At 61.5% G+C, this 57671-nt stretch carries 42 protein-coding genes (1 of these 42 running past the window's edge); 26 read left to right on the forward strand and 16 right to left on the reverse strand.

Annotated features, from left to right (window positions below; all coding sequences use genetic code 11):
• Positions 1–52 precede the first annotated feature (52 nt).
• A complete protein-coding gene (locus AC1IN8_RS20410) occupies positions 53–5764 on the forward strand; it encodes a beta strand repeat-containing protein (RefSeq protein ID WP_479760395.1) in 5712 nt (1903 codons plus the stop codon).
• A 229-nt stretch (positions 5765–5993) separates the two neighbouring features.
• On the opposite strand, the gene AC1IN8_RS20415 is transcribed toward AC1IN8_RS20410, so the two are convergent.
• Positions 5994–6323 carry a stress response translation initiation inhibitor YciH gene (locus AC1IN8_RS20415; RefSeq protein ID WP_479760397.1) on the reverse strand — a complete coding sequence of 110 codons (330 nt, stop codon included), beginning with the start codon at positions 6321–6323 and terminating at the stop codon, positions 5994–5996.
• Between the two features lie 120 nt (positions 6324–6443).
• Here AC1IN8_RS20415 and AC1IN8_RS20420 point away from each other — a divergent pair, with 120 nt between their 5' ends.
• The 3 genes from AC1IN8_RS20420 to AC1IN8_RS20430 are packed head-to-tail and all read left to right on the forward strand — an operon-like array spanning position 6444 to position 9224.
• On the forward strand, positions 6444–6671 hold the full coding sequence (locus AC1IN8_RS20420; protein WP_171273620.1) for a FeoA family protein: 228 nt from the start codon (positions 6444–6446) through the stop codon (positions 6669–6671).
• Positions 6668–8938, forward strand: a complete 2271-nt coding sequence (gene feoB / locus AC1IN8_RS20425; RefSeq protein ID WP_479760400.1) for a Fe(2+) transporter permease subunit FeoB — start codon at positions 6668–6670, stop codon at positions 8936–8938. Before AC1IN8_RS20420 ends, feoB begins: the two co-directional genes overlap by 4 nt.
• Positions 8939–8981: 43 nt before the next feature.
• Positions 8982–9224 carry a FeoC-like transcriptional regulator gene (locus AC1IN8_RS20430; RefSeq protein WP_139436654.1) on the forward strand — a complete coding sequence of 81 codons (243 nt, stop codon included), beginning with the start codon at positions 8982–8984 and terminating at the stop codon, positions 9222–9224.
• Positions 9225–9327: 103 nt separating this feature from the next.
• Here AC1IN8_RS20430 and glgC read toward each other — a convergent pair whose 3' ends face one another.
• The 3 genes from glgC to AC1IN8_RS20445 form a co-directional block, all read right to left on the reverse strand.
• On the reverse strand, positions 9328–10599 hold the full coding sequence (glgC, locus tag AC1IN8_RS20435; RefSeq protein WP_265436304.1) for a glucose-1-phosphate adenylyltransferase: 1272 nt from the start codon (positions 10597–10599) through the stop codon (positions 9328–9330).
• A 258-nt stretch (positions 10600–10857) separates the two neighbouring features.
• Complete coding sequence (gene tapW, locus AC1IN8_RS20440) at positions 10858–11997, reverse strand: type IVa pilus ATPase TapW (protein WP_139436659.1); 1140 nt, start codon at positions 11995–11997, stop codon at positions 10858–10860.
• A 55-nt stretch (positions 11998–12052) separates the two neighbouring features.
• Positions 12053–12409 carry a DMT family protein gene (locus tag AC1IN8_RS20445; protein ID WP_139436661.1) on the reverse strand — a complete coding sequence of 119 codons (357 nt, stop codon included), beginning with the start codon at positions 12407–12409 and terminating at the stop codon, positions 12053–12055.
• Positions 12410–12521: 112 nt separating this feature from the next.
• On the opposite strand from AC1IN8_RS20445, the gene AC1IN8_RS20450 reads away from it, so the two are divergent.
• From AC1IN8_RS20450 to AC1IN8_RS20460, 3 genes are all read left to right on the forward strand, one after another.
• Positions 12522–13271 carry a substrate-binding periplasmic protein gene (locus AC1IN8_RS20450; RefSeq protein ID WP_479760403.1) on the forward strand — a complete coding sequence of 250 codons (750 nt, stop codon included), beginning with the start codon at positions 12522–12524 and terminating at the stop codon, positions 13269–13271.
• 87 nt (positions 13272–13358) lie between these two features.
• Positions 13359–14366: a vitamin B12 ABC transporter permease BtuC gene (gene btuC / locus AC1IN8_RS20455; protein ID WP_479760405.1), complete on the forward strand. Its 1008-nt coding sequence runs from the start codon at positions 13359–13361 to the stop codon at positions 14364–14366.
• Positions 14353–15138: an ATP-binding cassette domain-containing protein gene (locus AC1IN8_RS20460; protein WP_319918086.1), complete on the forward strand. Its 786-nt coding sequence runs from the start codon at positions 14353–14355 to the stop codon at positions 15136–15138. The genes btuC and AC1IN8_RS20460 overlap by 14 nt, the downstream gene beginning before the upstream one ends.
• A 338-nt stretch (positions 15139–15476) precedes the next feature.
• Here the strand turns inward: AC1IN8_RS20460 and AC1IN8_RS20465 are convergent, their stop codons facing one another.
• The gene (locus AC1IN8_RS20465) at positions 15477–16544 is read right to left on the reverse strand and encodes a 3-deoxy-7-phosphoheptulonate synthase (RefSeq protein WP_394293987.1); all 1068 of its coding nucleotides are present in this window, start codon (positions 16542–16544) and stop codon (positions 15477–15479) included.
• 141 nt (positions 16545–16685) lie between these two features.
• On the opposite strand from AC1IN8_RS20465, the gene AC1IN8_RS20470 reads away from it, so the two are divergent.
• The gene (locus AC1IN8_RS20470) at positions 16686–17066 is read left to right on the forward strand and encodes a diacylglycerol kinase (protein WP_479760407.1); all 381 of its coding nucleotides are present in this window, start codon (positions 16686–16688) and stop codon (positions 17064–17066) included.
• A gap of 204 nt (positions 17067–17270) precedes the next feature.
• Here the strand turns inward: AC1IN8_RS20470 and serA are convergent, their stop codons facing one another.
• The 4 genes from serA to AC1IN8_RS20490 form a co-directional block, all read right to left on the reverse strand.
• Entirely contained in the window at positions 17271–18503 is a 1233-nt protein-coding gene (gene serA, locus AC1IN8_RS20475) for a phosphoglycerate dehydrogenase (protein ID WP_139436667.1), read from the reverse strand.
• Between the two features lie 311 nt (positions 18504–18814).
• Positions 18815–19468: a ribose-5-phosphate isomerase RpiA gene (rpiA, locus tag AC1IN8_RS20480; protein ID WP_025327396.1), complete on the reverse strand. Its 654-nt coding sequence runs from the start codon at positions 19466–19468 to the stop codon at positions 18815–18817.
• Between the two features lie 147 nt (positions 19469–19615).
• A complete protein-coding gene (locus AC1IN8_RS20485) occupies positions 19616–20212 on the reverse strand; it encodes a 5-formyltetrahydrofolate cyclo-ligase (protein ID WP_479760409.1) in 597 nt (198 codons plus the stop codon).
• A 102-nt stretch (positions 20213–20314) separates the two neighbouring features.
• The gene (locus AC1IN8_RS20490) at positions 20315–21661 is read right to left on the reverse strand and encodes a Na+/H+ antiporter NhaC family protein (protein WP_139436671.1); all 1347 of its coding nucleotides are present in this window, start codon (positions 21659–21661) and stop codon (positions 20315–20317) included.
• A gap of 321 nt (positions 21662–21982) precedes the next feature.
• On the opposite strand from AC1IN8_RS20490, the gene dapB reads away from it, so the two are divergent.
• The 6 genes from dapB (at position 21983) to AC1IN8_RS20520 (ending at position 32510) form a co-directional block, all read left to right on the forward strand.
• Positions 21983–22795, forward strand: a complete 813-nt coding sequence (gene dapB / locus AC1IN8_RS20495; protein WP_319918091.1) for a 4-hydroxy-tetrahydrodipicolinate reductase — start codon at positions 21983–21985, stop codon at positions 22793–22795.
• Positions 22796–23463: 668 nt separating this feature from the next.
• Entirely contained in the window at positions 23464–24600 is a 1137-nt protein-coding gene (carA, locus tag AC1IN8_RS20500) for a glutamine-hydrolyzing carbamoyl-phosphate synthase small subunit (RefSeq protein ID WP_319918092.1), read from the forward strand.
• A 16-nt stretch (positions 24601–24616) separates the two neighbouring features.
• The gene (gene carB / locus AC1IN8_RS20505) at positions 24617–27841 is read left to right on the forward strand and encodes a carbamoyl-phosphate synthase large subunit (protein ID WP_139436677.1); all 3225 of its coding nucleotides are present in this window, start codon (positions 24617–24619) and stop codon (positions 27839–27841) included.
• A 522-nt stretch (positions 27842–28363) separates the two neighbouring features.
• Positions 28364–30022 (forward strand): 2-isopropylmalate synthase, encoded by a 1659-nt coding sequence (leuA, locus tag AC1IN8_RS20510; RefSeq protein ID WP_479760412.1) that lies wholly within the window; start codon positions 28364–28366, stop codon positions 30020–30022.
• Between the two features lie 270 nt (positions 30023–30292).
• On the forward strand, positions 30293–31198 hold the full coding sequence (locus AC1IN8_RS20515) for a GGDEF domain-containing protein (protein WP_479760414.1): 906 nt from the start codon (positions 30293–30295) through the stop codon (positions 31196–31198).
• A 148-nt stretch (positions 31199–31346) separates the two neighbouring features.
• Entirely contained in the window at positions 31347–32510 is a 1164-nt protein-coding gene (locus tag AC1IN8_RS20520) for a DUF1615 domain-containing protein (protein WP_479760416.1), read from the forward strand.
• A gap of 135 nt (positions 32511–32645) precedes the next feature.
• Here the strand turns inward: AC1IN8_RS20520 and AC1IN8_RS20525 are convergent, their stop codons facing one another.
• From AC1IN8_RS20525 to AC1IN8_RS20540, 4 genes are all read right to left on the reverse strand, one after another.
• Positions 32646–34019, reverse strand: coding sequence for a P-loop ATPase, Sll1717 family (locus AC1IN8_RS20525; protein ID WP_479760418.1), 1374 nt, complete (start codon positions 34017–34019; stop codon positions 32646–32648).
• Between the two features lie 12 nt (positions 34020–34031).
• The gene (locus tag AC1IN8_RS20530; RefSeq protein ID WP_479760420.1) at positions 34032–34295 is read right to left on the reverse strand and encodes a hypothetical protein; all 264 of its coding nucleotides are present in this window, start codon (positions 34293–34295) and stop codon (positions 34032–34034) included.
• A 274-nt stretch (positions 34296–34569) separates the two neighbouring features.
• Positions 34570–35124: a DUF4256 domain-containing protein gene (locus tag AC1IN8_RS20535; RefSeq protein ID WP_479760421.1), complete on the reverse strand. Its 555-nt coding sequence runs from the start codon at positions 35122–35124 to the stop codon at positions 34570–34572.
• 28 nt (positions 35125–35152) lie between these two features.
• Positions 35153–36118: an autotransporter domain-containing protein gene (locus AC1IN8_RS20540; RefSeq protein ID WP_162519211.1), complete on the reverse strand. Its 966-nt coding sequence runs from the start codon at positions 36116–36118 to the stop codon at positions 35153–35155.
• Between the two features lie 351 nt (positions 36119–36469).
• Here AC1IN8_RS20540 and AC1IN8_RS20545 point away from each other — a divergent pair, with 351 nt between their 5' ends.
• The 3 genes from AC1IN8_RS20545 (at position 36470) to AC1IN8_RS20555 (ending at position 39429) form a co-directional block, all read left to right on the forward strand.
• On the forward strand, positions 36470–37120 hold the full coding sequence (locus AC1IN8_RS20545; RefSeq protein WP_139436690.1) for a DedA family protein: 651 nt from the start codon (positions 36470–36472) through the stop codon (positions 37118–37120).
• Positions 37121–37388: 268 nt separating this feature from the next.
• Positions 37389–38684 carry a DEAD/DEAH box helicase gene (locus AC1IN8_RS20550; protein WP_479760423.1) on the forward strand — a complete coding sequence of 432 codons (1296 nt, stop codon included), beginning with the start codon at positions 37389–37391 and terminating at the stop codon, positions 38682–38684.
• 91 nt (positions 38685–38775) lie between these two features.
• Entirely contained in the window at positions 38776–39429 is a 654-nt protein-coding gene (locus tag AC1IN8_RS20555; RefSeq protein ID WP_247626500.1) for a DUF2913 family protein, read from the forward strand.
• A 138-nt stretch (positions 39430–39567) separates the two neighbouring features.
• On the opposite strand, the gene AC1IN8_RS20560 is transcribed toward AC1IN8_RS20555, so the two are convergent.
• On the reverse strand, positions 39568–40560 hold the full coding sequence (locus tag AC1IN8_RS20560) for a questin oxidase family protein (protein ID WP_479760425.1): 993 nt from the start codon (positions 40558–40560) through the stop codon (positions 39568–39570).
• 72 nt (positions 40561–40632) lie between these two features.
• On the opposite strand from AC1IN8_RS20560, the gene soxR reads away from it, so the two are divergent.
• Together soxR and AC1IN8_RS20570 are read left to right on the forward strand one after the other, a co-directional pair.
• Positions 40633–41091: a redox-sensitive transcriptional activator SoxR gene (gene soxR / locus AC1IN8_RS20565; RefSeq protein WP_479760426.1), complete on the forward strand. Its 459-nt coding sequence runs from the start codon at positions 40633–40635 to the stop codon at positions 41089–41091.
• Between the two features lie 56 nt (positions 41092–41147).
• A complete protein-coding gene (locus AC1IN8_RS20570; RefSeq protein WP_479760428.1) occupies positions 41148–41726 on the forward strand; it encodes an O-methyltransferase in 579 nt (192 codons plus the stop codon).
• Between the two features lie 80 nt (positions 41727–41806).
• On the opposite strand, the gene AC1IN8_RS20575 is transcribed toward AC1IN8_RS20570, so the two are convergent.
• Positions 41807–43222 carry an FAD-dependent oxidoreductase gene (locus AC1IN8_RS20575; protein ID WP_479760429.1) on the reverse strand — a complete coding sequence of 472 codons (1416 nt, stop codon included), beginning with the start codon at positions 43220–43222 and terminating at the stop codon, positions 41807–41809.
• Between the two features lie 12 nt (positions 43223–43234).
• Positions 43235–47692, reverse strand: a complete 4458-nt coding sequence (gltB, locus tag AC1IN8_RS20580; protein WP_479760431.1) for a glutamate synthase large subunit — start codon at positions 47690–47692, stop codon at positions 43235–43237.
• A gap of 612 nt (positions 47693–48304) precedes the next feature.
• Between gltB and mnmL the strand changes: the two genes are divergently transcribed.
• The 7 genes from mnmL to AC1IN8_RS20615 all read left to right on the forward strand — a co-directional run.
• Entirely contained in the window at positions 48305–49240 is a 936-nt protein-coding gene (gene mnmL, locus AC1IN8_RS20585; RefSeq protein ID WP_265436277.1) for a tRNA modification radical SAM protein MnmL/YtqA, read from the forward strand.
• A gap of 371 nt (positions 49241–49611) precedes the next feature.
• Positions 49612–51756: a type I secretion system permease/ATPase gene (locus tag AC1IN8_RS20590; RefSeq protein WP_247626493.1), complete on the forward strand. Its 2145-nt coding sequence runs from the start codon at positions 49612–49614 to the stop codon at positions 51754–51756.
• A complete protein-coding gene (locus tag AC1IN8_RS20595) occupies positions 51749–53164 on the forward strand; it encodes an HlyD family type I secretion periplasmic adaptor subunit (RefSeq protein WP_139436706.1) in 1416 nt (471 codons plus the stop codon). Before AC1IN8_RS20590 ends, AC1IN8_RS20595 begins: the two co-directional genes overlap by 8 nt.
• 35 nt (positions 53165–53199) lie before the next feature.
• On the forward strand, positions 53200–54531 hold the full coding sequence (locus tag AC1IN8_RS20600; protein ID WP_139436708.1) for a TolC family outer membrane protein: 1332 nt from the start codon (positions 53200–53202) through the stop codon (positions 54529–54531).
• A 99-nt stretch (positions 54532–54630) separates the two neighbouring features.
• Positions 54631–55401: a transglutaminase-like cysteine peptidase gene (locus AC1IN8_RS20605; RefSeq protein WP_241672779.1), complete on the forward strand. Its 771-nt coding sequence runs from the start codon at positions 54631–54633 to the stop codon at positions 55399–55401.
• Between the two features lie 3 nt (positions 55402–55404).
• Positions 55405–57330 carry an EAL domain-containing protein gene (locus AC1IN8_RS20610; RefSeq protein WP_139436710.1) on the forward strand — a complete coding sequence of 642 codons (1926 nt, stop codon included), beginning with the start codon at positions 55405–55407 and terminating at the stop codon, positions 57328–57330.
• Positions 57331–57598: 268 nt separating this feature from the next.
• Positions 57599–57671: part of a retention module-containing protein coding region (locus AC1IN8_RS20615; RefSeq protein WP_479760434.1), annotated on the forward strand (this coding region is incomplete at its 3' end). Its footprint extends 2198 nt past the window's final position; the window shows 73 of its 2271 annotated nt.

A 57671-nucleotide genomic window follows, 5' to 3' on the forward strand; every position in this document is an offset into this window, starting at 1 on the left:
CATCACCGGCACCAACGATGGCGCCACCATCAGCGGCGATGTTCTGGGGGCGGTGACCGAGGACAATAGCGCCCCGCTGCTGACCGACACCGGCAGCCTCAGCGTGGCCGATGTGGATCAGGGCGAGGATGTCTTCGACACCGGCAGCGTCACCGACACCACCGTCGGCGGTGGCCTTGGCAGCCTGAGCATCACCGCCGCCGGCACCTGGACCTACGAGGTGGCCAACGCCGATGTGCAGTACCTGGGCGCCGGGGACACCCGCGTCGAGACCTTCGAGGTGAGCTCGGTCGATGGCACCGCCACCGAAACCGTGACCATCACCATCACCGGCACCAACGACGCGCCGGTACTGAGCGTCGATACCGACGGGGCGGTGACCGAGGATGCGGTCACGCCGGACCTGACCGACAGCGGCGTGCTGAGCTTCAGCGACGTCGACACCAGCAACCTCCACAACGTCAGCGTCAGCGACAACGCCGATGCGGTGTGGAGCGGCGGCGCTCTGAGCCCGGCGCAGATCAGTGCGCTGACCAGCGGCTTCACCGCCGACAGCAACTCCTGGGACTACACGGTGGCCAATGCTGCCACCCAGTTCCTGGCCCTGAGCGAGACGGTCACCTTCAGCTATGACGTGACCGTGACCGACAACGACGGCGGCAGTGACACCGCGACCGTCACCGTGGTCATCACCGGCAGCAATGACGCGCCGACCGTGACGGGGCTGGTGATTACGGAGAGCTCGATCAGCTTTACAGCCAATGATGTCGATGTAAGTGATGCTCTGACGTTGGCGGGCCCGTTTGCCGCTGCGTTTGGCAACCCGCCAGTCAACAATGGTACGACTACGACACTGACGCCTACTCAGCAGGCAGGGGGCGTTTCGGGGACCTTGCAGGTTACAGATGGAAGCACCACAGCAGCGGTTGTGGGGCTCTACCTTGGCACAAGTGCGGGTGATACAGCTTTCGCACCGCTTGCAGGGTCGCCGAACGCGATGTACGGATTCGGTGGTGCCGACACTCTGACGGGCGGCACTGCAGCGGACAGCATCTTCGGCGGGGCTGACGGTGACACGCTGACCGGCGGTGGTGGGGCTGACAACGTGTTTGGTGGCACGGGCAATGACAGGATCACAATGCTGGTTACGACCGGTGATGTGGACACGATCGACGCTGGTTCAGACAACGACACGCTGCTGCTCAATGGTACCGTACCTGGAAGCGGAGTGGTGGTTGCGGATCTTTCCGTGGCCGATCAGATCGTCTCGATTGGTGGCGTGGCTGATGTGCTGGCCCAGTCGAACTTCGAGAACCTTGATGCCTCGGGGTTGGGCAGTTCGCTCACTGCGACTGGCAGTGCCGTGGCGAACATCATTGTTGGCTCCAACGGCAACGATACAATCAACGGCGGTGACGGTGCAGACAGCCTCTACGGCGGTGCGGGTAATGACACGCTGACGGACTCCGAGGCGGTCCAGAGCCAGGTGACGACGCTGACCTTCAACGTCAGCGGATATGACACTGGCGATGTGGTGTCGATAACGGTGGACGGGGTGACCTACAGCCACACGGTGCTGTCGACGGGCCGGACGGCTGAGCAGGTGTACGACGCGTTGAAAGCCGTGTCGGTGAGCGGCGTCACGCTGGCCAACAGCCTGGCGGCCAAGGGCGTGAGCTGGGCGGCGGACCTCAGCAGCAATGCGGTGACGCTGACCAGTAATCCGGGCGCGGACAACGCGTTCACTATTACCACTGGGACCAACAACGGTGCCGATGTCGGCGTTCCCTGGATCTACACGGTTGATTTCAACGACAGTGTTGGCAGCTTCTTCGGTGCTGCAGGGACTGAGAACATCACTATCACGATTGCTGGCACGCCATATGTGGGGACCTATGCCACGAATACCTTTAACTCCAATACGAATTTCGACAACGCCGCCGCCGATGTAGTGGCGGACATCAACGCGGTGCTGGGCGCCGGCACAGCGACCTACAACACCTCGAATAATACATTCACGATTACGATGCCCTCGTCAGTCGTGATTAATGCGACATCCACCAGCGATGACACCTCAGGCTCAGTCGTCAATACACAGGTTGGCAGCGCCGCTGCCGATCAACCGTCACCATCAGTCACCACCAGTCAGGTCGCTGCTGGTTCAGCCAGCAATGACACCCTGGCAGGCGGCGATGGCAATGACACCATCTCAGCTGGTGCGGGCAACGACAGCCTGTCTGGCGGCAACGCCGACGACGTGCTTACCGGTGGTGCAGGTGCGGACGTTATCGATGGTGGAGCAGGCAGCGACACCGCAAGCTACACAGGTAGTGCAGCGGCGGTCACGGTCAGCCTTGCGACTGGCACTGGCAGCGGTGGCGATGCCCAGGGCGACACGCTCGCGGCTATCGAGAACCTGATCGGTTCGGCCTTTGGCGACACGCTGACGGGCAATGCAGGCGCTAACACCATCTCGGGGGGAGCGGGCAACGACACCATCGAAGGTGGCTATGGTGCCGACAGCATCGACGGTGGTACGGATAACGACGTGCTGATGGACACCGAGGTGGTTCAAGGACAAGTGACGACACTGACCTTCAACGCGGGCGGATACGACACCGGCGATGTGGTGTCGATCACGGTGGACGGGGTGACCTACAGTCATACGGTGCTGTCGACGGGGCGGACGGCCGAGCAGGTCTACGATGCGCTGAAAGCCGTGTCAGTGAGCGGCGTTACGCTGGCCAACAGCCTGGCGGCCAAAGGTGTGAGCTGGGCGGCCAACCTCAGCAGCAATACCGTGACGCTGACCAGTAATCCGGACACGACCAATGCCTTCACGATCACGACTGCGACCAACAACGGCTCCGATGTTCTGACGCCTTGGGTGTACCGCGTCGACTTCAGCAATCCCGGCGACTTCGACACTAACGACATCATCCGCATCACGATCAATGGGACTACCTATTCGAGCGACGGCAGCAACTCTGGGGGCAACGATACGTCGCGCTTCGACGACGCACAGGCCAGCCTGCTCGCCGTGCTGACTGGCGCAGGATTTACTGTCACGAACAACACGTCTAACGACACGTTCGATATCACGATCAACACCAGTGCCACGATCAGCGGGGCCGTTATTGTGGATGGCTCTACCGTGCAATCGCCAAGCGCAGCGGTCGTGACGTCCGGCTCGTTGCCGACCGATCAACCATCACCGTCAGTCACCACCAGTCAGGTCGCCACGGATGCTAGCAACGACATCCTGGCAGGCGGCGATGGCAACGACATCATCACGGCCGGAGCAGGTGACGACAGCTTGTCCGGCGGGGATGGTAGCGATGTGTTGACGGGCGGAGCAGGCGCCGACAGTCTGGATGGCGGTAACGGTGTCGATACATTCATATTCAACACCGGAGACACCGCTGTCACGATAGGAGGTTCAGGGGACACTGGGACCATTTCGGGCTACGACGTGATAAACGGTTTCGTCACTGGTGGTTCGGGCGACATTCTCGACCTGCCTGTCGTAGAAGCTGCGGCAGATACTGGTGACGTCAATGGAACAGATACCTCGCTGATGATCGGGGGCAACACCGTCGAAGGGCACAATGTTACCAATGGCATCGTAACCTTCTACGGTGACGATAACGCTGATAGCCAGCTCCTGGCCGTCACCTCCGCAGGCAGTCTCGCCGCTGCGATGCAATATCTCTTGGCGAGCGACATTGGCAGCGCAGGCTCCACCATTGCATTCACCACTTCCGGCGGCTTTGGCACGCACAGTTTCGTCTATCAGCAAACTACGAGCTCCAATGGGAATACCGGCGGATACACGCTGATTCAGCTTTCCGGGGTGACGCTGACTGACATCAGCCAGGCCAATGTGGCTCCGGCCGGTATTGCGGGTGAGCCGATCAATCTCGCGCTTAGCAATCCTGCTGATCATGTAGGGCTGATCACGGTGAACATCTCCGGCGTACCGGCGGGCTGGGGTATCAGTGAGGGCACCGATAACGGCGATGGAACCTGGTCGGTGCAAACAGACGACGTAACCGCGCTGACAATTACCACGACAGATGACTTCAGTGGCGCCGTCTCTTTGCAGATGTCGCAAACCTGGACCGACGCCAGTGGCGACACAGGACTCGTGATGATCACCAACAATGTCGAAGCCTACGCCCCCGGCTCGCCGATCTTTGCGTTGTCCCAGGATGACAACCTGAGCGGCTCGTCCGGTGCCGATACCTTCGTGTTCGCCCAGCCCATCGCCCACAACCAGGTCTATGGCTTCGATGTGGCGGCCGACCGGCTGGATCTGATCGGGTTTGGCACAGGCCTGGACTTCGCCAGCCTGCAGATCGCAGGCGATGGTCAGGGCAATGCCGTCATCACCCTGGGCCCTGACTCCAGCATCACATTGCGCGGGGTGGATGCCGGGGCGCTGGGGGCGGCTAACTTCGTGTTCGACCTGGCCCCAGAGATGAGCAACAGCGGCACCATGATGCTGCACGATGGCGCCATGCTGCCGCTGGGGGGCTTCCTCGACAACAGCGGCAGCGTTCTCCTCGATTCTCACGGCCAGACAACCCGTCTGGAAGTGCTGGTCGAGCACCTCACTCTGCGCGGCGGTGGTCAGGTGGTGCTGTCAGACAACCCGACCAACCTGATCGTCGGCAGCTCGCCGCAGTCACGCCTGGTGAACGAGAACAACACCATCTCGGGCGCCGGCCAGCTGGGTGGCGGGCAGCTGATGCTGGCGAATGCGGGCCTCATCCTGGCCAACGGCCTGCATGCCCTGCTGCTGGATACCGGCAACAACGTCATCGACAACAGCGGCACCCTGGCAGCGACGGGGGCGGAGGGCATGACGGTGGCCAGCGCGCTGGATAACAGCGGACACCTGTGGGCCAACGGTGGCGATCTGCGCCTGCTCGGGGATGTGACGGGCGGCGGCAGTGCCACCATCGACGGCGATGGGACTCTCGCCTTCGGCGGGGCGGCCCGGCTTGGCAGCGTGGCCTTCCATGGTGACGGGGCAGGTACCCTGGCGGTCGAGGCGGATGATGCCATGTCGCTTGGCACTATCCTCGGCCTGGAGCAGGAGGACGGGCTGCTGCTGAGCGATCTGATCTTCGGCGCCGATACCCGGCTCAGCTACAGCGCCAGTGCCGATGGCACCGGCGGCTTGCTGACGGTGAGCGACGGCACCCAGAGTGCCGCACTCCGGCTGCTTGGCCACTACTCGGAAGGGGACTTCCTTCTGGCCGGGGAGGCGGATGGCAGCGTCAAGGTTGGCTATGGTGGCGCCGCCAGCGGTACCCTGGTAGGTACCATGGAGGACGACGATCTGCAGGGGGGCGCCGGCAACGACATCCTGGTGGGCAGGGCAGGGAGCGACCTGCTGCACGGCGGCAGTGGCGCCGATACGTTCGCCTGGCTGCAGGGGGACCTCGAGGCCGGCAAGGTGACCTTGGACTATGTGGCTGACTTCAATCAGGGGGAGGGCGACAGGCTGGACTTGAGTGATCTGCTGGATCAGGATGGCAGCCAGACGATGGATTCCCTGAAGAGCCTGCTCTCCATGGTGCAGGAGACAGACGGGATCCATCTGCAGGTGCAGGACACCACCACCCATCAGGTGGCGCAGGACATAGTGCTGATGAACCACAGCTTCGGCTCCCTGACGGGGGATGCGAGCAGCACTGCCTCCCAGGTGATCGACTACCTGCTGAGCAACCACAGGCTTGATATCGACAACCCGTAAACAGGAAGAGACGGGGAGAACAGCGGCGGGTCATCCCGCCGCTTTTTTATCTGCCCCATTGCCCGGCGATAAAAGGGGGAGGCAAGGTGCTCGTCAGGGAGGGGGCGCTCAGGGAGGGCCGAGGCCCGGGCTGTACCTCAATGGACTCGGCACGACGAGAGCGACTGGCCAGGTTTCGGCTCCTCGACCCTTGACCTTCGACTCCGCGAGGGCGAGTGTCAGGCAGGGATCAGCCGCCCACCAGCTTGACTTGAAAGCCGGCTTTCTCCAGCTCGGCCCTGATAAGGTCCCGTTTGTCCCCCTGGATCTCGATGATCCCCTCCTTGAGGCCGCCGCCGGTGCCGCACTTCTTCTTGAGCAGGGTGGCGATGGTTTTCTGCTGTTCGGCCGGCACGCCGTGAATGGTGATGACACCGGCGCCCTTGCGCCCCTTGGTCTCGCGGCGGATGCGCACGACCCCGTCGGCGGGGAAGGGGGAGGCGCTCTGTATGGGGGCGGATTCCTTGATCATGCCGCCGTCCGTGCTGTAGACCAGGCGGCTGTTGTTGTCGTGACTCATGGCAATACTTTGTCGGTTAGCTAAGCGGAGTTTGATTTTACGCAAATAAATGTTGAGGGCACAGCTTATAATCCTCCCCACTAAAAGCGAATTATTCTTGTTTAACTTCAGGAGCCCGTCATGGTACTCACAGAGTTGTCGCCGGGGCAGCGTGCTCGTATCAAGAACATGAACCAGCTTGGCCGCGCCCTGCGACGCAAGCTGATGGTGATGGGGCTCCTGCCCCAGACCGAGATCCTCTATCTGCGGGCGGCCCCCCTGGGGGATCCGCTCCAGATCCAGTGCCAGGGCATCTGCCTCTCCATGCAAAAGAGCCTGGCCCAGCAAATCGAGGTCGAACCGGTATGAACTACTCCCTGGTAACCGTAGGCAACCCCAACAGCGGCAAGACCTCGCTGTTCAACGCCCTGACCGGTGCCCGCCAGCAGGTGGGCAACTGGAGCGGGGTCACCGTCGACAAGAAGATGGGCGAGTTTTCCGCCAAGGGGCAGGATTACACCCTGATGGACTTGCCCGGTATCTACTCCCTGGCCAATCAGGAGGCGAGCCTGGACGAACAGATCGCCAGCCGCTTCGTGCAGGGCCAGCAGCCGGACCTGCTGCTCAACGTCATCGATGCCGCCAACCTGGAGCGCTCCCTCTATCTCACCCTGCAACTGCGGGAGCTGGGCCTGCCCATGGTGGTGGTGCTCAACAAGATGGATCTGCTGCAAAAACGCCGCATCACCATAGACGAGGGGCTGCTCGGCCAGGCGCTCGGTTGCCCGGTGGTGTCGCTCTCGGCCCACAATCGCCAGCAGGTGGCGGCCTTCAAGGAGCAGATCCACCAGTTCATCGGCCAGCCCCAGCCCGCCCTGGTGCTCGATTACGGTCAGCCGCTGGAAGGCGACATCGCCGAGCTCGAGACCCTGCTCGCCCCCCACCACCTCAGTGACCGCGGCCGTGCCCTGCGCCTGCTGGAGGAAGACGTTGCCATGCAGGAGACGCTGGCGGCGGGTCAGCAGGCGGCGGCCGACAACGTGGTGAGCCGTGCCCACCACGCCCAGGACATCGATCTGCAACTGGCAGATCTGCGCTACGGCCACATCCACCACTGGTGCCAGCAGGCGTGCCGTCAACAGGGCAAGCTCACCGTCGCCCAGAGCGAGCGGCTGGACAGGGTGCTGCTCAACCGCTGGGTGGGGATCCCCTTCTTCCTGCTGGTGATGTACCTGATGTTCATGTTCGCCATCAAGGTGGGCAGCGCCTTCATCGATTTCTTCGACATCCTGGGGGGCGCTCTGTTCGTGGACGGAGTGCACCACCTGCTGGGGCTGGTGTCGGCCCCCGACTGGCTGGGGGCCGTGCTGGCTGACGGCGTCGGCGCCGGTCTGCAGACGGTGGCGACCTTCATCCCCGTGGTGGGCTGCCTCTTCCTGTTCCTCGCCGTGCTGGAGAGCTCGGGCTATCTGGCCCGCGCCGCCTTCGTGGTGGATGCCCTGATGCGTCGCCTCGGGCTGCCCGGCAAGGCTTTCGTCCCCATGCTGATGGGCTTTGGCTGCACCGTGCCCGCGGTGATGGCGACCCGCACTCTGGGGTCGGAGCGCGAGCGGCTGATGACCTCGGCCATGGCGCCCTTCATGTCCTGCGGCGCCCGGCTGCCGGTCTATGCCCTGTTCGCGGTGGCCTTCTTCCCTGCGTCGGGCCAGAACCTGGTGTTTGGCCTCTACCTGCTCGGCATACTGGTGGCCGTGCTCACCGGCCTCTTCCTGCGCAGCACCCTGCTGCCGGGCAAGAGCGACTCCATGGTGATGGAGATGCCGGACTACGAGTGGCCCCGTCCTGTGGATGTGGGGCTGCGCACCTGGCAAAAACTCAAGGCCTTCATCTTCGGCGCGGGCAAGACCATAGTGCTGATGGTGGCGGTGCTGAGCGTGCTCAATTCGCTGGGCACCGACGGCAGCTTCGGCAACCAGGATCAGGAGAACTCGGTGCTGAGCAAGATCAGCCAGTCGGTGACCCCGGTACTGCACCCCATCGGAATACGTGAGGAGAACTGGCAGGCCACGGTCGGCATCCTCACCGGCATCTTCGCCAAGGAGGCGGTGGTCGCCACCCTCAACAGCCTCTATGCCGGCAGCACCGGTGACGAGGAGGAGAGTGAATACTCCCTGCTCGGCAGCCTGAAGGAGGCGCTGGCCACCATTCCCGCCAACCTGGCGGACATCGACCCCGCCGATCCCATGGGGCTCAAGGTCGGGGAGCTGGCCGATCAGCAGGCGGCCGCCGAGGCCCAGGAGGTGGATACCTCCACCTATGGCAACATGCAGACCCACTTCGACGGGGCGGCCGGTGCCTTCGCCTACCTGCTGTTCGTGCTGCTCTACATGCCCTGCGCCGCCGCCATGGGCGCCCTGGTGCGGGAGACCGGTCGTCAGTGGGCCCTGTTCACCGCCGCCTGGTGCAACTACATGGCCTTCATGTGCGCCACCCTCTTCTACCAGCTGGCGACCTTTGCCGCTCACCCCGAGCAGAGCCTGCTCTGGACCCTGAGCTACGGGCTCTCCCTGGCGCTGCTGTGGTGGTTCGGTCGCCGCCACGGGGACATAGTCGCCCGCAAGGTGGTGACCCTGTGAGGGCGCAAGCGAGGGGATGTCCCCATCAAGAGGAGGTCACGCCATGATATTGCGAGAGCTGGGTGATTATCTGGCGGCGCAGCAGAGGGTGAGCCGGCGGGAGCTGGCCCGCCACTTCCACACCTCGGAGGATGCGGTGGAGGCCATGCTCGGCGTCTGGATGCGCAAGGGCCGCGTCACCAAGCGGGAGACCCGGGTGTGCGGCGGCAGTTGCTGCGGCAAGAGCGAGGAGGTGATGTTCGAGTGGTGCGAACCCGGCCGGATCGGCCTGGTACAGCAGCGCTGAGCGCATTGTCGCCAGAGAGCGTCAGCTGACAACAAGAGACCCGCCACTGGCGGGTCTTTTTTTTTTGTCTGTTGCCGACATGGCGGGAGGGCCGCTCGGGCCATCACAGCCTGGCCAGCATCGCCTGGGTGACCAGCACTATGCCCTGCTCGGAGCGATAGAAGCGGCGGGCATCCTCGCAGGCGTTCTCCCCCACCACCAGCCCTTCCGGCAACCGGCAACCCTTGTCGATCACCACCCGGCGCAACCGGCAGCCGGCCCCTATCTCGACCCCGGGGAAGATCACCGCCTGATCCAGGGTGCAGAAGGAGTCGACCCGCACGTTGTTGAACAGCACAGAGCTCACGATGAAGGAGCCGCTGACTATGGTGCCGCCGGCGAACAGGGAGTTGATGGTCATGCCGTGCTGGCCGTTCTGATCCTGCACGAACTTGGCGGGGGCCGTCATCTTCTGGCTGGTCCAGATGGGCCAGTCCTGATCGTAGATGTCGAGCTCGGGGGTCACCGAGGCGAGATCCATGTTCGCCTCCCAGAAGGAGTCCACAGTCCCCACATCGCGCCAGTAGGGGCGTTTCTGCGGGCAGCAGCCGACGCAGGAGAGGCTGAACGGATGGGCATAGGCGGTGCCCTCCTTGACCACCCGCGGGATCACGTCCATGCCAAAATCATGGTGGGACTGCGGGTTGGCGAGATCCTCTTCCAGCAGTTGATAGAGGTAGTCGGCATCGAAGATGTAGACCCCCATGGAGGCCAGCGCTGTGTCGGGTTTGCCCGGCATGGCGGGCGGGTCGGCGGGCTTCTCGACGAAGGCGTTGATCTTGCGGCTCTCGTCCACCGCCATCACGCCGAAGGCGCTGGCCTCCTGGCGCGGCACTTCGATGCAGGCCACCGTCACCCGGCTGCCCAGGTTGACGTGATCGAGCAGCATGGCGGCGTAATCCATCTTGTAGATGTGATCCCCCGCCAGCACCACCACATATTTGGGGCCGTGCTCGCGAATGATGTCCATGTTCTGGTAGACCGCATCGGCGGTGCCGCGATACCAGCTGACCTCGTCAATGCGCTGCTGGGCTGGCAGCAGCTCGATGAATTCGTTCATCTGGTAGCGCAGGAAGGACCAGCCCGACTGCAGGTGACGCAGCAGACTGTGGGACTTGTACTGGGTGACCACGCCGATCCGGCGGATCCCGGAGTTGATGCAATTGGAGAGGACGAAGTCGATGATGCGGAACTTGCCGCCAAAATGAACGGCCGGTTTTGCCCTGTTGTCCGTCAACTGCTGGAGCCGACTGCCTCGCCCCCCGGCTAACACCAACGCCATGGTCTCGTTCAATAACTGTCTGGACCTTGCTGTGTTGGCTGGTTGTAACAACATTGAATACCCCTTTATTGATATACCTCCTCAATGGTGCCTCCTTTGAGGCCTTCTTGAAAGGGTTTTCAACCCGGGTGGGGATTCAAACTGATTTTTTTGTCATTTATGTGAGCGCGCGCCATTGCCCATCAGGGGAGGGTTCGGTGTGTGGTCGAATAAAGGACTGAGGGCAGCGCGAAGGGAGAGGGACCCGCCGTGCTCTTGTTGAACACCCGGCCGCGACGGCGGCCGGGTGTGGCGGGGGAGGGCCGCGCCTGACTAGAAGAGATCGTTGTTATCATCCTTGGTGGGCTCCAGGCTCCAGCCGCTGGCCGCCGCACTGTTGCCTATCTGCCCCTTCTCGCGCCAGAGTTTTATCTTGAGGCGCAGGTTGTTCTGGGAATCTGCGTTCTTGACCGCCTCTTCTTCGTCTATCACCCCCTCCACCACCAGATCGAACAGGGTGCTGTCGAAGGTGACCATGCCAAGGGCCCTGGATTTCTCCATGATCTCCTTGAGGCCGCCAAACTCGCCGCGCTTGATGAGATCGCGAATGGTGTGGGTGCCGAGCATCACCTCCACCGCCGCCCGGCGGCCGCCCTCTGTGGTCTTCACCAGCCGCTGGGAGACGAAGGCCTTGAGGTTGTTGCCAAGATCGTTGAGCAGCTGGGGCCTGCGCTCCTCGGGGAAGAAGTTGATGATGCGGTCCAGCGCCTGGTTGGCGTTGTTGGCGTGCAGGGTGGAGATGGCCAGATGCCCGGTCTCGGAGAAGGCCAGGGCATGCTCCATGGTCTCCCGGTCGCGAATTTCCCCGATGAGGATGACGTCCGGCGCCTGGCGCAGGGTGTTCTTCAGGGCCGCGTGGAAGCTGCGGGTATCCACCCCCACCTCCCGCTGGTTGATGATGCTCTTGCGGTGGCGATGGACGAACTCCACCGGATCCTCGATGGTGATGATGTGGCCGCCGCTGTTGCGGTTGCGATGGTCGATGAGGGCCGCGAGCGAGGTGGACTTGCCAGAGCCGGTACCGCCGACGAAGAGCACCAGGCCGCGCTTCTCCATGATGGTGTCGAGCAGCACGGGGGGGAGCTTCAAGTCCTCGAAGCGGGGGATCTCGGTCTTGATGTTGCGCGCCACCAGGGAGACCTCGTTGCGCTGCTTGAAGATGTTGACCCGAAAGCGGCCTATCTGGGGCAGGGAGATGGCGAGGTTCATCTCCAGCTCCTTCTCGAACTGCTGCTTCTGCTCCGAGTCCATGAGCTCGGCGGCTATCCTGGCCACCTCGCCCGGCTCGAGCGGCACCTCGTTCAGGGGGCGCAGGGCGCCGTTGAACTTGGCGCAGGGGGGGGCGCCGGTGGAGAGATAGAGGTCGGAGCCATCCTGCTTGGCCAGGATCTGTAGCATGTCTCGCAATTCCATGTGTTGCCTCGTCACTCAAAGAAATAGGGGGAGCAATGTGCTTGAGTGTACAGCCTCAGGCACCGGTCAGTTTCTCGCGAAACACAAAAAACACCGCGCCCAGGATGCACAGGCCGGCCCAGAGGTAGTCCCACTTCAGGTCCTCCTTCAGATAGAAGATGGAGAAGGGGACGAACACGGTGAGGGTGATCACCTCCTGCAGGATCTTGAGCTGACCGACCGAGAGCACCGTATGGCCGATGCGGTTGGCGGGCACCTGCAGCAGGTACTCGAACAGGGCGATCCCCCAGCTCACCAGGGCGGCGATGATCCAGGGTTTGTGGTTCATGCTCTTGAGATGGGCATACCAGGCGAAGGTCATGAAGACGTTGCTGCAGATCAGCAGACCGATACTGGTGATGATAGGGTTCATTAGGTTCTCCTTTGAAATCAATGCATTTTATCTCGACTCCACGGGTTTCCATAAGTGGGGCTTGAGGGTATTTTTAACCCACAAGGATGTGGCAACAGAAGGTTGAAACTGGATGGGCAAGACAAGCTGGGGAGTGCTTGGTCTGTTGTTTGCCTGTATGACGCCCGTTACCGCGATGGCGAACGGAGCGCCAACCCTGACGGTGGTGACCGATGTCTGGCCCCCGTTTCGCATGCTCGCGCAGAACGACGAGTTCCATGGTCTGGATATCGACATTCTGCGCCAGCTGCAGGCTCGCAGCGGCATAGTGCTCACCCTCAAGCGGGTGCCCTGGGGACGGGCACTCAAGCAGATGCAGACAGGTCAGGCGGACTTGATGATAGGGTTGGCCCACACGCAAGAGCGGGCGGCCTTCATCGATTACCTGCAACCTGCCTATTACCAGTGCAGGCCGGCCTTCTACGGCAAGGCGGCGGCGGTGGCTACCCTGAAAACCTACGAGGATCTGCGCGGCAGGGAGATAGGCTATGTGCTCAACTCCGCCTATTTCGCCCCCTTCGACGACGACGGCCAGCTCGACAAGCACGGGGTGCCCACCGAGGATCAGTTGCAGCGCATGGTGGAGCGGGGTCATCTGCCCCTGATGATAGGCACCGACTGCCAGGTGGATTACGCCCTGAGTCAGCGCAACGACGCCGGCCTCATCAAGGCGGACTACCGCCCGCCCCACCCCGTGGTGCTCTACCTGGGCATGAGCAAGCACTCACCCCACCATGCGCTCGGGCCTGCACTGGCGCAGGCGTTGCAGTCCATGGTGGAGAGCGGCGAGATAGCGACGCTGGCCAAGCCTTACCAGCCTTGACCTTGGGTGGTAACGCGCTGTTATCATGCAGCTTTCCTGCTGGCCCCCGGTTCGGGGGCAGCACCTGTCTCATTTCGGGGATCCCGCGTGTATCTCGCTCTCATCCACCGCCAGCAGCGCTGGCAGCGCCACTGGTTGCTCGCCCTATCGCTGCTCGTGCTCTCCCTCTTCCTGCTCTCCCTTGCCCTGGGGGAGTTCGTGCTGCTGCCCTGGCAACCCCTGGGGGAGCTGGAGCTGCGCATCCTGCTGGAGCTGCGGCTGCCGCGCGCCCTGCTGGCCCTGCTGGCGGGAGCGGCACTCGCCTGTGGTGGCGCCGTGCTGCAGGTGATGCTGCACAACCCTGTGGCCGAACCCGGCCTGCTCGGCGTCTCGAGCGGGGCTGGCCTCGCCGCCATGGTGGCGATGGCGGTGGCCAAGTCCCTCGGTGTCTACCTGCCGGGCTGGGGGCTGTCCCTCGCGGCCTTCGGCGGCGCCCTGGTGGTGACCATGCTGCTCATCCATCTGGCGCGCCGGGCCCGGCTCGGCCACACCCGGTTGCTGCTGTTCGGGGTGGCCATCGGCATCCTCACCAATGCGGCCATGACCTGGCTGATGTACTTTGCCGACGACGGCTCACTGCGGGAATTCATGTTCTGGATGATGGGCAGCCTCTCCTATGGCAGCCAGCAGCTCGCCTGGTGGTGGCTGGTGCTGCCGCTCACCCTCGGCTGGCTCTGCTGGCAGGGCCGGGCGCTGCAACAGCTGCTGCTGGGGGAGACCCAGGCCAGGCTGATGGGGATGAACGTGGACCGCATGCGGGTGCGGCTGGTGCTGGCGGTCTGCCTGCTCACCGGGGTGGCTGTGTCCCTGTGCGGTGTCATCGGCTTCGTCGGCCTGGTGGTGCCTCACCTGCTGCGGCTGTGCGGCGGCAGCGATCAGCGCTTCCTGCTGCCCGCCTCGGCGCTCGGCGGCGGCGCCCTGCTGCTTGGCGCCGATCTGGTGGCGCGTTCGGCCCTTCATGCCGGTGAGCTGCCCATCGGCGTCATCACCGCCTCGGTCGGGGCGCCGCTCTTTATCTACCTGCTGCTGAGGCAAGATGCCGATGTCTCCCGTTAACTCCTCCCCCGATCCCCTCTGGCTGCTGGAGGCGCGGGCCCTCGGGATCCCCGCGCGGCTCTCCCCCCTGGATCTCGCCTGGGCGGGGGGCCAGCTGGTGGCCCTGCTCGGCCCCAACGGCAGCGGTAAGTCGACCCTGCTCGGCGCCCTGGCGGGCATTCTGCCCGCCGAAGGGGTCGTGCTGCTGGGAGGGGAAGTGCTCACTGACCTGAGCTGGCCGGAGCTGGCCAGGCGCCGCGCCATGCTGCCCCAGCGTCAGCCCCAGCTGTTCCATATCCCGGTGTTCCAGGTGCTGAGCCTGGGACTGGATGAGGAGGGGTTGCCCGAGGCACAGGGCAGGGCGGTGGCCGAGATCTGCGCCGCGCTGGAGCTGGATGCCCTGCTGGCGCGGGACTTCAGCCGTCTCTCTGGCGGGGAGCAGCAGCGGGTGCTGATCGCCCGCACCCTGCTGCAACTGTGGCCAGGCCTCAACACCGATGGGCGGGTGCTGCTGCTGGACGAGCCCCTGGCGGGACTGGATCTGCACCATCAGCTGGCCCTGCTGCGGCTGCTCAAGCAGCTGGCCGGGCAGGGGTTGCTGGTGGTGATCGCCATCCACGACATCAACCTGGCCATCGACTGGGCGGATCGCATCCTCTGCCTGCAACAGGGTCGGGTGGTGAGCGAGGGGGGTGTGGAGGTCATCGACGAAGCCTTGCTGGAGCGGGTGTTCCAGATCAAGACGGATCGCGTCGAGGCGGCCGGCCGCACCTGGTTTATGCCGAGCCTGTGAGGCGGGCTTCCCCCTCATCCCCAGCCCTTCTCCCATTCTTTTAAAATAAGTGGGGGAAGGGAGCCGATCCCTATGCTGCGGATACAGCATTGATAACCTGCAGAGGCTGAGTGAAGCCAAGGGCGAGGGAGTCACCGTGGAAATGAAAAGAGCCAGGCATCCGTGATGCCTGGCTCTTTGAATGGGTAGATAGCGCGTTGAGCGGTGGCTCAGGCTTTCTGCTTGTCCAGCCGCACCTGAGCCGCCTCGGCCAGCATGGCCAGCAGGGTCTCGGTGTCTTCCCACGCACGACAGCCAGGCATCCGTGATGCTCTGGCCCAAGGAGGATGACGCAGCCGTTAACCCTGGCGGGTTTTCTCCAGCCGCACCTGGGCCGCTTCGGCCAGCATGGCCAGCAGAGTCTCGGTGTCTTCCCACGACAGGCAGGCATCCGTGATGCTCTGGCCGAAGGTGACGGCGCAGCCGTTCTCCACGTCCTGCCGCCCTTCCACCAGGAAGCTCTCGGCCATGATGCCGGCGATGCCGGTGCGGCCGCGGCGCAGCTGATCGCAGATATCCTGCGCCACCAGCAGCTGGCGACGGTGATCCTTCATGCTGTTGCCGTGGCTGAAGTCCACCACCAGGCGCTCGGGCAGGCCCACGTCGGCCAGGGCCTCACAGGCCTCGTCTATGCTGGCGGTGTCGTAGTTCGGCCTGTGGCCGCCACGCAAGATCACGTGGCCATAGGGGTTGCCGGCGGTACGGTAGATGGTCATCTTGCCGTCCTTGTCCGGGGAGTAGAAGATGTGGCTGTGGCGGGCGGCGCGCACTGCATCGATGGCGATCCGGGTGTTGCCGTCGGTGCCGTTCTTGAAGCCCACCGGGCAGGAGAGGGCGGAGGCCATCTCGCGGTGCACCTGGGATTCGGTGGTGCGCGCGCCTATGGCGCCCCAGGTGATGAGGTCGCTGATGTACTGGCCGGTCACCATGTCGAGGAATTCGGTGGCGGTGGGCATGCCCATCTCGTTGATGTCCACCAGCAGCTGGCGGGCCAGCTTCAGCCCTTCATTCACGTCGAAGCTGCCGTCGAGGCGGGGATCGTTGATCAGCCCCTTCCAGCCGACGATAGTGCGCGGCTTCTCGAAGTAGGTGCGCATCACAATGCACAGACTCTCTTTATACTGCTCGCGCAGGGTGTTGAGGCGCTGGGCGTATTCGCGGGCGGCGGCCGGATCGTGGATGGAGCAGGGGCCGACGATGACCAGCAGGCGCTGATCCTCACCGGCCAGAATGGCTTCTACATCGTGGCGGGCATCCAGCAGGTTCTGGGCGACGGTGTCGTTTAACGGGAAGGCGTGCGCCAGCTCGCTCGGAGTGATCAGGGACTCCAGGCGACGGGTGCGCAATTCATCGGTGTGAATGGACATACGACTCTATTCTCGAGTGAATAAGGGGGGCGGGATGCCAAAATGCAAGGGGATAAAATAAAGCAAAAATCCCCCGATGGAAACCTTGGGAGGCTCTGATAGGATGTGAGCCTAAAAGCCATTTCAAATGAGGTAGTTATCGTGGCAAAGCCAGGCGCGACCGGGGTTACCCGCATCATCAACGCAACCGGTTACAGCATGAAGGGTCTCAAATCGGCCTGGATTAACGAGGCAGCCTTCCGTCAGGAGCTGGTGCTTGTCTTGGCTCTGATGCCGCTGGCCGGCTGGCTCGGCAACTCCCTCAACGAGATCCTGCTGCTCATCTGCATCAGCTGGCTGGTGGTGATCGTCGAGGTGCTCAACTCCGCCATCGAGGCGGTGGTGGATCGCATCGGCTCCGAGCATCACGAGCTGTCGGGGCGCGCCAAGGATCTCGGCTCCGCCGCCGTCTTCATCGCCCTGGCCCTCAATGCCATGGTGTGGGGCGCCTTGATTGGCCGCAATCTGCTGGGCTGGTGGTAGGTTAGGCCTCATTTTCTATCACGTATTTCCCCCCCCCTTTGGGAGAGGGCAGGGTGAGGGAGACCTCTTCTCCCCCTCATCCCCAGCCCTTCTCCCGCGAGGGGAGAAGGGAGCAGAAGAGACTGATAACATCCAAGCTCCGCATCATAAAAAAGCCCGTCATTTAGACGGGCTTTTTGCTGGCCTGGCGCCGGGCTCAGGGCATCAGTGCAGGATCCGGGCACGTATGGTGCCGTTGATCTCCTTGAGACGGGAGAGCGCCTTCTCGCTGTGCTCGGTTTCCACGTCGATCACCACATAGCCGATCTCGCTGCTGGTCTGCAGGTACTGGCCGGCGATGTTGATCCCCTCGTCGGCGAAGATCTGGTTGATCTGGTTCATGACGCCCGGCTGGTTGCGGTGGATGTGCAGCAGACGGCTGGAGCCCTTGTGGCCCGGCAGTGAGACTTCCGGGAAGTTGACGGCGGAGAGGGTGGAGCCGTTGTCTGAGTACTTGACCAGCTTGTTGGCCACTTCCAGACCTATGTTCTCCTGGGCCTCCTGGGTGGAGCCGCCGATATGGGGGGTCAAAATGACGTTGTCCAGGCCGCGCAGCGGGGTCAGGAACTCCTCGTCGTTGGACTTGGGCTCGCTCGGGAAGACGTCGATGGCGGCGCCGGAGAGGTGACCGCTCTTGATGACGTCGGCCAGGGCATCGATGTCCACCACGGTACCGCGGGAGGCGTTGATGAAGATGGCGCCCGGTTTCATCATGCGCAGCTGCTCGGCGCCGATGAGATCCTTGGTGGAGGCGGTCTCCGGCACGTGCAGGCTGATGACGTCAGACATGTTGAGCAGCTCCACCAGGTTCGGCACCTGGATGGCGTTGCCCAGCGAGAGCTTGTTCTCGATGTCGTAGTAGTAGACCTTCATGCCGATCATCTCGGCGATGATGCCAAGCTGGGTGCCGATGTGGCCGTAGCCTATGATGCCGAGCTTCTTGCCGCGGGCTTCGACGCTGCGGTTGGCGAGCTTCTCCCAGACGCCGCGATGGCACTTGGCGTTCTTCTCGGGGATGCCGCGCAGCAGCAGCAGTATCTCACCCAGCACCAGTTCGGCCACGGAGCGGGTGTTGGAGAAGGGGGCGTTGAAGACGGGAATGCCGCGCACGTGGGCGGCATCCAGGGATACCTGGTTGGTGCCGATGCAGAAGCAGCCGATGGCGACCAGCTTGCCGGCGGCATCCAGCACCTTCTCGGTGATCTGGGTGCGTGAACGCAGGCCCACGAAATGCACGTCACGAATGCGCTCGATCAGATCCTCTTCCGACAGTGAGGTCTTCAGATACTCGACATTGGTGTAGCCGGCTGCCCGAAAGGTCTCTACCGTGTTGGGATGCACCCCCTCCAGCAGCAGTACTTTGATCTTATCCTTGTCCAGCGAAAACTTGGCTGTCATGACGTTCCCTCTATTGTTTGAAAAATGCGTTCAGGCTTGCGGTGTGAAGAAAACCGTAAAGTAGCAAAAACGTTTGGGAGAGGGAATATTTGTGACGAAAGTCAAATTCTTTGAAGTTATCAACGTTTTTTGCAGCCTGCCTGGTGCAACCCATTGAGCCATAAATAGAAACGGCGCCATCAGGCGCCGTTGTCCATTCGTGGGGGCAATAATGGGTCTGGTGACCCCGCGAGCCCTCCCGCTGTCAGCCTTATTGCGTGACCACGCCCTCTGGCGTGCCAATCAATACCACGCCGACCATGGCAGATGCCTTATTGGGTGACGACCCCATCCGGAGTACCGATCAGTACCACGTCGGCGCCACGATGGGCGAACAGGCCGTTGGTGACCACGCCCACGATGGCGTTGAGCTGCACTTCCAGCCCTTTGGCGTCGGTGATGGCCATGCCCTTGACGTCCAGAATGATGTTGCCGTTGTCGGTCACCACACCCTCACGCCACACCGGGTTGCCACCCAGTTTCCTGATCTCGCGGGCCACGTATTCGCGGGCCATGGGGATCACCTCCACCGGCAGCGGGAACTGGCCCAGCACCTCGACTGTCTTGGTGTTGTCGATGATGCAGATGAACTGGTCGGCCACGGCCGCGACTATCTTCTCGCGGGTCAGGGCGGCGCCGCCCCCTTTGATCATGTCGCGGGTCCCGTTGATCTCGTCGGCGCCATCCACGTAGACGGAGAGGGCATCGATGTCGTTGAGGTCAAACACCGGGATGCCGAACCCCTTGAGGCGCTCGGTGGAGGCGATGGAGCTCGATACCGCGCCCTTGATCTCGTCCTTCATGGTCGCCAGTGCGTCGATGAAGTGATTGACGGTAGAGCCGGTGCCCACCCCGACTATGGTGCCGGGTACCACGTATTTGAGCGCAGCCCAACCGGCCGCCTTCTTCATTTCATCTTGAGTCATGATGGATCCTTATGGAAAAAGCGGGCGCATTATATCCAAGCATCCTGCCCAGAGCGACCATGGCGGTCACGTTCCGGGTCAAAAAGCCCCAAGATGTAAATCGTTTGCCTGTTTATTGAACCGAGGGGGCTGTGTTCCCCGTCAGGGTCATCCAAAGTGCCAGCTGCGGCTGGGGGTGATGATCTGGGGCAGCGGCACGTCCCACTGCGCCTGGGGCACGGACTCCACCTGCTGGCAGTCGTGGGCGAGCCCCAGAGGCCTTGGGCCCAGGCCGTGTTCGTGCCAGCAGGCCAGGGTGCGATCGTAATAGCCGCCCCCCATGCCGAGCCGGTTGCCCTCGGCATCGAAGGCCACCAGCGGGGTGCAGATGAGATCCAGCATGCTGTGGGGCAGCACCTGCTGCACATCGAGTTCGGGCTCGGCGATGCCATAGCGGTTGCGGGTCATGGGGCTGGTGGCGGTGTAGCGCAAGAAGAGCAGGTGACCCGGGGTGAAGGGGTGCAGCACCGGCAGGTAGACCTCCTTGCGCTGGCTCCAGAGCCAGTGAATGGCGGGCAGGGGATCGAGTTCGCCGTCATTGGCCAGATAGAGGGCGATGCGTCTGGCCGCCAGGATCTCGGTATGCTGCTGGAAGCGAAGGACCAGCTGCTGGGCCGCCGCCTGCTGCTCGGCCTGACTCAGGCTCTTTCTGCGCTGGCGTATGAGCTGGCGCAAGCTTTGGCGTTCGGGTTGGGTATCCGGCATGGGGGCTCCTTGACGAGGATGGGCTGGGGCTACCTTAGCAAGGGGCTGACGGGATGAAAAGTCGATGGCAGGGCCGCGGCGAGGCGGCCCGAAGGTCAGATGTCAGACGCGCTGGGCGGCCGGGGCCACTGCGCCCGTCTGGTGCTTGAGGAAGACGGCCACGATGGCGGCCAGGGCCAGCGCCATGGGGTAGAAGCTCATGCTGACCACGGCCAGCGGCGAGAGGGCGAAGATGGAGCCCAGCAGCAGCGCCTGGGCGCCCCAGGGGATCAGGCCCTGCACCACGCAGGAGAAGATGTCCAGCATGGAGGCGGCGCGGCGCGGGGTGACCCCGTGATGATCCGCCAGATCCCGGGCCACCTTGCTCGCGACTATGATGGCGACCGTGTTGTTGGCGGTGCAGAGGTTGGTCAGCCCCACCACGCCGGCGATGCCGAGCTCGGCCGCCTTCTCGTTCTGCTCGCCGTCGTGGGCACGGGTGAAGCGGGCGATGAGGGCGGCGATACGGGCGCTGATCCAGGCAAGGCCTCCCTGGCGCTCCATCAGGGCGCCGAGGCCGCCGATGAGCATGGAGAGCAGGAAGATCTCCTGCATGCTGGTGAAGCCCTGGTAGATGTCCTTGCTGAACTGGCCGAGGGGATAGCCTCCGATCATGCCAACGCCACCGGCGGCCAGGATGCCAAGGCCGAGCACCACGAAGACGTTCATGCCACCGAGCGCCAGCACCAGGATCAGCAGGTAGGGCATCACCTTGAGCAGATCAGCGCTGGCGTTGGCGGCGGGGGCCTCACCGGTGGAGCCCAGCAGCAGGTAGAGCAGGATCACCAGCACGGCGGCGGGGGCGGCAATCTTGACGTTCTCGCGGAACTTGTCCTTCATCTCGCAGCCCTGGCTGCGGGTCGCCGCTATGGTGGTGTCCGAGATGATGGAGAGGTTGTCGCCGAACATGGCGCCGGAGAGAATGGTGCCCGCCATCAGCACGGGATCGATGCCGGTGGCCTGGGCGACACCGAGGGCCACGGGGGCCACTGCCCCTATGGTGCCCATGGAGGTGCCCATGGCGGTGGCAATGAAGGCGGAGATGAGGAACAGCCCCGGCAGCAGGAACCAGCCCGGGATCAGGGAGAGGCCGAGGGCGACGGTGGCATCCACCCCACCGGTGGCCTTGGCCACGGTGGCGAAGGCGCCCGCTAGCAGATAGATGAGGCACATGGCCATGATGTTGCTGTCACCCACCCCCTTGAAGAAGGTCTCAAGGTTCTTGTTGAAGCCCTCCTTGCCCAGCATCAGCGCCAGCATGACGGCGGGCAGGGCGGCCACGGGGGCGGGCAGCTGGTAGAAGGCGAACTCGACCCCCTGCAGGGTCAGCCAGGTGCCGGTACCGATGAAGAGAGCAAGAAAGACCAGAAGGGGCAGCAGGGCTCTGGCACTGGGTTGGGTCTGGATCATGTGTTCCTCGAAACTTGAACAATGACCTCCTGTCGCAGCCTGTGTTGGCCCGGATATGTTCGGACACAGGGTAGGCATCCTGCCGCTATGGGGGGCTTACAGTAGTGAGTCGGGGGCATCTGGTCAAGATAGACGTCCAGATGGATAGGCCTTTTTCTTTTGTGATTCTGATGCACTGATTAAATCCGTCAAATATTCGGAGTTAATCATAATTTGTTGTTGATATGGCGGCGCCGAGCCGACGGCCACGGAAGGCTTTTCAAAGCCGGCGCGGGCTGGTAAAACGGTCTCTTTCCATAATAAAGAGATGAGAGGGTGGAGATGGACAATCCGATCCGTGTGGCCGTGATGGGCTGTAATGGTCGTATGGGCAAGGTGCTGCTGGAGGCCATCACCAACGCCGAGGGCGTGGTGGTCGGTGCGGCGCTGGAGCGACCCGGCTCTGCCGTGATAGGCCTGGATGCGGGTGAACTCAATGGCCTGGGTCGGCTTGGGGTCATCATCAGCGACAGCCTGGACAAGGTGCGGGACGAGTTTGATCTCATCATCGACTTCACCCGCCCCGAGGTGACCCTGGCCAACCTGGCCTTCGCCCTGGCCCATGGCAAGCAGATGGTGATAGGCACCACCGGCTTTGATGACGCAGGCAAGGCCGCGCTGCACGAGGCGGGCAAGCAGATCGGCATCGTGTTCGCGTCCAACTACTCGGTTGGCGTCAACCTGGTGTTCAAGCTGCTGGAGCAGGCCGCCAAGGTGATGGGGGATTACACCGACATCGAGATCATCGAGGGGCACCATAGACACAAGGTGGATGCGCCGTCCGGCACCGCGCTCTCCATGGGGGAAGTGGTGGCGAAAACCCTGGGCCGGGATCTCAAGGAGTGCGCCGTCTATGGCCGCGAGGGGATCACCGGGGAGCGGGATCGCAACACCATCGGCTTTGCCACCATCCGCGCCGGGGATCTGGTGGGGGAGCACACCGTCATGTTTGCCGACATCGGCGAGCGTGTGGAGATAAGCCACAAGGCCTCGAGCCGCCTGACGTTTGCCAATGGCGCCGTGCGGGCGGGCAAGTGGCTCGGCCAGCAGGGGGCGGGTCTCTACAACATGCAGGACGTACTCGACCTCAAATAGGGCACAGCGGGAGCCCGACCAGGGCTCTCCTCTCCCCGATCTGGTTGTCAGACCCCGGCTCGCCGGGGTTTTGTTTATGGTTTTTGTAAAAACAAGCGTTAAGCACCACTTTTGTGGTGAACCTGCCTAAATCGCCCCCTTCCCATTTCTTCGCCACACTCCTGCGACAAAAATGTCATCAGAGGGTAACGGGAACGGGTCTCAATCTTCCCTGTAGCCCGCTTTTTTCACACCAGGCTAAACAGACTAAAAATGCAATCAAAGAAAAACGTTTTCTATTTTTCGTAGTCAGTTTTCTATCGCCAAATGGCACTTTTTGGCTTTCGTTGTTTGTTTTTTAAATTCATATTCGTCTGTTTATTAAAGATAAAATATCGATTTTTGTCTGCCAGGTGGCATGGGTGGGTGCTTTTGTTTCGGGTTTTGGCTTTTCTTTTTGGGGAGGGGGTTGCAAAGCGCCTTAGTGCATAGATAATGGGTAATGTTGCTTGTTTATTGAATTTAGATGCATTTCAAACGAGAAAAGACGTTGAAATGAGATCGTTTTTAAGTAGAATGCGCCCAATTTGCCAGAAATCTGCCGGGTTTGAGCCCTGTTTCAAACAGCGTCCGGACCCGCAACACCCAGGTAAATTGCTGAATTTAAAGCTAAATAACTGGAGGTTGTCTTGAATCACACTGCATTGCTAGTGCTGGAAGATGGAACTGTGTTCAAAGGCGTGTCGATAGGCGCCGAGGGATGTTCCGTTGGTGAAGTGGTTTTCAATACGTCGATGACGGGCTATCAGGAAATCCTCACCGATCCCTCTTATTCCCGTCAGATAGTCACCCTCACTTACCCCCATATAGGCAACACCGGCACCAACAGCGAAGATGAAGAGTCCAGTCAAATCCACGCGCAGGGATTGATCATCCGGGACCTTCCGATACTTGCCTCCAATTTCCGCAATCAGCAATCCCTCTCCGATTACCTCAAGTCCCACAACATCGTTGGCATCGCCGACATCGACACCCGCAAACTGACCCGCATCCTGCGGGAGAAGGGTGCCCAGGCCGGTTGCATCCTGGCCGGCAAGCAACTCGATGAAGCCCATGCCCTGAGCCAGGCCCGCGCCTTCCCCGGTCTCAAGGGGATGGATCTGGCCAAGGAAGTGACCGTTTCCGAGTCTTACACCTGGAGCGAAGGGAGCTGGCAGCTCGGCAAGGGGCACGTCACCCCGGCGGCCGATGAGCTCAAGTACCACGTGGTGGCTTACGACTTCGGCGTCAAGCGCAACATCCTGCGCATGCTGGTGGACCGTGGCTGCCGCCTGACCGTGGTGCCGGCCAAGACCCCGGCCGCCGAGGTGCTGGCGATGAACCCGGATGGCATCTTCCTCTCCAACGGCCCCGGTGACCCCGAGCCGTGCGACTACGCCATCGAGGCCATCAAGACCTTCCTCGGCACCAACACCCCGGTGTTCGGCATCTGCCTGGGTCACCAGCTGCTGGGTCTGGCCTCCGGTGCCAAGACGGTCAAGATGAAGTTCGGTCACCACGGTGCCAACCACCCGGTGAAGAGCCTGGACGACAACACCGTCATGATTACCGCCCAGAACCACGGGTTTGCGGTGGACGAGAACAGCCTGCCGGAGTGCCTGCGTGCCACTCACGTCTCCCTGTTCGACGGGTCGCTCCAGGGCATCCACCGCACCGATCGCCCGGCCTTCAGCTTCCAGGGTCACCCCGAAGCGAGCCCGGGCCCCCACGATTGTGCCGGTCTGTTCGACCACTTTATTGAATTGATTAAGCAGTATCGCGCCTAAGAGGATAAAGAGAGCCATGCCAAAACGTAACGACCTACAGAGCATCCTGATCCTCGGCGCCGGCCCCATCGTCATCGGTCAGGCCTGCGAATTCGACTACTCCGGCGCCCAGGCCTGCAAGGCTCTGCGCGAGGAGGGATACCGCGTCATCCTGGTGAACTCCAACCCGGCCACCATCATGACCGACCCCGAGATGGCGGACGCTACCTACATCGAGCCCATCACCTGGGAAGTGGTGCGCGAGATCATCAAGAAAGAGCGTCCGGATGCCGTGCTGCCCACCATGGGTGGCCAGACCGCCCTCAACTGCGCGCTGGATCTGGAGAAGCACGGCGTGCTGGCGGAGTTCGGTGTGGAGATGATCGGTGCCACCGCCGATGCCATCGACAAGGCGGAAGATCGTCGTCGCTTCGACATCGCCATGAAGAGCATCGGCCTGGAGTGCCCGCGCGCCGGCATCGCCCACAACATGGAAGAGGCGTGGAAGGTACAGCAGATGGTCGGCTTCCCCTGCATCATCCGTCCCTCCTTCACCATGGGCGGCTCCGGTGGCGGCATCGCCTACAACACCGAAGAGTTCGTCGAGATCTGCGAGCGCGGCCTGGATCTCTCCCCGACCAAGGAGCTGCTCATCGATGAGTCCCTGATCGGCTGGAAAGAGTACGAGATGGAAGTGGTGCGGGATCGCAACGACAACTGCATCATCGTCTGCGCCATCGAAAACTTCGACCCCATGGGCATCCACACCGGTGACTCCATCACGGTCGCGCCAGCCCAGACGCTGACCGACAAGGAGTACCAGCTGATGCGCAACGCCTCCATGGCGGTGCTGCGCGAGATCGGCGTCGAGACCGGCGGCTCCAACGTCCAGTTCGGCATCAATCCCAAAGATGGCCGCATGGTCATCATCGAGATGAACCCGCGGGTCTCCCGCTCCTCCGCGCTCGCCTCCAAGGCGACCGGTTTCCCCATCGCCAAGATCGCCGCCAAGCTCGCCATCGGTTACACCCTGGACGAGCTGATGAACGACATCACCGGCGGTCGTACCCCGGCCTCCTTCGAGCCGGCCATCGACTACGTGGTCACCAAGATCCCGCGCTTCAACTTCGAGAAGTTTGCCGGTGCCAACGACCGTCTCACCACCCAGATGAAGTCCGTGGGCGAAGTGATGGCCATTGGCCGCAACTTCCAGGAGTCCCTGCACAAGGCCCTGCGCAGCCTCGAGACCGGCAAGACCGGCTTCGACCCCATGGTGGATCTCAATACCCCCGACTCCCTGACCCGCATCCGCCACGAGCTGCAGGATGCCGGTTGTGATCGGATCTGGTACATCGCCGATGCGTTCCGCGCCGGTCTCTCCATGGACGGCATCTTCAAGCTGACCAAGATTGACCCCTGGTTCCTGGTGCAGATTGAAGAGCTGGTGAAGCTGGAAGAGCAGGTAAAAGAGCGCGGCATGGCTGGCCTGGACGCCGACTTCCTGCGCACCCTGAAGCGCAAGGGCTTCGCCGACGCCCGTCTGGCCAAGATCCTCGGCGTGGCCGAGGGCGAGGTGCGCAAGGCCCGTGCCCGCCACAACATCTTCCCGGTCTATAAGCGGGTCGATACCTGCGCCGCCGAGTTCGCCACCAACACCGCCTACATGTACTCCAGCTATGACGAGGAGTGCGAAGCGGCGCCGACCAATCGCGACAAGATCATGATCATCGGCGGCGGCCCGAACCGCATCGGTCAGGGCATCGAGTTCGACTACTGCTGCGTGCACGCGGCCCTGGCCCTGCGCGAAGACGGTTACGAGACCATCATGGTCAACTGCAACCCGGAGACCGTCTCCACCGACTACGACACCTCCGACCGTCTCTACTTCGAGCCGGTGACCCTGGAAGACGTGCTGGAAATCGTGCGGGTCGAGCAGCCCAAGGGCGTCATCGTCCAGTACGGCGGCCAGACCCCGCTCAAGCTTGCCCGTGCCCTGGAAGCGAACGGCGTGCCTGTCATCGGCACCAGCCCGGACGCCATCGACCGTGCCGAAGACCGCGAGCGCTTCCAGTCCGCCGTCGAGCGCCTCGGCCTCAAGCAGCCGGAAAACGGCACCGTCACTGCCCTGGAGCAGGCGGTGCAGGTTGCCGCCCGCATCACTTACCCGCTGGTGGTTCGCCCCTCCTACGTGCTGGGTGGCCGCGCCATGGAAATCGTCTATGACGAGCAGGATCTGCGCCGCTACTTCGCGGAAGCCGTGAGCGTCTCCAACGAGTCGCCGGTACTGCTGGACCGCTTCCTCGACGACGCCACCGAGGTGGACGTGGACGCCATCTGTGACGGCGTGGACGTGGTCATCGGCGGCATCATGGAGCACATCGAGCAGGCCGGTATCCACTCCGGTGACTCCGCCTGCTCCCTGCCGCCCTACACCCTGTCCAAGGCCATCCAGGACGAGATGCGCGAGCAGGTGCGCAAGCTGGCCCTGGAGCTCGGCGTGGTCGGCCTGATGAACGTGCAGTTCGCGGTCAAGGACAACGAGATCTACCTCATCGAGGTGAACCCCCGTGCCGCCCGGACCGTGCCCTTCGTCTCCAAGGCCACCGGCGCGCCGCTGGCGAAGATCGCCGCCCGGGTCATGGCCGGTCAGAGCCTGCAGGATCAAGGTTTCACCACCGAGATCATCCCGCCCTACTACTCGGTCAAAGAAGTGGTGCTGCCCTTTGCCAAGTTCCCGGGTGTCGACCCGCTGCTGGGGCCGGAAATGCGCTCCACCGGCGAGGTGATGGGGGTGGGCAGCAGCTTCGCCGAGGCCTATGCCAAGGCGCAGCTGGGTGCCGGCCACCAGGTGCCGAGCGAAGGTCGCGCCCTGCTCTCCGTGCGCCACGGCGACAAGGAGCGGGTGGTCAACCTGGCCGCCAAGCTGCTGGAGCTGGGTTATGACCTCGACGCCACCCACGGCACCGCGGTGACCTTAGGTGAAGCGAGCATCAACCCGCGTCTGGTGAACAAGGTGCATGAAGGCCGTCCGCACATTCTGGATCGCATCAAGAATGGCGAGTACACCTACATAGTGAACACCGCCGAGGGGCGTCAGGCGATTCAGGATTCCAAGCAGCTGCGCCGCGGCGCCCTGCAGCACAAGGTGGCCTACACCACCACGCTGCACGCGGCCTTCGCCACCTGCATGGCCATCAGCGTCGATGCCACCGCCAACGTGAACTCGGTGCAGGAGCTGCACCACAAGGTCAAGCACCGCTAAGGTGTGCGCGGCCAGGGCGGCTTCCAGCCCTGGATGCAAGCCTGACAACACCCCGCCAGCGATGGCGGGGTGTTTCTTTTGGCGGGGGCGACGGATCCCGGGCGCATCGATTCCTCATGCACGGGGTGGCGTAAACAGCGAGAAGGAAGGGTGATAAACACCCTTAAATTGGTTTAATGCAATCATAAGTTGCCTATTTGGTGCCATTGAAAACAATCTTCGCAATCACTCACCCCGAACGCCTCCCTATACTGGTTTCTCATCACATGCGTGAGCAAACAAGATCGTCCGCACCGGCAAGCATTCAGTGTCAGAGGGTTGCGAGAGGATCAGGGCCAGCGTTATCGCGCCAGCCTGGCAGGCCCCTTCCACCGATAGGGACCAATGGAAACCGGCTGTGGGGTAACCGCCGCACCGCCAGTCAGGGTCAGCGTTATCGCGCCAGCCCGCTCCCCCTCCTTGCCCCTCTGTTACCTGCCCGGTCGTCTGGCGCCTCAGCATATCTGCCAAGGGAATCTGAATATGAGCTTCGATCATCGCAAATACCGCCCGGCCCCCGTCATCGCTCTGGCGGACAGACAGTGGCCCAACCGGGTGCTTGAGCGCGCGCCGCTCTGGTGCGCCGTGGATCTGCGGGACGGCAACCAGGCGCTGGTCGAGCCCATGACGGTGGCTCAGAAGCTGCAGATGTGGGCGCTGATGACCCATGTCGGCTTCAAGCATATCGAGGTGGGCTTCCCGGCCGCCTCCCAGCCGGACTTTGACTTCGTGCGCGAACTCATCGAGCGCAATCTCATTCCCGACGACGTCACCATCCAGGTGCTGGTGCAGGCCCGGGAAGATCTCATCGCTCGCACCTTCGAATCCCTCAAGGGGGCCAAGCGGGCCATCGTCCACGTCTACAACTCGGTCAACCCGACCCAGCGCAACTATGTGTTCAACTCAGGAAGGGAAGGGGTCAAGGCGATCGCCGTGCAGGGGGCGCGCTGGGTGCGGGAGTACGCGGCCCGCAACCCCGGCACCGAGTGGAGCTTCCAGTACTCCCCCGAGAGCTTCAGCAGCACAGAGGTGGAGTTTGCGGTGGAGGTGTGCGACGCCGTGATCGACCAGTGGCGATCGGCCTGCCGCCCCATGATCCTCAACCTCCCCGCCACCGTGGAGGTGAGCACCCCCAACGTGTTTGCGGATCAGGTGGAGTGGTTCTGCCGCCACTTGAAGGCGCGCCCCGAGGTGAGCATCTCCATCCACACCCACAACGATCGGGGCTGCGGTGTGGCCGCCGCCGAGCTGGCGGTGCTGGCGGGAGCGGATCGCATCGAGGGCACCCTGCTTGGCAACGGCGAGCGCACCGGCAACATGGACATCGTCACCATGGCCATGAACCTCTACAGCCAGGGCATAGATCCCGAGCTGGATCTCTCTGACATGGACGCCATAGTCGCGACCGTGGGAGCCTGCACCCAGATTGCGCTGCACCCGCGCCACCCCTATGCCGGCGAGCTGGTCTACACGGCGTTCTCCGGCAGCCACCAGGACGCCATCCGCAAGTCCCTGGCGGCCGAGAAGCCCGATGCCTACTGGGATGTGGCCTATCTGCCGATCGATCCCGCCGATCTTGGCCGCAGCTACGAGGCGGTGATCCGCATCAACAGCCAGTCCGGCAAGGGAGGGGTCACCTATCTGCTGGAGCGCGACCTCGGCCTGCAACTGCCGCGCTGGCTGCAGATCGACTTCAGCCGCCGGGTCCAGGCCCAGGCCGAGGCGAGCAGCAGCGAAATCAGCCCGGAGCAGATCCGCGCCCTGTTCGAGCAGCACTACCTCGAGCCGTTGCACGGTTATCGCATCGGCCGCTTCCAGCTCGGTCACGACAGCCAGGAGACCCTGCGCCTCGAGCTGCAGACGCCGGACGGCAGCTTGCAGCTCTGCGGTGAGGGGGAGGGGGCCATCACGGCCCTGGTCAACGGCTGGGAGCGCCAGACCGGCATGCACATAGACGTGCTGGACTACTCCGAACATGCCTTAAGCGCCGGCACCGAATCCCGCGCCGCCGCCTATGTGCTGCTGAGCGTCGACGGTACCCGGATGTGCGGGGTGGCCATAGGCCGTGACGTGGTCAACGCCTCCTTGCAGGCGGTGATCAATGGCGCCGCCCAGATCCGCACCCTGCGCCAGAGCGCCTGAGGGGTGGGCGTGACTAGGATGAGGCCAGCCCCGTGAAGGACGCCCTTCGCACCGCCTGTGCCGGGGGGTAGCCGGCGATCACGGGGCGGCGCACAGCGCAAATTGACACCAGGATCCCTTCACCAATGTGGTGAGGGGATTGTTTTTTATGGAAAAGTCGGTTCACAATACGAGCGCCGCGCAACCAGGATTGGCCTTGCGGTTCATCGGGAGCTGGCGGCTGGGTGCAGCCGTCTGGGACAGAGGAAGTGCAGGTTTGGAGCCATAACAATGATGAAGACTCCCCTCAGGTTATCCGTACACCCCGCCCGGTTCTTCTCGCTCTCCCCTGGTCGCCGCCTCGCCCTGCTGATCCTGCCCTGCCTGTTGCTGCTGACGGGGGGCCTGGATGCCGCGAGCTTCGCCCGCCTGCCCGAACATAACCTCTACACCATCGGCGCCCTGGCCGAGGCCATCAACGTGCTGACCCTGCTGTTCATGTTCTGGGTGGTGCAGTGTGCCCAGATCTCGAACCGCACCTACCTGTTTCTCTGCGCAGGTCTGGGGGGCTGGCTGGTGTCGGGGACCATAGATCTGGTGGACGAGGCCTACTTCCAGCCCTGGTGGCTCTCCACCGTCGAGGACAGCCTGCGCACCCTCGGCATGCTGGCCACGGCCTGGGGCGTGCTGCTGATGGTGCAACAGATGTATGGCGTCCAGACCCGGCTGGCCTCGCTCGCCATGTCCGACGAACTGACGGGTCTCTCCAATCGCCGCGCGTTTCGCGCCGTGCTGGAGGCCCATCTGGATCAGGGGACGCCGCTGCTGCTGCTGGATCTCGATCACTTCAAGCAGATCAACGATCGCTACGGCCACGGCATAGGTGACAATGTGCTGCAGGAGTTCAGCGCCTTGCTGTGTCAGCACTGCCCGCCGGAGGGGGTGGTGGCGCGCCTGGGTGGCGAGGAGTTTGCCATCTGGCTGCCCGGCATGCTGAGCGACAAGGCCCGGGCGCTGGCGGAGCAGATAAGAGCCGCCACCGAGGCCCTGGTCGCCTGCGACGAGGTGAGGTTCACCGTGAGCATCGCCGTCGGCATCGGTCAGGCGGGGGAGACGGTCGAGACACTGGTCAAGCGCACCGATCTCGCACTCTACCGGGCCAAGCACCTGGGGCGCAACCGGGTCGAGCTGGCGTGATGACGCCAGGGGGTGCCGCAGCGCTGGGCCCCGGCCGTCCTGCTGCCTTCAGATTGCCCGCGCCATCCACTACAATGACCACCTGTTTGCATTCGGGGCCCCTCATCCGGGATGAGGGGCCCGCCCCCGCACTTTATCGGAAGCCCTCATGATCCCCTCTCACCCCTTATCCTTCGCCCCCTGGCGCCTCTGTGCACTGCTGGCTGCCGCCGTGCTGGCGGGCTGCGCCAGTGAACCGACCGCTCCTACAGCCGAGGAGGCCGCCGTCATCGCCAAGCAACCCAGGGCCATGCAGCCGCGCAAGCCTGCGGACATGAAGAGCCGCATAGTGCGCTTCCTGCCGCGCCAGGTACAAGACAAGCCGGGCTGGGCCAACGACGTGGTGACGGCGCTCAGCACCCAGGGGCTGACGGTGAGCGATCACAATGTCTGCTCGGTGCTGGCGGTGGCGGAGCAGGAGGCCACCTATCAGGCGGATCCCGTGGTGCCCGGCCTTGGCAAGATAGCCTGGAAGGAGATCAATGCCCGGGCGGCCAAGCTGCTCATCCCCGAGTTCGTGGTACGCACCGCCCTCTCCATCAAGTCCCCTACAGGCAAATCCTACGCCGCGCGCATCGATGCCCTTCGCACCGAGCGGGAGATGAGCGAGATCTTCGAGGACATGATAGGGAGCGTGCCCATGGGCAGGCAGCTCTTTGGCAACCTCAATCCGGTGCGCACCGGCGGCCCCATGCAGGTGAGCATCGCCTTCGCCGAGGCCAACGCCCGCGGCTACCCCTATCCGGTCAAGGAGTCCATCCGTCACGAGGTGTTCACCCGTCGCGGCGGCATCTGGTTTGGCACCAAACACATCTTCGGCTATCCCGCCGACTATCCGGACACCCTCTACCGTTTTGCCGACTTCAATGCGGGTTGGTATGCGAGCCGCAACGCCGCCTTCCAGGCCGCGGTGAGCCGGGTGAGCGGCAAGCCCCTGGCCCTGGATGGGGATCTGGTCCGCTACGACTCCGACCTGCCCGGCAAGACCGAGCTCGCGGTGCACAGCATCGCCAGCCGCGTCAACATGAGCAAGCAGGCCATCCACCAGAGCCTGCTCAAGGGGGACAGTGCCGACTTTGCCCAGACCGACCTCTATCATCGGGTCTTTACCCTGGCCGACAAGCAGGCGGGCAAGCGGCAACCCCGCGCCGTGCTGCCCGGCATCCAGCTGAAAAGCCCCAAGATCACCCGCAACCTCACCACCGCCTGGTTCGCCAAGCGGGTGGATGACAGGGAGCAGGCCTGCGTCAGAAAGATGGCGACCATTCGCTGACAATCAGAACAACAAGGGCGGCCAAGTGGCCGCCCTTGTTCGCAAAACATGTATGGATCTGTAGGTTTGGATACAGGAAAACCTCTTGCTTATTAGAGGATATTTTGAATATCTGAAGAAAAGGCGCACAAAAATCTATCCATTTTTATCTATTGCCAAAGCTCGCCACAACATTTTGTGGATATAAGCTACACATGTATTTTTGATCTTTGCAGGGGTGAGGTCTTGGGTTTTATCATGAACCCATACAACGGGACTTGCACCATCAAGCTTTATTCCAATCACACCAACTTTGTACAATACGAACAATAAATTTTGAGTGAATCTGATTAACAGTCCATTCGCTTCAGGATATATCGCTTGGTAATAATCATGAGCACTTTTTACTACAATATCTGCATTGTCTTTATCTAATTCCATAAGCTGCAGTATCAACGACTCGAGATTATCTTTAGTTAACTCATTAACCTTAAAGCGATTGCTTTTGTGGCTAAGTATTTCCATGTATTTATCTAGGGCAGGATGTTCAACGAACCATTCGTACTGTAGCGATTCCATTCTACTTAGCGAATATGCTTTCTCTGCCGCATAGACAGTTGTATTTGTAATTTGGGTTTTTCCTTGTGAACCATTAAAACATTCATTTACAAAGACAATGGCATCTCTTGGTCTCAGTAATGTTCTATCTAAAATATAATCAATGGGGGACGTTTTATCTATCTTATTAGGGAAGACATCATCAAACTTTACTTCTGAATTGGTATATTTATATTTGAGTAATAGGTTAATTCTAGAATCCATTAATTCTTTCAAACTGTCTTTCGACCAAGAGATAGGTAAAAACAAACTATTATATTTCTCTCGTTGAAAACCAGAGTCTCTAGTTTTTTCTAATACTCGGTTGAGTAGGTCTGTTCTTAAGGTTATTACTATTTTGATAGTTTCAATTTTTCTAAACTTACGAATAGTCTCTATTAATGCTCTTATAAGCTTATATCTTAGTTCATCCTCAACCCAATTTTCATCTAACCTATCAATCAATATGTATGTTTTTCTTTGTGGATCAGTAAATATGTCCTCTGCAAGTAGGTTTAGAAGTTTAGATAGTTTGTCTATTTGAACACTGTTTACTACTTGCTTTCCATAGTGGATTACTTCAGAAATTTGTTCCTCACTCAGTTGGGCCCTTCCTTCAGCAGAAAAATTTATTCCAGGGATGTTATTACCGACAGAGGATTTTAATGATCTTTCTAGCTTATCAGTAAACTCTTTGATTCTTGTTTCTGTGTCTAGCCAAAATTTATCTCCCCATTCTTCGATATATTCTAGAGCTTGCTGTTTCTTCCTGTTTCCGGAGATTAATCCAGATAATTTATCAAAGAAATTTCTTTTTGCTAACGGTGAGTCAATTGAAAACTTGTTTTTTATTAATTCAACAGCAAGTGTGTGCTGCCATAGTAAACTATAGAATATATCTAGGTTTACACCTATGCTTTCAAAAAAAGTCAATATAGTTGAGTTTTATATGTGTCTAAGTGCTAGTTCATCAGGCTCAATTCTTATGGTCTGCTCACAGCACTCCTCTAAGCGTTCAAGAAGTGCACTCTTCCCCGATCCTGTCCGGCCAAGGACTATGCACTCCGATGTACTTATATCCTCTAATACATCGTAGTCCCCTGTTTCAACGAAACATTCTTTAAGAAATTTTGAGTCATTCTCGGCATCGACTTCACCTATTGACATATGCCTTCTAAATACAAAATCTTTTTTTGCCTCTTGAGTCATATATTTCAATCCTTTGAAATATTCCGTTAATAAAATTCAAGTGATTATAAATTTGATTATATTTTAACAGTTCAATATAAAAAGGTTGTAGTAGAAATCGCCATTTGGGCTGTTCATCACGCTATTTTTCCCCGAAACGCGCTTGCCAGAGCGATCTGGTGCAAGGGGGGGAAAAGATCGGGGGCTTTATTGCCATTGGGTCGTCGCCATATCGTTAAAGTTTCCGGGCCTTGGCCGGTAGTCAGCCGTTCGCAGTTGGATATCCACTTTCTACCTAGACCCGCAGGCTGCCGCGAAAGCCCCTGGCGGCATAGTAGGACTGGGCGCCATTGTGGTAGAGGAAGACGCTGTCGTAGCGGCGATCGCAGAAAAGGGCTCCTCCGAGTTCCCTTATCGCCTCTGGGGTCTCGATCCAGCTCGATGTCTTGGCATCGAAGCAGCCGAGCGTCTGAAGCGCTCGATACTCGGCTTCCGTCAGCAGCGTGATGCCCATCTGCTCGGCCATCTCGGTCGCAGAGCCCGCCGGCCTGTTCTCCTTCCTGGATTCCAGCGCGGCGTTGTCATAGCAGAGGCTTCGGCGCCCGGTTGGGCTCTCGGCGCTGCAGTCACAGAAGATGAACTGCCCGGTCCGCGTGTCCTGGCCGATGACATCGGGTTCACCGCCGCTGCGCTCCATTTCGTGGAGCGAGAGCAACGACTGCGGGTTGGTGTCCAGCCTGGCGCGCACCTGTGACCAGGGGAACCCCTCGTGACGCTGCGGGTGCTGCTCAAAGCGGGCCTGCAAGGTGGCGAGCAGGTCGTCAATCTGCTCCTGGGTCAGGTTCATCATGCTGTCTCCTTCGCGGGATCCTGCGCCATTAGAAACTCATCGCCAGGCCGATGGAGTAGCCGCTGGTGTTGTGGCTGAACATATAGCGGGCCACCAGCCGGGTGCGGGTGATAAAGATGTCGTACTTGCTGCTGTCGAGCTCGAGGCCAAGGCCCAGGGAGTTGAGGCTGTTGAAGCCGAGCAGGCCGCGCTGCTCTCCCAGGTACTCGGTTCTGGCGCCCTCCAGCACATAGCGCAGCGGGCGATCCAGCAGGGTCCAGGTGAAGAGCGGAGCCCGGCGCCGCAGGTAGAGCCCGAGGTTCTCCGCCTCGGCCTGCCCCGTGATGCTGTCGGCGGTGCCGGTGAAGCTCTGCAGATGCTGATAGGAGTAGCGCAGCTCGACATCTATGTCCTGTGGCTTGGAGAAGAGCTCGTAGTCGAGCATCAGGGATCCCCCCAGGCCATATACATTGAGCCGGCCGCCGTCGAGGAAGTCGAGGTTCCTGCCCGTCCTGTACTGGAGCAAGGCGGCACCGATGCGCAGATCGCTCGCCACCGTGCCCAGGGTGAAGTTGGCGATGGGGCGCAGCACCAGGTTGCCGCCAAAGCGGTCGCGGTGCAGGCTGAAGTCCCAGCCGATGCCGCCGGTGGCGCTCAGGCTGTTCCATTTGGTGGGGATGGTGCGGCTCTCGTTGCCGTCGGTAAACACGAACTGGGGATCGTAGCGGCTGTAGCCCAGGGTGCCCTCCAGATAGATGGGGAAGCCCTCGCTCATGGTGGCGCCTCCGCCGAGCTGGGTGATGGTCAGGGCCGAGCTTTCGTTGGTGCCGCCCCCTATGTCCAGGTTGCTGGCGGTGATGTCCGGCACCACGGTGAAGCTCATCAGGGAGACGACCGCATTGGCCCGCTGCTGGACGAGGGCCCCGTCATTGGCCAAGGCTGTCTGGCTGAAGAGTCCGAGCCCGCTCAGCAGAAGCATGCCTGCATGAAGATGAGAAGAGGGGAGATGCGCCATACCTAGCTCCATGGACCTCCTCGTCCACTGAGGAGTCCTTACACTGTAACGGTTTTTCTACCGTCATGGCAGCCCGCCTTGGTGCCAACTGACTATATTCTTTGCCATTTTACGGCGCAGACCCGAGGGGGATCTGGTGGCGAGACAACCTTGCCGCCAGCGCACCGGGTTGCCGGAGCAGGATGCCGGCGTATCCACATAAATGGCAGACATTAATTTATTGTTCAGTTCCCCGGGTGTATAACGGGCCTCCCGCAGGAACTTATGGGGGTGGTACCAGGGAGGGGTGGCCAGACCGGGCCTTTGGGCCGTCATGACGGATGCGCATTACGATGATGGGAGTCATACCAGATGCAGGACATGCTGCTTGCCATATGGCATCAGGACTTTGAGCAATTAATACAACTGCAGGCTGTCGGTCTGCTCGTCACCTGTCTGGTGGTGATCCTCTTTCTGGAATCGAGCTTCGTCTTTTTGCCGCTGCCGGGGGACAGCCTGGTGCTGCTGGCCGGTGGTCTGGTGGGCATGGGAGTGCTCGGGCCCGAAGTGGTGTTCCTCTATCTGCCCCTGGCCGCCGGCATCGGCAGCGTGATGGCGTATTGGCAGGGCCATGCGCTCCACGGCACCCGCTTCATGGGACAGGTGGAGCGGGTGATCCCGGAAGGCAGCCTGCCCCGCGCCTCCCGGCTGCTCGATCGCTATGGCTTCTGGGCCATGTTCGTCTCCCGTTTCATTCCCTTCGTCAGGGTGCTGACGCCCATGCTGATGGGGATCTCCCGCCTGAACCTGCTGCGGGTGGCCATGAGCAGCTTTGCCAGCGCCTTCCTCTGGGCCCTGGCCCTCAGCATGGTCGGCAAGTTCATGATGGCGACGCCGCTGCTGGCTGACCACCATGAACTGTTGACCAAGTGCCTGCTGGTGACCTCCTTCGCCCTCTTCGTCATCGCCGTGGCCGCCATCGGCATGCGGCTGTTCAGGCGCTCGGCCAAGAGAGCGCGCTGAGTTGAGAGAGGAACGGGCCTGCCGCCCGTCCCTTCTCCCCGAGTCGCCCGGTCAGGCGGCTCGCCCCGGTGGCGTAAAAATACAGGCCATTTGAGGCGGAAATCCTGATGCCTATCTGTTACACTTCGCGCCCGCCATTTTCCGGCTCATCTTCTGACGTCATGTCAGACCCAGCCGTCCTTGGCCCCAAGCCTCGCCGAGGCCGTGCCACACGCCGGCCCAGGCCACTTAAGCCAACTACAGCTCAGCTGGAACACAGGAACCCATTATGAGATTTGAATCGTTCGATTTTGCCCCCGAGATTTTGCGTGCCGTCTCAGAGTGCGGTTATCAGGAGATGACCCCTGTGCAGCAGCAGGCGATCCCGACCATTCGCCGTGGCAGCGACGTGCTGGCCAGCGCCCAGACCGGGACCGGCAAGACGGCGGCCTTTGCGCTGCCCATACTGCAACGCCTGGTGGATAACCCGGCCCCGGCCCAGCCTTCCAACGCCCGGGTGCTGATCCTGACCCCGACCCGCGAGCTGGCCGCCCAGGTGGCGAGCAACATCAACGACTTCGCCAAGTATCTGGACATCAGCGTGCTGACCCTGGTCGGCGGTGGCAAGCAGGATGTGCAGGCCCGCAAACTCAAGGCCGGTGCGCACATCATAGTGGCGACCCCGGGCCGCCTGCTCGAGCACCTGACCGCCTGCAACCTCAGCCTCTCCGGGGTCGAGACCCTGGTGCTGGACGAAGCGGATCGCATCCTCGACATGGGCTTCAGCGCCGATGTGCAGCAGATCCTGCAGGCTGTGAACAAGACCCGTCAGAACCTGCTGTTCTCCGCCACCTTCTCCGACGGCGTGAAGAAGCTGGCCAACCTGATGCTGGACAGACCGCAGATCATCAGCGTCAACAAGCAGAACTCCACCGCCGACACCGTCAGCCACACCGTCTATCCGGTGGAGCAGAAGCGCAAGCGCGAGCTGCTCTCCGAGCTCATCGGCAAGCAGAACTGGCAACAGGTGCTGGTGTTCGCCAGTACCCGCGAGAGCTGTGACGTGCTGGTGGAAGAGCTGAACCTCGACGGCATCAAGTCCGCCGTGGTCCATGGCGAGAAGGCCCAGGGCAGCCGTCGCCGCGCCCTGCGCGAGTTCATGGAAGGCAAGGTGCGGGTGCTGGTGGCCACCGAAGTGGCCGCCCGTGGTCTGGACATCCCGGATCTGCAGTACGTGGTCAACTACGATCTGCCGTTCCTGGCGGAAGATTACGTTCACCGCATCGGCCGCACCGGCCGCGCCGGCAAGAGCGGCATGGCCGTCTCCTTCGTCAGTCGCGAGGAGGAGCGCACCCTGCTGGAGATCGAGGCGCTGATCGGCCAGAAGATCCGCCGCATCATGGTGCCGGGCTACGAGGTGAGCAGCCGTGACGAGCTGATCAAGCAGTTGCAGGAGCGTCGCCGTTTCGGCAAGCGCCCGCAGCGGGAAGACAACGCCGCCGCCCAGGTGATGGCCGAGGCCAAGCTGCAGGGCCAGCGTCTCAAGCGTCTGGCGGCCGCCAAGAAGCCTCGCCAGTCGAAGTAAGCGGACAAGATGATGCAGGGGAGCCTTGGCTCCCGACTCAAGGCGCCGTTGGCGCCTTGATGCTGTTTACCGATCACCCAGAGGACGTGCGATGACCCCGCCAGTCAAGAACCCGCAAGATTACAATGAGGCCCTGCTCGACATGGCCACCCAGAGCCTGGCCGAGCTGGCCCGCACCGCAGAGCAGAAGGCGGGCAAGCGTACCCCGGCGCAAGAGAGCCACTTCCTCTGCACCTGGATGGCGGACTCCCTCAAGGAGAAACGCTTCTCCCGCCTGGTGATGGAGGACTTGAAAGCCTGGGTGCAGCTGGGTCGCACCCTGGGGGCCGGGGCCGATCTCAAGGGACTGCTGTCGCGCATCGTCTGCCAGTATGGCCGGGCCATGGCAGAGCCCGGGCAGTTGGGCGCCAGGCTCGCCACCCTGGTCGCCGAGCTGGAGAGCGCGGGTTGGCTGGTGTTTACCGACAGCGAACTGAGCGCCAGGCAGCGGCTGCTGAGCCAGGGCCAGTCCAGCCTGGTCATCTCCGCCAGCGAGTATCAGGGCCATATCGAGGGGGGGGAGCTGGTGAAGCCTCTTACCCTCTATGTGCGCGGGGATGAAAAGCAGTTGGCCGAGGCGGCCTTCAAGCTGGGGCTGCTGCTGAGCCAGGGTGACAAGAAGAGCACCCTGGTCAAGCACCACAAGGCCTACCGGCTGGTGCCGGGCAATGCCCAGCCCGCCCTGGCGCTCCTGGCCGAAGGCTGAGCCTGATCTGAGCCCTGAGGCTCATGCCTCCCTCATTACCCCGGCCCAGTGCCGGGGTTTTTGATGGCCAGCCGCCAGCGAGAATGGCGGAAGGGGAGCCGACTCTGGTCCAGGATCCACCGCGGCTCGCCGCCTGCACTATGAGGCGCCCTGGGGGAGGGGAGAGGCCGCGCCCGCGCCGAGCAGCCCCACTGCGCGGGCGGCGATCGCCAGATAATGGGGCGAGCGGGCCTGCTCCCGCCAGCAGCAGTGCACCAGCTTGATCACATGGTCGTCCAGGCTCTCGATAGCCCGCGGCAACACCTGCGCCCAATCCAGCCCAGCCGTATCCGGCCAGCGCTGGGCCTGCAACCTGGGAGCACCGACGGTGATGTAGGCGGCGGCCACCGCCTGCCACATCAGGCTCTGCCAGGGCGCTTTGTGCGCTGCTGGCAGGTGGCGCGCGACGATGGCGGCTGCCCGGCTGCCGGTCACCAGATGCAAGACGGTGAAGTTGCCGGTCTGCCAGTAGAGGGGCAGGGCGGCCTCGGCCAGCTGTGCCAGCACATCTTCCCCGCCAACGAGGCTTTGCGGCAGCGAGATCGGCCAGTCGGGATCGGCCGCCACCTGCCGCAGGCGGGCGGTGATCCACTCTCCCTCCCAGCGCGACCCCTCCCAATGGGCCGCCAGCCCCGCCAGTAGGCGAGTGACGTCCCGGCAGGGGGCCCCCTTTCCGGCAGGCAGGATCAGCGCCTCGCACTGCCAGGCGGCCAGCGCCGCCGCCTGCTCCCCCAAGTGGCCGTTTTCCAGTGCACAGGCGAAGCGAATAAGCGGATGAAAGGCGCCGCCTGCCGGGGAGAAACGCTGCGCCAGCAGCTCTTCGAAGCATGGCAGCCAGCCCTCTTCGGCGAATCGGCTTAGCAGTTGCTGGCGCAGTGCCACGAAGCGGGTCTCCTCCTCTTCGCCCTGGTTGTCCACCCCGGCGGGCAGGGCTTGAGTGGTCTGCCAGTGGGTAAAGAAGCGCTGCAACTGCCGGGGGCTGGCCCCCATCTCGTGCAGGGCGTGCAACGCCATGGGGCAGTGGTTGGTGGTGCCGCGACCATTGAGGGCGAAGGACTGGTTGGCATCGAGCAGGGCGTAGAGATGATCCATTAGCGTTTGACTCCTTTTGTCGGGGGAGACAGGATTATGCAAGTTGAAGTTAACTTGAGATCAAGGACGAAGATGGATCGCAAATGGCTGGCCATAGGCCAGATAGCCAAACGTGCCGGCGTGAACGCCAGCGCCCTGCGCTTCTACGAGCAGAAGGGGCTGATCCAGAGCCTGCGCAGCGAAGGCGGCCGACGTCTCTACCCCCAGGATGTGTTGCGGCGCATCGCCTTTATCCGGGTGGCGCAAGGGATGGGCCTCACCCTCGACGAGATAGCGGCGGCCCTCAGCGGGTTGCCCGATGGCCGCACGCCGGATCGCGGCGACTGGGAGCGGATCGCCGGTCAGTGGCAAGCGCTGCTGGACAGCCGCATAGCCGCCCTGCAACTGATGAGACGCAAGCTCACGGCCTGCATCGGCTGTGGCTGTCTGTCGCTGGAGCACTGCGCCCTCTACAACCCTGAGGACAGGGCCGCCAGCCAGGGAAGCGGCCCTCGTTACTTGCTGGGGGATCTGCCCCCCGCCACCGATTGAACCGCGCAGGCCATGGGCAGTGCCGGGTCAGCCTGGATGACTTTCAAGGAGGAAACATGGATCTGGAACAACTCAAACGGGAGCTGGAGCGCTTTGGCGAACAACATGACGAGGCGCAGCCATCCCGGGGCTGCAAGATGCTCAACATCACCCGTGACACCGGCGAACTGCTGGCGCTGCTGGTGCAGACGAGGGGCGCGCAGGCGGTGCTTGAGATAGGGACTTCAAACGGTTACTCCACCCTCTGGCTGGCCGAAGCGGTGAAGAGACTGAATGGCCGGGTCACCACCATAGAGCGGGATGAGAATAAGATCTCTCTGGCAGAGGCCAACTTTCAGCGTGCGGGACTGAGCTCCTGGATCACCCTGCTGGCGGGGGAGGCCGGCAGCCTGTTCCCCAGCCTGCCGACGGCGGGTTATCAGCTCATCTTTCTGGACTCCGATCGCCAGCACTATCAGGGATGGTGGCCCGAAATACGGCGCCAGCTTGCCCCTCGCGGCCTGCTGGTGGTGGACAATGCCATCTCCCATGAGTGCGAGATGAGGGACTGGATGGCGCAGGTGAGGCGCGATCCCGATTTTCTGACCTCGCTGGTGCCGGTGGGCAAGGGGGAGCTTCTGGTGGTGAGACGCTAGGGCGCATCACCGAGAGTCAGGCATAAAAAAACAGCCCCGCATAAGCGGGGCTGTCTGCCTGGGAAGACTCGGTCGGCAGCTTACACCGACAAGTAGTCCATGATCCCCTCGGCGGCCTTGCGACCCTCGTAGATGGCGGTCACCACCAGATCCGAGCCACGCACCGCGTCGCCACCGGCGAACACCTTGGGGTTGCTGGTCTGGAAGGCATAATCCGCCTGCTCGGGGGCCTTGATGCGATCCCGGCTGTCGAGCGCTATGCCGTGATCGGCCATCCAGGGCTGGGGGTTGGGCTGGAAGCCGAACGCCATCACCACCGCATCGGCGGCCAGCACCTGTTCGGAGCCCTCGATGACCACGGGATTACGGCGGCCGTTGGCATCCGGCGCGCCAAGCTCGGTGCTCACCACCTTGATGCCGCAGGTGCGGCCCTGGGCGTCCAGCTCCACGCCGATGGGCTGGAGGTTGAACATAAATTCCACCCCTTCCTCCTGAGCGTTCTTCACCTCCCGCTTGGAGCCCGGCATGTTCTCAGCATCGCGGCGGTAGGCGCAGATCACCCGATCGGCCCCCTGGCGGATGGCGGTGCGCACGCAGTCCATGGCGGTATCGCCGCCGCCCAGCACCACCACCTGCTTGCCGGCGAAGTCGATGTAATCGCTCTGCGCCTTCTCGAAGCCCAGCAAGCGGTTCGCGTTGGAGATGAGGTAGGGCAGGGCGTCATAGACTCCCGGTGCCTCTTCGTTGGCAAAGCCGCCCTTCATATATTTGTAGGTGCCGACTCCGAGGAAGACCGCATCGAACTCACCGAGCAGGTCGGCGAAGGTGACGTCACGGCCCACTTCGGTCTCGAGACGGAACTCCACCCCCATCCCCTCGAAGATCTCGCGACGGCGCTGCATCACCTCTTTTTCCAGCTTGAAGGAGGGGATGCCGAAGGTCAGCAGACCGCCGATCTCCGGGTACTTGTCGAACACCACTGGGGTGACGCCGTTGCGCGCCAGCACATCGGCACAGGCGAGGCCGGCGGGGCCGGCGCCGATGACGGCGACCCGCTTGCCGGTCTTCACCACCTTGGAGAGATCCGGGCGCCAGCCCATCTCGAACGCCTTGTCGGTGATGTATTTTTCGATGTTGCCTATGGTCACGGCGCCGAATCTGTCGTTCAGGGTGCAGGCACCCTCACAGAGTCTGTCTTGCGGGCAGACGCGGCCACACACCTCCGGCAGGCTGTTGGTCTGGTGGGAGAGCTCCACCGCCTCCAGGATGCGCCCCTCGTTGGCCAGCTTCAGCCAGTTGGGGATGTAGTTGTGCACCGGGCACTTCCACTCGCAATAGGGGTTGCCGCAGTCGAGGCAGCGATCCGCCTGCATGCCGACCTGGGCCTGGTTGAAGGGCTCGTAGATCTCCACAAACTGGATCTTGCGGATCTTGAGCGGCTTCTTGGGCGGGTCGACCCGCTGGACATCGATAAACTGGAATACGTTCTGGCTCATAGGGTTCCCTCCTTATTGCGCCTGGATTCTGAGTTCTGCACTAGAGCGGCTGGTGTGACCAAGCAGGGACTTGACGTCGCTGGACTTGGGCTTGATCAGCCTGAACTTGGGCACATAGGAGTCGAAGTTGGCCAGGATCTCCTCGGCGCGCGAGCTGCCTGTCTCGTTGAGGTGCGCCGTGATGATGCCGCGCAGGTGCTCCTGATGGATGGCAAGATCCGCCACGTCCAGCAGTTCCACCAGCTCGGGGTTGGTACGCTTGGCAAAGTTGCCGCACTCGTCCAGCACGTAGGCAAAGCCCCCAGTCATGCCGGCCGCGAAGTTGACGCCAGTGGTACCGAGCACGGTGACGATGCCACCGGTCATGTATTCACAGCCGTTGTCGCCAATCCCCTCGACGACCGCGAGGGCGCCTGAGTTGCGTACCGCGAAGCGCTCGCCAGCGGTACCCGCAGCGTAAAGTTTGCCGCCGGTGGCGCCATAGAGGCAGGTGTTGCCTATGATGGCCGCCTCGTGGGACTTGAACGCCACGCCGACGTGGGGTTTGACCACCAGCTTGCCGCCAGTCATCCCCTTGCCCACGTAGTCGTTGGCATCACCCGTGAGTATCATCTCGAGGCCGCCGGCGTTCCAGACGCCGAAGCTCTGGCCTGCGGTGCCGTTGAAGTGCACCTTGACCGGATCGGCGGCCATGCCCTGGTTGCCGTGGCGTTTGACTATCTCGCCGGACAGGCGCGCACCCACGGAGCGATCGGTGTTGCGGATGTCGTAGCGGAACTCGCCGCCGCTCATGTTTTCTACCGCCTCCAGCAGGTCGTCCACCATCTTGAGGTTCAGCGGCCCCTTGTCGAAGGTGGGGTTGTGCTGCTGGCTGAACAGGCTGGAGCCTGCCGGTGCCACCGGGCTTGCCAGGATGCCGGACAAGTCCAGCTTGGCCTGACGGGCGGTGAGGCCAGGCAGGGCTTCCAGCAGATCGGTACGACCGATGAGGTCGGTCAGCTGGGTGACGCCGAGCTCTGCCATCAGCTCGCGGGTCTCTTCGGCGATGAACTTGAAGTAGTTCATCACCATCTCCGGCAGGCCGGTGAAGTGCTCGCGGCGCAGCTTCTCATCCTGGGTGGCGACGCCGGTGGCGCAGTTGTTCAGGTGGCAGATGCGCAGGTATTTGCAGCCGAGCGCCACCATGGGGCCGGTGCCAAAACCAAAGCTCTCGGCGCCGAGGATGGCCGCCTTGATGATGTCGAGGCCTGTCTTGAGACCGCCGTCCACCTGCAACCGCACCTTGTGGCGCAGGCCGTTGGCCACCAGTGCCTGCTGGGTCTCGGCCAGGCCCAGCTCCCAGGGGGAGCCGGCGTATTTGACCGAGGTGAGCGGGCTCGCGCCGGTGCCGCCGTCGTAGCCGGAGACGGTGATGAAGTCCGCATAGGCCTTGGCCACGCCGCAGGCGATGGTGCCGACGCCGGGCTCGGAGACCAGTTTCACCGACACGAGGCAGTCCGGGTTGATCTGCTTGATGTCGAAGATGAGCTGGGCCAGATCCTCGATGGAGTAGATGTCGTGGTGGGGCGGTGGGGAGATCAGGGTCACGCCGGGCACGGAATAGCGCAGCTTGGCTATCTGAGCCGTCACCTTGTCACCGGGCAGCTGGCCACCCTCGCCGGGCTTGGCGCCCTGGGCCACCTTGATCTGTACCACGTCGGCGTTCATCAGGTAGTGGGGGGTGACGCCAAAGCGCCCCGAGGCCACCTGCTTGATGCGCGAGTTCTTCTCGGTGCCGAAGCGCTTGGGATCTTCACCGCCTTCGCCGGAGTTGCTCTGACCGCCGAGGCGGTTCATGGCCACCGCCAGCGCCTCGTGGGCCTCGGGGCCGAGGGCGCCGATGGACATGGCGGCGGAGTCGAAGCGGGGGAACAGCTTGGCCGCGGGCTCAACCTGCTCCAGCGCAACCGGGGTGGTGCCCTGCTTGAGGACGAGCAGATCGCGCAGGGTGGCGACGGGGCGCTCGTTCACCAGGCGGGCGTACTCCTTGTAATCGGCGTAGTTGCCGGAGCGCACCGCCACCTGCAGGGTCTGCACCACATCCGGGTTGTAGGTATGGTACTCGCCGCCGTGGACGAACTTCAGCAGCCCGCCCTGGGTCAGCGGCTTGCGACCGAGCCAGGCCTGGCGCGCCAGATTGACCTGATCCTGCTGGATGTCGGTGAAATCGGCCCCCTGGATGCGGCTGGAGACGCCACGGAAGCAGAGCTCGACCACGGAGCTGGACAGCCCCACGGCTTCGAACAGCTGGGAGCAGCGGTAGCTCGCCACAGTGCTGATGCCCATCTTGGACATCACCTTGTAGAGTCCCTTGTTGATGCCGTTGCGGTAGTTGAGCATGGCCTGGCGCAGGCTCATCTTCAGCACCCCTTCCTCGACCTGTTTGGCAAGGGTCTCGTAGGCGAGATAGGGGTAGATGGCGGTGGCGCCAAAGCCCAGCAGCACGGCGAAGTGGTGCGGGTCGCGCACGCTCGCGGTCTCCACCAGGATATTGGCGTCACAACGCAGGTTGTTGTCCACCAGGGTGCGCTGCACCGCCCCCACCGCCATGGCGGCCGGGATGGGCAGGGTGTCGGCACTGATGTCCCGATCAGAGAGCACCAGCAGCACGGTGCCATTGCGCGCCTTGTCGGCCGCGTCGGCACAGAGCCGCTCCAGGGCCGCCTGCAGCCCCTCTTGGGGTTGGTAGTTGAGGCTCAGCACTGCATGACGGTAGTGCTCCCCTTCCAGTGCCAGCAGCTGGTGGAAGTCGGAGTAGAGCAGGATAGGCGACTGGAACAACACCCGGTGGGCGTGGCCGAAGGTCTCGTTGAAGACGTTCTGCTCGCGGCCGATACAGGTGGCCAGCGACATCACGTGGTTTTCCCGCAGCGGATCGATGGGCGGGTTGGTCACCTGGGCAAACATCTGGCGGAAGTAGTCGTACAGGGTACGCTGGCTGGAGGAGAGCACCGCCATCGGGGTGTCATCCCCCATGGAGCCCACCGCCTCCTGGCCGTTCTCGCCGAGCACGCGGATCACCTGATCCAGCTCCTCGTAGGAGTAGCCGAACAGTTTCTGATAGGTCTTGAGCTGATCGTCCGGGAACTCGCGGGCGCCTGTGCTGGCGTCATCCATCTGCTCGAACGGCACCAGTCGCTTGCAGTGCTTGTCCATCCACTGCTTGTAGGTGTGGCGGCTCTTGAGATCGTCATCGATCTCGAAGCTGGTCCACACCTTGCCGTTGCTGGTATCCACCACGAACAGCTCCCCCGGGCCGACCCGGCCCTTCTCCAGCACTTCGTCCGGGGTGTAGTCCCAGGTGCCGACCTCGGATGCTAGGGTGATGAACTTGTCCTTGGTGATGACGTAGCGGGCCGGGCGCAGGCCGTTACGATCGAGCGCGCAGGTAGCGTAGCGGCCGTCGGTCATGACGATGCCGGCCGGGCCGTCCCAGGGCTCCATGTGCATGGAGTTGAAGTCATAGAAGGCGCGCAGGTCGTCATCCATGTTCGGGTGCTTCTGCCATGCAGGCGGGATCAGCAGGCGCATGGCCCGGAACAGATCCATGCCGCCGGCCAGGAAGAGATCCAGCATGTTGTCGAGGCTGGAAGAGTCTGAGCCCGTGGTGTTGACGAAGGGGGCGGCCTCCTGCAGATCCGGGATCAGCGGGGTGGCGAACTTGTAGCTGCGCGCCTTGGCCCACTGGCGGTTGCCGGCGATGGTGTTGATCTCGCCGTTGTGGGCGAGGTAGCGGAATGGCTGCGCCAGCGGCCAGCGCGGGCTGGTATTGGTGGAGAAACGCTGGTGGAACACGCAGATGGCGGCCTGCATGCGGATGTCGGCGAGATCCAGATAGAAGCGCGGCAAATCCACCGGCATGCACAGTCCTTTATAGACGGTGACCAGGTTGGAGAGGCTGACCACATAGAAGTAGTCGTCGCTGATGCGTTTCTCGATGCGGCGACGCACTATATAGAGGCGGCGCTCGAGATCCTTGTCGACCCAGCCGGGAGGCGCGTTGACAAAGACCTGTTCAATGCTGGGCAGGGACGCCTTGGCGATGGGACCGAGCACATTGGTATCGATGGGCACCTTGCGCCAACCGACCAGACTCAGGGTCTCTCTTTCCAGCTCCTCGTCGATGATGTCGCGGGTCTGCTGGGCCAATACGGGGTCCGGGTTGAGGAACAGCATACCCACCGCGTAGTTGCGGCCCAGGTGCCATCCCTTCTCTTCGGCGACAGCGCGATAGAAGCTGTCCGGTTTTTGCAGCAGCAGACCACAGCCATCGCCGGTCTTGCCGTCGGCGGAGATGCCGCCGCGGTGCTGCATGCGAGCCAAGGCTGACATCGCGAGACGGACAAGCTTGTGGCTGGCTTCCCCTTCCATGTGGGCCAACAGGCCGAAGCCACAGTTATCCCTCTCCAGCTTTGGATCATATAGTGACATTGCATTTCTCCCTTGCTCGGCCTTCCATCGCACTGTCATCAACAGACTGCATAAATTGCGATTGGCTCTTGTGGTTCCGTCCGCCTGAGGTGGCGAATCTCCAAACTAATGGGATTTTCGAGCAAGGTCAATTGGACATCCCGCTTGTTTGCAATGTTACACCGCCATAACAAAATGCGGGTTTCAGAGACTAAATTCGGTTTTTGCTATACAAAAACCTATTGAATTAATTTTCTTTGGTTTATTAAGCTGACAATGATGGTTTTGGTGGTTGACTGCTTCGCGTCACCTGACTGTAGTAATTTTACCAATCCATTCCGTCGGGGGCGGGCGGGGATCACATTTCAGAATCCTGAGTCTTGCATTTATCCGGATGCGGGCTAAGCGATATTTTTGCAGTGCTAACAGCCGGTTAGAGAGGGGTAATTGCTCCACTTCTCCCTCATTGTCGAAGGCTTGTGGTTTCCAAAAGTAACCTTAAAACCCTGTCTGTGGGTATTTATCGCACGCAATGTGAATATTTATATGATTTTTGGGGGCGGGGCGGCTTGATCCAGCTCAGCCTGGGGACGGGCCTCTGCCAGTACAATGACAGCTCATATCGGAGGTGTCATGCAGTTACACGAACTCATCAATACATTCGGCCAGGATCTCAAGCAGCGTCATGGCCAGAAGATCCACAAACTCTCCATCCACGGCGCCTTCACCTGCCCGAATCGGGACGGCACCCTGGGCCGCGGCGGCTGCACCTTCTGTAATGTCTCCTCGTTTGCCGACGAATCGACCCAGCAGCTTTCTGTCGTGCAACAACTGCTGGCACGCCGGGACGAAGTGACCCGCGCCAAACGCTATCTCGCCTACTTTCAGGCCTATACCAGCACCTATGCCGAGGTGGAATACCTGCAACGCATGTATGAGGAGGCGTTGTCGGTCAGCGACATGGTGGGGCTCTGTGTCGGGACCCGGCCCGACTGCGTGCCGGATGCGGTGCTGGATCTGCTGGCGGGTTATCAGGCCCGTGGCTACGAGGTGTGGCTGGAGCTGGGGCTGCAGAGCGCCCATGACAAGACGCTGCAGCGCATCAACCGGGGCCACGGCTACGCCGCCTATGCCGACGCGGTCGAGCGGGCCCATAGGCGCGGCATCAAGGTCTGTGCCCATCTGATCGTTGGCCTGCCCGGCGAGGTGCCCATGGATAGCCTGGAGACCCTGCATCGCATCGTTGCGACCGGGGTCGAGGGGATCAAGCTGCATCCGCTCCACGTGGTGGAAGGGAGCACCCTTGGCAAGGCGTGGCAGGCAGGGCGGCTGGAGGTGCTGACCCTGGAACACTATGTGGAGGCGGCGGTGGCCATGATCCAGCACACGCCCCCCGAGGTGGTCTATCACCGCATCTCGGCGTCGGCGCGCCGTCCGACCCTGCTGGCTCCAGCCTGGTGCGAGAATCGCTGGACCGCCATGGCCGAGATTGCCGCTGAGCTGACTCGTTCAGGCCCCCAGGGGCATGCCCTGGGCCGACCCTTCTCGCTCGCTCCTTTTAATGAGTGACGACTCTAATTTCATTAAAAAAACAGAGGGTTATTAGATGAAATTCAGTCTTTGCAGTATAGTTTCGTTCAAGTCGCCTTGATAAGATGGTCGGCTTGAAAAAGATATTGTTATCAATAACTCTTTAGTAATTAATGGACCGGGCAGGATATCTCGCACTCCTTGCCGTCATCAGATGACGTGCGTGGCTCCTCTCTCCCCGGCTTGACGATGTGTGAGTCTGGCGATGGCATTCGATGCCACTGCCCAGTGCGCTAATTGGGTTGTCGGTTCGCGATGATGGGATCTGCTCTGCATTCACAGGTCGCCACCAGGTTCCGGGTGATGATTTCCCTGCGACAACCGTCTGAATCATGTTTTGACAGGATGCTATGCAAGCAGAAACCAGCCATATAGATGAACTATTGGAATGCCTAGTCTTTTTGACCCGTTTTTATGGCGTACCCAATAGTCAGGATGCCCTCACCACGGGCTTGCCACTGGTCTCGGGCCGTCTGAGTACGGCGCTCTTCAGCCGCGCTGCCGAGCGTGGCGGTTTGTCCGCCCGTGAGGTGATCCAGCCACTCGAAAACATCTCTCCCCTGCTGCTGCCCTGCGTCTTGCAGACGCGGCAGGGCGGCGCCTGCATCCTGTTGGAGTGGAACAAGGAGAGGAGCCAGGCCAAGGTCATCTTCCCCCAGGCCGGTGATGCGGCGCAGTGGGTCAGCACTGCCCAGCTGGGTGACGAGTACAACGGCCGGCTGTTCTTCGTCAAGAAGCAGTTCAAGTTCGATGAACGTTCCCCCAAGGTGCTGGAGACCCGGGATGGTCACTGGTTCTGGAGCACGCTGTTTGAATCCCGTGGCATCTATCGCGATGTGCTGATCGCCTCCATCCTCATCAACCTCTTTGCGGTGGCCAGTCCCCTGTTCACCATGAATGTCTACGACAAGATCGTGCCCAACCTGGCGTTCGACTCCCTCTGGGTGCTGGCGGTCGGGGCCATGGTAGTGTTCACCTTTGACTTCGTGATGCGCCAGTTGCGCAGCTACTTCATCGACATTGCCGGCAAGAAATCGGACGTGCTGCTGTCAGCCAAGATCTTTGCCAAGGTGATGGGGATGAAGATGGAGTCCCGCCCGGCCTCGACGGGGGCGTTCGCCAAGCATCTGCAGGAGTTTGAATCGGTGCGGGAGTTCTTCACCTCCGCCACCGTGTCGACCCTGATTGATCTGCCGTTTGCGGTGTTCTTCCTCTTCATCATCTGGCTGTTTGCCGGCGTCATGGTGGTGGTGCCCATCGTCGCCATGCTGATCCTGGTGGCCTACAGCTTCTATATCCAGGCACCGCTCAAGCAGTCCATCGAGGAGGGCTCCCGTCTGGCCTCCCAGAAGAACGCCAACCTGATCGAAAGCATCTCCGGCCTTGAGACCGTCAAGATCTTCGGCGCCGAGAGCATGTTCCAGCACCGCTGGGAGCAGGCGGTGTCCCACATCTCTACCTGGGGCGTGCAGACCCGTCGCATCACCAACTCCATGTCTTCCCTGGCGAGCTACATCCAACAGGTGGTGACCGTGGGCTTGGTGATTGTCGGGGTCTACCAGATCTCCGAAGGGCTGGTGACCATGGGGGGCATGATCGCCGCCGTCATGTTGTCCAGCCGCGCCATCGCGCCCATGGTGCAGCTCTCCGTGCTGTCGACCCGCTACAACCAGGCCAAGTCCGCCCTGGAGATCCTGGAGAAGATCATGATGACGCCTGGCGAGCAGGAGGAGGGCAAGCAGTACATTCACCACCCCATCATCCAGGGCCGCATCGAGTTCGAAAACGTCTCCTTCAAATACCCGGGCATGGAAAGCAGCACCCTGCACAACATCAACCTGCGCATCGAGCCGGGCGAAAAGGTCGCCATCATAGGACGGATCGGGGCGGGCAAGACCACTCTTGAGAAGCTGCTGATGGGGCTCTACCGACCGACAGACGGTCTGGTACGCCTCGATGGCTTCGAGCTGGATCAGCTGCCACCGGCCGCCATTCGCCGCAACATCGGCTGTGTGCCGCAGGATGTGACCCTCTTCTTTGGCTCGGTGCGGGACAACATCATGCTGGGCAACCCGCTGGTGGATGATGCCCGGGTCGTGCGCGCCGCCAAGCGGGCCGGCGTCACCAACTTTACCAATCGGGATCCCAATGGGCTGGACCGGCAGATAGGCGAGGGCGGGCGTCAGCTCTCAGGTGGTCAGCGTCAGGCCATTTTGCTGGCCCGTGCCCTGCTCAACGATCCGCCCATCCTGGTGATGGATGAGCCAACGTCCAACATGGACAACCAGTCAGAGATGCATGTGAAGCAGGAGCTGGCCAGACTGGGGCCTGAAACCACGCTGATCCTCATCACCCACAAGACGTCCATGCTGGATGTGGCCTCCCGGGTCATCGTCGTGGAGCAGGGGAAGATAGTGGCTGACGGCCCCAAGGAGACGGTGCTGCAACAACTGAAGGAAGGCAAGGTGCGGGTACAGGAGACGGCCAATGGCTAACAACTGGTTCAAGAAAACGGCACCAGACACAGTGTTGCCCGCCTCCGAGCACCTCGAGTATGTCGACGACGGTGCCGCCGCCGTCTTGCTGAGCACGCCAACCCGCGCCAAGGTGCTGCTCTGGGCCTGCTTCCTGTTCTTCATGAGTGCCATCATCTGGGCCGCCTGGGCCGAGCTTGACGAGGTCACCGTCGGTCAGGGCAAGGTCATTCCATCTCGCCAGCTGCAGGTGATCCAGAACCTGGAAGGGGGGATCGTCAAGGAGATCTTCGTCAAGGAGGGGGACATAGTCGAAAAGGGGCAGCCTCTGCTGCGCATAGACGATACCCGCTTCAAGTCGGATTTTCGCGAGCGTGAACAGGAGCTGGTGATCCTCAAGGGCGACATCGCCCGTCTGCGTGCCGAGATCCGCAGTGTGGTGGTCAAGAGAGAACCCAACCTCGGCTGGCGTGAGCAGGTGGTCATCGACAAGCAGCCCATCGACTTCCCCGAAGGGTTCGAGAACGTCTTTGCGGAATATGTGGCCCGTGAAAAATCGGTCCAGGACGAGCGGCTCAACAACTTGAACAACCAGCTCTACATACTCGGTCAGCAGATCGAGCAGAAGGAGCAGGAGACCATAGAGCTCAATGCCAAGATAAGGACAGTGAGTCGTAGCGTGGATCTGGCCCGCCAGGAGCTGAACATCAGCCGGCCTCTCGCAAAAGAGGGTATAGTTCCTCAAGTGGAGCTAATTAAACTGGAGCGGCAGGTCAACGAGATGCAGGGCGAGCTGGAAGCCAACCGCCTGCTCATCCCCAAACTCAACTCGGTGCTGCGGGAGACCATCTCCAAGCGCAATGACATCGCCTTGAAGTTCCGAGCGGACTCCCAGACCGAGCTCAATGAACGCCAGGGCAAGCTGAGTCAGTTGTCCGAGGGCCAGGTCGGTCTGCGGGACAGGGTCGATCGGACCAGCGTGATAGCGCCTCTCAAGGGCACCATCAAGAAGCTCAAGATCAATACCCTGGGGGGGGTCGTGCAGCCGGGCATGGATCTGATGGAAATCGTGCCGCTGGAGGATACCCTGCTGGTGGAAGCCAAGGTTTCCCCCAAAGACATCGCCTTCCTGCGACCCGGACTGGAGGCCGTGGTCAAGATAACTGCTTATGATTTCACTGTTTATGGAGGTTTACATGGCAAGGTTGAGCAGATAAGCGCCGACTCGATCCAGGATGAGGAGGGCAACTCCTTCTATCTGGTTCGGGTGCGTACCGAGAAGAGTTATCTGGGCGATGAGCTTAACGCACTTCCCATCATCCCCGGTATGTTAGCCAGTGCAGATATTATTACTGGTAAAAAAAGTGTCCTAGACTACTTGCTCAAGCCCATCCTGCGGGCTAAGCAGTCGGCACTGAGAGAACGATAAGCCAACAATCTAAAAACAACATGACTGGAGATACCATGAAGAAGACGATTGTTGCCATGCTGGTTAGTGGCACCATACTGTTCCCGGGCCTGAGCCAGGCACAGACACTGGAACAGTCAGTGGCACAGTCACTGGCTACCCATCCGAAAATCAAGGAAGCTTTTGATCTCTATCAGGCACGACTGTACCAGCATGATGGAGCCAAGGGCGGCTACTATCCCACCATCGATCTGCGTGGCGGCGTTGGCTACGAGAAGACCGACAGCCCCTCGACCCGTGCGGCGCCCGCCAACTCGCAGACGATCGATGATTCCATGACCCGCAAGGAAGCCGGGATCAGTCTGCGCCAGATGCTGTTTGACGGTTTCGATGTCAGCAGCAACGTGGCCCGGACCGATGCTGCCGCCCAGGCCCAGCGTCTGGCCATGATCTCCGAGGCGGAGAACACAGCCCTGCGGGTGGCCGAGGTGTACCTCAACATGCTGCGCCAGCAGGAGATCCTGGAGCTGTCCAAGCAGAACCTGGAAACCCACGAGCAGATCCGCAGTGACATCCAGAAACGGACAGACTCAGGTTTGGGTTCGACGGCGGACCAGACTCAGATCGATGGTCGTGTGGCTCGTGCCTACTCCAACCAGGCGGCCGCGGAGAACAACTATCGGGATGCCGAGAGCGAGTTCATCCGTGTCGTGAATGAGGTGCCCAAGGATCTGGTACAACCGGCCCCCAACAGCCAGTTGATCCCTGCCACCCTGGAGGACGCACTGAAGACGGCCACCGAGGTTCACCCGACCCTGCTCTCCTCCCTGCAAGACATCGAAGAGGCCAAGTATCAGCATGAAGGCTCCAAGTCCGGGTTCTACCCGAACGTGGCCTTCGAGGTGGATCAGAACTGGAACGAGGACATCGATGCGGTCAAGGGACGCAACGACGATCTCACCGCCATGGTCCGGATGCGCTACAACCTGTTCCGTGGCGGCTCCGATCTGGCTGAAAGCAAGGCCACCTCGGCACTCTATTCCCAGGCAAAAGACATTCACCTGAATGCTTTCCGTCAGGTGGAAGAGGGGACCCGTCTCGCCTGGAATGCCAAGGAGTCGCTGGCCAAGCAGAAAGTCTTCCTGAAAGAGCACGTGGACGCCAGCTACGACACCGTACAGGCGTACAAGAAGCAGTTTGGTCTGGGGCAACGGACCTTGCTGGACGTGCTGAACACGGAGAACGAACTGTTCGAGGCTCGCCGCAGCTACATCACGGCCGAGTATGATGCCCTGCTGGCGGATTACCGTATCCTCAATGCCACCGGGGGACTGCTCAATGCCATGAATGTACAGCAGCCCGCTGACTGGCAGGCCAACAACAACTGATGGTCATCGTGCTGATGCCATATCAGTCAGAAGAAATGGCTGCAGCTTGCTGCAGTCATTCTTTTATGCGTTTGGCTCTCAACTGAAGATTGCAATGGCATGCCGCAGGGGAAACATGTGACATCGTGGTGCAAGGCTGGGAGCCGCGGGCTCTTCTGGCCAGCATGGCTCATCCGCCCCGTGCAGCGTTGGCGGCTCCAGCTGTTGTGGCTGGTGCTGCTGTCTATCCCTCTGTTGCTCAGCGCCAGCCAGCCCTTGTCGTCGGAAGATCTGAAGCTGGTCAAGCGGGCGGAGGAGACCTACGGCTCTCGTGCAGGCAAGCGGGTCACCAGCTGGCGCACGCTGGCCATGCAGAACCGGGCTGCGGGTCTGACGGAACGGCAGAAACTGGAGAAAGTGAACCAGTTTTTCAATCAGATGCGGTTTATCGATGACATCAAGCTGTGGCACAAGAAGGATTACTGGGCGACCCCGCTGGAGTTTTTGGGTGCGGCTGGCGGAGATTGTGAAGACTTCAGCATTTCCAAATACTTTACGCTGCTGGAACTTGGCATTCCGGATGAAAAAATGCGGATGGTATATGTCAAGGCATTGGATTATAACCAGTTTCATATGGTTGTTGCCTATTATGAGACGCCAGCATCAGTGCCTCTCATTCTGGACAACCTTGTCGGTGCCATTCGCCCGGCCAGTCAGCGGGCGGATCTGGTGCCAATTTACAGCTTTAACGGTAGTCACTTGTGGTTGATGAAGGCGCGTGGTCAAGGGGAACTGGCCGGGCAATCATCCCGCTTGGGATTATGGACTGACTTACGCAATCGCATGACTTCAGGGCGATTGGCTCGGCCTGTGGTGAATTTGGATGATTAACCTATGACGCTCTACAGACAACTATTGGCAACCATGCTGTTACTGTTCGGATTGCTGTTTGCCGCCACCTATTGGGTACAGTTCAATTCGACCCGCAACTATCTGGCGCAACAGCAGGAGACCACAGTCATCAACACCTCCACCGCCCTGGGTCTGGCGTTGACGCCTTATCTGGAGAACGGGGACAAGGTGAGTGCCGAATCCGTCATGAAGGCCGTGTTCGACGGTGGCTACTATCGGCTGGTCCGCCTCGATCTGCTGGCTTCCAAGGATGTCATCGAGCTGGAAAACAGCAGCGACATTCAGGGGGTGCCGCAGTGGTTTATCGGGCTGGGCCTCTTCCCTGAGGTATCCAACGAATCCATTCTGACCTCGGGCTGGCTGCAACTGGGCAAGCTGAAGATAGTGGGCCATCCGGGACAGGCCTACTACGAGCTCTGGAAGGGGATGAGCGAGCTGGCGACCTGGTTCCTGGTGGGCTTCCTGATCACCACCATACTGCTGATGCGGGCACTCAACTACCTGCTCAAACCGCTCAAGCTCATCTGCGAGCAGGCGGTCGAGATAGAGCTGCACCACTTCGGGCACGCCATTCCCGAGCCCAAGAGCCGCGAGTTGAAACAGGTGGTGCAGGCCATCAACACCCTCTCGAGCAAGCTGGCGGTGCAGTTCAAGGAGCAGGCCGATGAAGCCGAAAACCTGCGCGCTCGCGTCTATGTGGATGCGGTCTCCGGGCTCGGCAACCGCTCCTACTTCGTGGGGCAGGTCAATGCCTGGATCGCCGAGGCGGGACAGGGGGGCGTCATGCTGGTGGCCGTCGACATGCTGGACGATCTCTATCGTGAGGAGGGCTATGCCGCGCGGGACAACATGGTCAAGTCCATCGCCCAGGTGCTCAGGGAGTTGCTGGACGGCTGGGATGGTGCGGCGCTGTCCCGGATCTCGGCCACCGAATATGCCCTGCTCTGTCCTACGGATGATCTGTCGCAGCTCAAGGATCTGGCGGAGCTTATCAATAGCCGTATCGCCGATCTGGTGGTCAATCCCATGGGTGAGAGCGGTGCGCTCTCGGTCGTCGGGATTGCCGGCCGTGATGGCGATGATGATCTCTCCGCCCTGCTGACCAAGGCGGACAATGCGCTGGGCAAGGCGCGTAACGAGCGGCGGGGTGCCGTCGTCATGGAAGGGGGCTCGGATCAGGGATTGATGGGGCGTCTGGCCTGGCGTGATCTGGTACAGGATGCAATGGCCCGAAACCTGTGGCGCTTCAAGGCGCAGCCTGCCTGCCGCTTCGATGATGGCACGCGCCTGCATGCGGAGCTGTTTGCTTCCATCTCGCGCGATGGGACCGACTATTTTGCAGGCCAGTTCTTGCCCGCCATAGAGCAGTTCCAGATGGGCGCCGAGTTTGACAAGGCCGTACTGGAAGCCTGCGTGCCCTTGTTCAGGCAGCAACCCGAGCTGGTGCTGGCGGTCAACATCACCGCAGGGTCGCTCTGCTCGGATGAGTTCCTGACCTGGCTGAGAGACTATCTGGCCGTGAACGGCGAGTTGAAGGAGAGGCTGCTGTTCGAGATCCCTGAGGCCGCCATCATGAAACACAAGCAGCATGTGACCAACCTGGTCGACGTGCTGCGAGAGCAGGGCTTCCTGTGGGGGGTCGATCACTATGGTCGTCACTTCCAGTCCCTGGGGTATCTCGAGGAGCTGGCTCCTGCCTACGTCAAGGTGGATCATGGCTATACCAGCCAGGTCATGGAACCGGGCGCCGATACCTCCTTCCTGGCTGCGGTCTGCCGGGCAGCCCACAATGCGGGTGTCACGACCATCGCCACCCGAGTGGAAGATCAGCAGCAGGTCGAGGTGCTGGCCAACCTGCACATAGACGGTTACCAGGGCTTCGTTCATCCGGCATTCCCACTGCCGTGAATCAGGCAATCATATTGAAAGGGGTCCCAATGGGGCCCTTTTTTATATCCATTTAGAATATATGAAGGTGCTTTTCTGCGATGGAGATACAGAAAGCCTGAAAGACGAGTTGTTAGTTTATTGATTTATCTGTGTAAAAAACATTCATTCGATTCGCTGCATCGGATGAAGCCAAACAGATTCAATGTTGTACATTTTTGCAACTGAAGCCCGCTGAACGCGCATCTAGAGTGTAGGCATCAAGATCTGTCACCCTGGAGCAATGGATATGCGCACCCAAATCATCGACAAAACCGTCGTCGTCTCTTCCGTGGAAGGCAATGTTCAGATCCTGCTTGCCG

Source organism: Aeromonas sp. 130281 (assembly GCF_056642115.1).

What these genes read in the sequence shown, in the direction of transcription:
- glgC (WP_265436304.1), bottom strand. Translation starts at nt 10,599, where the DNA reads ATGTTGTTACAACCAGCCAACACAGCAAGGTCCAGACAGTTATTGAAC.
- AC1IN8_RS20530 (WP_479760420.1), bottom strand. Translation starts at nt 34,295, where the DNA reads ATGACTCAAGAGGCAAAAAAAGATTTTGTATTTAGAAGGCATATGTCA.
- AC1IN8_RS20450 (WP_479760403.1), top strand. Translation starts at nt 12,522, where the DNA reads ATGGGCAAGACAAGCTGGGGAGTGCTTGGTCTGTTGTTTGCCTGTATG.
- AC1IN8_RS20595 (WP_139436706.1), top strand. Translation starts at nt 51,749, where the DNA reads ATGGCTAACAACTGGTTCAAGAAAACGGCACCAGACACAGTGTTGCCC.
- AC1IN8_RS20575 (WP_479760429.1), bottom strand. Translation starts at nt 43,222, where the DNA reads ATGAGCCAGAACGTATTCCAGTTTATCGATGTCCAGCGGGTCGACCCG.
- AC1IN8_RS20545 (WP_139436690.1), top strand. Translation starts at nt 36,470, where the DNA reads ATGCAGGACATGCTGCTTGCCATATGGCATCAGGACTTTGAGCAATTA.
- AC1IN8_RS20590 (WP_247626493.1), top strand. Translation starts at nt 49,612, where the DNA reads ATGCAAGCAGAAACCAGCCATATAGATGAACTATTGGAATGCCTAGTC.
- AC1IN8_RS20535 (WP_479760421.1), bottom strand. Translation starts at nt 35,124, where the DNA reads ATGATGAACCTGACCCAGGAGCAGATTGACGACCTGCTCGCCACCTTG.
- carB (WP_139436677.1), top strand. Translation starts at nt 24,617, where the DNA reads ATGCCAAAACGTAACGACCTACAGAGCATCCTGATCCTCGGCGCCGGC.
- AC1IN8_RS20515 (WP_479760414.1), top strand. Translation starts at nt 30,293, where the DNA reads ATGATGAAGACTCCCCTCAGGTTATCCGTACACCCCGCCCGGTTCTTC.
- feoB (WP_479760400.1), top strand. Translation starts at nt 6,668, where the DNA reads ATGAACTACTCCCTGGTAACCGTAGGCAACCCCAACAGCGGCAAGACC.
- AC1IN8_RS20560 (WP_479760425.1), bottom strand. Translation starts at nt 40,560, where the DNA reads ATGGATCATCTCTACGCCCTGCTCGATGCCAACCAGTCCTTCGCCCTC.
- serA (WP_139436667.1), bottom strand. Translation starts at nt 18,503, where the DNA reads ATGACAGCCAAGTTTTCGCTGGACAAGGATAAGATCAAAGTACTGCTG.
- AC1IN8_RS20445 (WP_139436661.1), bottom strand. Translation starts at nt 12,409, where the DNA reads ATGAACCCTATCATCACCAGTATCGGTCTGCTGATCTGCAGCAACGTC.
- AC1IN8_RS20570 (WP_479760428.1), top strand. Translation starts at nt 41,148, where the DNA reads ATGGATCTGGAACAACTCAAACGGGAGCTGGAGCGCTTTGGCGAACAA.
- AC1IN8_RS20550 (WP_479760423.1), top strand. Translation starts at nt 37,389, where the DNA reads ATGAGATTTGAATCGTTCGATTTTGCCCCCGAGATTTTGCGTGCCGTC.
- AC1IN8_RS20605 (WP_241672779.1), top strand. Translation starts at nt 54,631, where the DNA reads ATGCCGCAGGGGAAACATGTGACATCGTGGTGCAAGGCTGGGAGCCGC.
- AC1IN8_RS20430 (WP_139436654.1), top strand. Translation starts at nt 8,982, where the DNA reads ATGATATTGCGAGAGCTGGGTGATTATCTGGCGGCGCAGCAGAGGGTG.
- AC1IN8_RS20600 (WP_139436708.1), top strand. Translation starts at nt 53,200, where the DNA reads ATGAAGAAGACGATTGTTGCCATGCTGGTTAGTGGCACCATACTGTTC.
- soxR (WP_479760426.1), top strand. Translation starts at nt 40,633, where the DNA reads ATGGATCGCAAATGGCTGGCCATAGGCCAGATAGCCAAACGTGCCGGC.
- AC1IN8_RS20610 (WP_139436710.1), top strand. Translation starts at nt 55,405, where the DNA reads ATGACGCTCTACAGACAACTATTGGCAACCATGCTGTTACTGTTCGGA.
- rpiA (WP_025327396.1), bottom strand. Translation starts at nt 19,468, where the DNA reads ATGACTCAAGATGAAATGAAGAAGGCGGCCGGTTGGGCTGCGCTCAAA.
- leuA (WP_479760412.1), top strand. Translation starts at nt 28,364, where the DNA reads ATGAGCTTCGATCATCGCAAATACCGCCCGGCCCCCGTCATCGCTCTG.
- AC1IN8_RS20420 (WP_171273620.1), top strand. Translation starts at nt 6,444, where the DNA reads ATGGTACTCACAGAGTTGTCGCCGGGGCAGCGTGCTCGTATCAAGAAC.
- dapB (WP_319918091.1), top strand. Translation starts at nt 21,983, where the DNA reads ATGGACAATCCGATCCGTGTGGCCGTGATGGGCTGTAATGGTCGTATG.
- AC1IN8_RS20490 (WP_139436671.1), bottom strand. Translation starts at nt 21,661, where the DNA reads ATGATCCAGACCCAACCCAGTGCCAGAGCCCTGCTGCCCCTTCTGGTC.
- AC1IN8_RS20415 (WP_479760397.1), bottom strand. Translation starts at nt 6,323, where the DNA reads ATGAGTCACGACAACAACAGCCGCCTGGTCTACAGCACGGACGGCGGC.
- AC1IN8_RS20520 (WP_479760416.1), top strand. Translation starts at nt 31,347, where the DNA reads ATGATCCCCTCTCACCCCTTATCCTTCGCCCCCTGGCGCCTCTGTGCA.
- gltB (WP_479760431.1), bottom strand. Translation starts at nt 47,692, where the DNA reads ATGTCACTATATGATCCAAAGCTGGAGAGGGATAACTGTGGCTTCGGC.
- AC1IN8_RS20465 (WP_394293987.1), bottom strand. Translation starts at nt 16,544, where the DNA reads ATGTCCATTCACACCGATGAATTGCGCACCCGTCGCCTGGAGTCCCTG.
- AC1IN8_RS20540 (WP_162519211.1), bottom strand. Translation starts at nt 36,118, where the DNA reads ATGGCGCATCTCCCCTCTTCTCATCTTCATGCAGGCATGCTTCTGCTG.
- AC1IN8_RS20555 (WP_247626500.1), top strand. Translation starts at nt 38,776, where the DNA reads ATGACCCCGCCAGTCAAGAACCCGCAAGATTACAATGAGGCCCTGCTC.
- tapW (WP_139436659.1), bottom strand. Translation starts at nt 11,997, where the DNA reads ATGGAATTGCGAGACATGCTACAGATCCTGGCCAAGCAGGATGGCTCC.
- AC1IN8_RS20460 (WP_319918086.1), top strand. Translation starts at nt 14,353, where the DNA reads ATGTCTCCCGTTAACTCCTCCCCCGATCCCCTCTGGCTGCTGGAGGCG.
- AC1IN8_RS20485 (WP_479760409.1), bottom strand. Translation starts at nt 20,212, where the DNA reads ATGCCGGATACCCAACCCGAACGCCAAAGCTTGCGCCAGCTCATACGC.
- mnmL (WP_265436277.1), top strand. Translation starts at nt 48,305, where the DNA reads ATGCAGTTACACGAACTCATCAATACATTCGGCCAGGATCTCAAGCAG.